The sequence below is a fragment of the Actinoplanes auranticolor genome, assembly GCF_018332655.1.
Taxonomy (GTDB): Bacteria; Actinomycetota; Actinomycetes; order Mycobacteriales; family Micromonosporaceae; genus Actinoplanes; species Actinoplanes auranticolor.
Window position 1 is genome coordinate 1 of record NZ_BOQL01000041.1, and the last position, 57,671, is coordinate 57,671.

Annotated in this window: 45 protein-coding genes and 1 pseudogene (1 of these 46 running past the window's edge); 26 read left to right on the forward strand and 20 right to left on the reverse strand. The window is 71.7% G+C overall.

The features are described from left to right. Positions 1-710 (reverse strand): annotated as a pseudogene (locus Aau02nite_RS24900) (hypothetical protein); the annotation flags it as partial. Between the two features lie 14 nt (positions 711-724). Then, positions 725-2,086, reverse strand: a complete 1,362-nt coding sequence (locus Aau02nite_RS24905; protein WP_212990985.1) for an FG-GAP repeat domain-containing protein — start codon at positions 2,084-2,086, stop codon at positions 725-727. Between the two features lie 377 nt (positions 2,087-2,463). Here Aau02nite_RS24905 and Aau02nite_RS24910 point away from each other — a divergent pair, with 377 nt between their 5' ends. From Aau02nite_RS24910 to Aau02nite_RS24920, 3 genes are all read left to right on the forward strand, one after another. Continuing rightward, positions 2,464-5,592: an AfsR/SARP family transcriptional regulator gene (locus Aau02nite_RS24910; protein WP_212990986.1), complete on the forward strand. Its 3,129-nt coding sequence runs from the start codon at positions 2,464-2,466 to the stop codon at positions 5,590-5,592. Positions 5,593-5,692: 100 nt separating this feature from the next. Then, entirely contained in the window at positions 5,693-6,271 is a 579-nt protein-coding gene (locus Aau02nite_RS24915) for a hypothetical protein (protein WP_212990987.1), read from the forward strand. Positions 6,272-6,274: 3 nt separating this feature from the next. Next, positions 6,275-6,718, forward strand: coding sequence for a hypothetical protein (locus Aau02nite_RS24920; RefSeq protein ID WP_212990988.1), 444 nt, complete (start codon positions 6,275-6,277; stop codon positions 6,716-6,718). Positions 6,719-6,773: 55 nt separating this feature from the next. On the opposite strand, the gene Aau02nite_RS24925 is transcribed toward Aau02nite_RS24920, so the two are convergent. Next, the gene (locus tag Aau02nite_RS24925; RefSeq protein WP_212990989.1) at positions 6,774-7,253 is read right to left on the reverse strand and encodes a TspO/MBR family protein; all 480 of its coding nucleotides are present in this window, start codon (positions 7,251-7,253) and stop codon (positions 6,774-6,776) included. A 153-nt stretch (positions 7,254-7,406) separates the two neighbouring features. Further along, positions 7,407-7,592, reverse strand: a complete 186-nt coding sequence (locus Aau02nite_RS46695; RefSeq protein WP_246595425.1) for a hypothetical protein — start codon at positions 7,590-7,592, stop codon at positions 7,407-7,409. A 15-nt stretch (positions 7,593-7,607) separates the two neighbouring features. Between Aau02nite_RS46695 and Aau02nite_RS24930 the strand changes: the two genes are divergently transcribed. Continuing rightward, positions 7,608-9,167: a CocE/NonD family hydrolase gene (locus Aau02nite_RS24930; RefSeq protein WP_281421025.1), complete on the forward strand. Its 1,560-nt coding sequence runs from the start codon at positions 7,608-7,610 to the stop codon at positions 9,165-9,167. 91 nt (positions 9,168-9,258) lie between these two features. Beyond that, complete coding sequence (locus tag Aau02nite_RS24935; RefSeq protein WP_212990991.1) at positions 9,259-9,405, forward strand: hypothetical protein; 147 nt, start codon at positions 9,259-9,261, stop codon at positions 9,403-9,405. Here Aau02nite_RS24935 and Aau02nite_RS24940 read toward each other — a convergent pair. After that, positions 9,395-11,095, reverse strand: a complete 1,701-nt coding sequence (locus Aau02nite_RS24940) for a glycoside hydrolase family 13 protein (RefSeq protein WP_212990992.1) — start codon at positions 11,093-11,095, stop codon at positions 9,395-9,397. The two genes, Aau02nite_RS24935 and Aau02nite_RS24940, sit on opposite strands and share 11 nt — an antisense overlap. A 61-nt stretch (positions 11,096-11,156) precedes the next feature. On the opposite strand from Aau02nite_RS24940, the gene Aau02nite_RS24945 reads away from it, so the two are divergent. The 4 genes from Aau02nite_RS24945 to Aau02nite_RS24960 all read left to right on the forward strand — a co-directional run bounded on the left by Aau02nite_RS24945 (position 11,157) and on the right by Aau02nite_RS24960 (position 16,035). Continuing rightward, positions 11,157-12,158, forward strand: coding sequence for a glycosyltransferase family 4 protein (locus Aau02nite_RS24945; protein WP_212990993.1), 1,002 nt, complete (start codon positions 11,157-11,159; stop codon positions 12,156-12,158). Between the two features lie 147 nt (positions 12,159-12,305). Beyond that, entirely contained in the window at positions 12,306-13,457 is a 1,152-nt protein-coding gene (locus tag Aau02nite_RS24950; RefSeq protein ID WP_212990994.1) for a glycosyltransferase, read from the forward strand. Next, positions 13,454-14,536, forward strand: coding sequence for a glycosyltransferase (locus Aau02nite_RS24955; protein ID WP_212990995.1), 1,083 nt, complete (start codon positions 13,454-13,456; stop codon positions 14,534-14,536). Before Aau02nite_RS24950 ends, Aau02nite_RS24955 begins: the two co-directional genes overlap by 4 nt. An 8-nt stretch (positions 14,537-14,544) precedes the next feature. Continuing rightward, on the forward strand, positions 14,545-16,035 hold the full coding sequence (locus Aau02nite_RS24960; protein WP_246595419.1) for a glycoside hydrolase family 130 protein: 1,491 nt from the start codon (positions 14,545-14,547) through the stop codon (positions 16,033-16,035). Here Aau02nite_RS24960 and Aau02nite_RS24965 read toward each other — a convergent pair. Both Aau02nite_RS24965 and Aau02nite_RS24970 read right to left on the reverse strand, forming a co-directional pair. Beyond that, a complete protein-coding gene (locus tag Aau02nite_RS24965) occupies positions 16,032-16,706 on the reverse strand; it encodes a response regulator transcription factor (protein ID WP_281421024.1) in 675 nt (224 codons plus the stop codon). The two genes, Aau02nite_RS24960 and Aau02nite_RS24965, sit on opposite strands and share 4 nt — an antisense overlap. Beyond that, positions 16,703-17,803 (reverse strand): sensor histidine kinase, encoded by a 1,101-nt coding sequence (locus tag Aau02nite_RS24970; protein WP_212990997.1) that lies wholly within the window; start codon positions 17,801-17,803, stop codon positions 16,703-16,705. The genes Aau02nite_RS24965 and Aau02nite_RS24970 overlap by 4 nt, the downstream gene beginning before the upstream one ends. A 131-nt stretch (positions 17,804-17,934) precedes the next feature. Here Aau02nite_RS24970 and Aau02nite_RS24975 point away from each other — a divergent pair, with 131 nt between their 5' ends. Further along, a complete protein-coding gene (locus Aau02nite_RS24975; protein WP_212990998.1) occupies positions 17,935-18,606 on the forward strand; it encodes a YqeB family protein in 672 nt (223 codons plus the stop codon). Here the strand turns inward: Aau02nite_RS24975 and Aau02nite_RS24980 are convergent. Next, complete coding sequence (locus Aau02nite_RS24980) at positions 18,603-19,424, reverse strand: methyltransferase domain-containing protein (RefSeq protein WP_212990999.1); 822 nt, start codon at positions 19,422-19,424, stop codon at positions 18,603-18,605. The genes Aau02nite_RS24975 and Aau02nite_RS24980 overlap by 4 nt on opposite strands. Before the next feature lie 100 nt (positions 19,425-19,524). On the opposite strand from Aau02nite_RS24980, the gene Aau02nite_RS24985 reads away from it, so the two are divergent. Next, positions 19,525-20,970, forward strand: coding sequence for a GGDEF domain-containing protein (locus Aau02nite_RS24985; RefSeq protein WP_212991000.1), 1,446 nt, complete (start codon positions 19,525-19,527; stop codon positions 20,968-20,970). 59 nt (positions 20,971-21,029) lie between these two features. Further along, on the forward strand, positions 21,030-22,049 hold the full coding sequence (locus Aau02nite_RS24990; protein WP_212991001.1) for a Gfo/Idh/MocA family protein: 1,020 nt from the start codon (positions 21,030-21,032) through the stop codon (positions 22,047-22,049). Here Aau02nite_RS24990 and Aau02nite_RS24995 read toward each other — a convergent pair. From Aau02nite_RS24995 to Aau02nite_RS25015, 5 genes are read right to left on the reverse strand one after another with little or no spacing between them, the layout of a single operon-like run. Then, the gene (locus Aau02nite_RS24995; RefSeq protein WP_246595420.1) at positions 22,046-23,110 is read right to left on the reverse strand and encodes an amidohydrolase family protein; all 1,065 of its coding nucleotides are present in this window, start codon (positions 23,108-23,110) and stop codon (positions 22,046-22,048) included. The genes Aau02nite_RS24990 and Aau02nite_RS24995 overlap by 4 nt on opposite strands. Beyond that, entirely contained in the window at positions 23,107-24,336 is a 1,230-nt protein-coding gene (gene kynU, locus Aau02nite_RS25000; RefSeq protein WP_212991002.1) for a kynureninase, read from the reverse strand. Before kynU ends, Aau02nite_RS24995 begins: the two co-directional genes overlap by 4 nt. Continuing rightward, positions 24,333-25,190, reverse strand: coding sequence for a tryptophan 2,3-dioxygenase (gene kynA, locus Aau02nite_RS25005; RefSeq protein WP_212991003.1), 858 nt, complete (start codon positions 25,188-25,190; stop codon positions 24,333-24,335). Before kynA ends, kynU begins: the two co-directional genes overlap by 4 nt. Before the next feature lie 45 nt (positions 25,191-25,235). Next, complete coding sequence (locus Aau02nite_RS25010) at positions 25,236-25,682, reverse strand: YchJ family protein (RefSeq protein WP_212991004.1); 447 nt, start codon at positions 25,680-25,682, stop codon at positions 25,236-25,238. Positions 25,683-25,685: 3 nt separating this feature from the next. After that, positions 25,686-26,060, reverse strand: a complete 375-nt coding sequence (locus Aau02nite_RS25015; protein WP_212991005.1) for a MerR family transcriptional regulator — start codon at positions 26,058-26,060, stop codon at positions 25,686-25,688. A 52-nt stretch (positions 26,061-26,112) separates the two neighbouring features. On the opposite strand from Aau02nite_RS25015, the gene Aau02nite_RS25020 reads away from it, so the two are divergent. After that, entirely contained in the window at positions 26,113-27,045 is a 933-nt protein-coding gene (locus Aau02nite_RS25020) for an aldo/keto reductase (RefSeq protein ID WP_212991006.1), read from the forward strand. A gap of 3 nt (positions 27,046-27,048) precedes the next feature. On the opposite strand, the gene Aau02nite_RS47465 is transcribed toward Aau02nite_RS25020, so the two are convergent. Both Aau02nite_RS47465 and Aau02nite_RS25030 read right to left on the reverse strand, forming a co-directional pair. Then, positions 27,049-27,525: a methyl-accepting chemotaxis protein gene (locus Aau02nite_RS47465; protein WP_212991007.1), complete on the reverse strand. Its 477-nt coding sequence runs from the start codon at positions 27,523-27,525 to the stop codon at positions 27,049-27,051. Positions 27,526-27,692: 167 nt separating this feature from the next. After that, on the reverse strand, positions 27,693-29,060 hold the full coding sequence (locus Aau02nite_RS25030; protein WP_212991008.1) for a HEAT repeat domain-containing protein: 1,368 nt from the start codon (positions 29,058-29,060) through the stop codon (positions 27,693-27,695). 176 nt (positions 29,061-29,236) lie between these two features. On the opposite strand from Aau02nite_RS25030, the gene Aau02nite_RS25035 reads away from it, so the two are divergent. From Aau02nite_RS25035 to Aau02nite_RS25065, 7 genes are all read left to right on the forward strand, one after another. Beyond that, positions 29,237-30,250 (forward strand): LacI family DNA-binding transcriptional regulator, encoded by a 1,014-nt coding sequence (locus Aau02nite_RS25035; RefSeq protein ID WP_212991009.1) that lies wholly within the window; start codon positions 29,237-29,239, stop codon positions 30,248-30,250. A 207-nt stretch (positions 30,251-30,457) separates the two neighbouring features. After that, positions 30,458-31,819 (forward strand): ABC transporter substrate-binding protein, encoded by a 1,362-nt coding sequence (locus Aau02nite_RS25040; protein ID WP_212991010.1) that lies wholly within the window; start codon positions 30,458-30,460, stop codon positions 31,817-31,819. Between the two features lie 61 nt (positions 31,820-31,880). Continuing rightward, on the forward strand, positions 31,881-32,795 hold the full coding sequence (locus tag Aau02nite_RS25045) for a carbohydrate ABC transporter permease (protein ID WP_212991011.1): 915 nt from the start codon (positions 31,881-31,883) through the stop codon (positions 32,793-32,795). Between the two features lie 11 nt (positions 32,796-32,806). Continuing rightward, positions 32,807-33,775, forward strand: a complete 969-nt coding sequence (locus Aau02nite_RS25050; protein ID WP_212991012.1) for a carbohydrate ABC transporter permease — start codon at positions 32,807-32,809, stop codon at positions 33,773-33,775. 89 nt (positions 33,776-33,864) lie between these two features. Further along, entirely contained in the window at positions 33,865-35,475 is a 1,611-nt protein-coding gene (locus Aau02nite_RS25055; protein WP_212991013.1) for a glycoside hydrolase family 13 protein, read from the forward strand. A 39-nt stretch (positions 35,476-35,514) separates the two neighbouring features. Then, positions 35,515-37,785 (forward strand): discoidin domain-containing protein, encoded by a 2,271-nt coding sequence (locus Aau02nite_RS25060; protein ID WP_212991014.1) that lies wholly within the window; start codon positions 35,515-35,517, stop codon positions 37,783-37,785. A gap of 72 nt (positions 37,786-37,857) precedes the next feature. After that, a complete protein-coding gene (locus Aau02nite_RS25065; RefSeq protein ID WP_212991015.1) occupies positions 37,858-41,685 on the forward strand; it encodes a discoidin domain-containing protein in 3,828 nt (1,275 codons plus the stop codon). Positions 41,686-41,729: 44 nt separating this feature from the next. On the opposite strand, the gene Aau02nite_RS25070 is transcribed toward Aau02nite_RS25065, so the two are convergent. From Aau02nite_RS25070 to ppdK, 4 genes are all read right to left on the reverse strand, one after another. Next, positions 41,730-41,942 (reverse strand): hypothetical protein, encoded by a 213-nt coding sequence (locus Aau02nite_RS25070; protein ID WP_212991036.1) that lies wholly within the window; start codon positions 41,940-41,942, stop codon positions 41,730-41,732. 111 nt (positions 41,943-42,053) lie between these two features. Beyond that, the gene (locus tag Aau02nite_RS25075; protein ID WP_212991016.1) at positions 42,054-44,168 is read right to left on the reverse strand and encodes a bifunctional SulP family inorganic anion transporter/carbonic anhydrase; all 2,115 of its coding nucleotides are present in this window, start codon (positions 44,166-44,168) and stop codon (positions 42,054-42,056) included. 126 nt (positions 44,169-44,294) lie between these two features. After that, positions 44,295-44,987 carry an SDR family NAD(P)-dependent oxidoreductase gene (locus Aau02nite_RS25080; RefSeq protein WP_212991017.1) on the reverse strand — a complete coding sequence of 231 codons (693 nt, stop codon included), beginning with the start codon at positions 44,985-44,987 and terminating at the stop codon, positions 44,295-44,297. A 28-nt stretch (positions 44,988-45,015) separates the two neighbouring features. Beyond that, on the reverse strand, positions 45,016-47,703 hold the full coding sequence (gene ppdK / locus Aau02nite_RS25085) for a pyruvate, phosphate dikinase (RefSeq protein WP_212991037.1): 2,688 nt from the start codon (positions 47,701-47,703) through the stop codon (positions 45,016-45,018). 320 nt (positions 47,704-48,023) lie between these two features. Here ppdK and Aau02nite_RS25090 point away from each other — a divergent pair, with 320 nt between their 5' ends. From Aau02nite_RS25090 to Aau02nite_RS25115, 6 genes are all read left to right on the forward strand, one after another. Beyond that, the gene (locus Aau02nite_RS25090) at positions 48,024-50,618 is read left to right on the forward strand and encodes a carboxylate--amine ligase/circularly permuted type 2 ATP-grasp protein (protein ID WP_212991018.1); all 2,595 of its coding nucleotides are present in this window, start codon (positions 48,024-48,026) and stop codon (positions 50,616-50,618) included. Between the two features lie 108 nt (positions 50,619-50,726). Continuing rightward, positions 50,727-52,499, forward strand: coding sequence for an N-acetylglutaminylglutamine amidotransferase (locus Aau02nite_RS25095; protein ID WP_212991019.1), 1,773 nt, complete (start codon positions 50,727-50,729; stop codon positions 52,497-52,499). 19 nt (positions 52,500-52,518) lie between these two features. Further along, a complete protein-coding gene (locus Aau02nite_RS25100; RefSeq protein ID WP_212991020.1) occupies positions 52,519-54,300 on the forward strand; it encodes a S9 family peptidase in 1,782 nt (593 codons plus the stop codon). A gap of 123 nt (positions 54,301-54,423) precedes the next feature. Continuing rightward, on the forward strand, positions 54,424-55,749 hold the full coding sequence (locus Aau02nite_RS25105; protein WP_212991021.1) for an MFS transporter: 1,326 nt from the start codon (positions 54,424-54,426) through the stop codon (positions 55,747-55,749). A gap of 38 nt (positions 55,750-55,787) precedes the next feature. Further along, the gene (locus Aau02nite_RS25110; protein WP_212991022.1) at positions 55,788-56,537 is read left to right on the forward strand and encodes a hypothetical protein; all 750 of its coding nucleotides are present in this window, start codon (positions 55,788-55,790) and stop codon (positions 56,535-56,537) included. Positions 56,538-56,555: 18 nt separating this feature from the next. Beyond that, positions 56,556-57,062, forward strand: a complete 507-nt coding sequence (locus Aau02nite_RS25115; RefSeq protein WP_212991023.1) for a mycothiol transferase — start codon at positions 56,556-56,558, stop codon at positions 57,060-57,062. Between the two features lie 53 nt (positions 57,063-57,115). On the opposite strand, the gene Aau02nite_RS25120 is transcribed toward Aau02nite_RS25115, so the two are convergent. Continuing rightward, a protein-coding gene (locus Aau02nite_RS25120; protein ID WP_212991024.1) for an MXAN_6230/SCO0854 family RING domain-containing protein crosses the window boundary here: on the reverse strand, positions 57,116-57,671 show its 3' end. It continues 2,645 nt past the right edge of the window; only the last 556 of its 3,201 coding nucleotides appear in the window; its start codon lies off the right edge, out of view — the gene reads right to left on this strand; it ends in the stop codon at positions 57,116-57,118.

Genomic DNA, 57,671 nt, shown 5'->3' on the forward strand with positions numbered 1-57,671 from the left:
CCCTGACCGATCTGCACCGGGCTGCCCCAGCGGACGGTCAGGTCACTGTTGATGCCGTTGTTGTAACGCGCACGCAGCACCCCGCTGTCCTTATGGATCACTTCCGCGTGCCGGTCGCCGGACAGTGAATCGCCGCGGGGCCGCCACAGTGCCGCGGCGATGCGCGCGCCGTCGGCCGCTTCCGGCTGGTACCGGGCCGGGTAGGCGGACACCTGCACGCGCTGACAGACGTCGCCGACGACCGCGTTCTGCCAGCTGCCGTTGGGGTACAGCGACAGCATCTTGTCGAGGAACGCGTTGGTCGCCCAGGTCGGATTCAGCCGCTGGGCCCGGCTGCCCCAGGAGGCCCGCTGCTGGAACAGGCCGAGGCTGTCGTGGTCGTACTCGTGCGAGATGTTCTCGATGGTCGATTCGGGGATCGTCGTGGTGACCGCGATGGTGGCGGCGTGCGCGGGCAGGTTGCGGGCCCGTACGGCGTCGACGATCATGCGGGCGCAGGAGATCTTGTATCCCGTCAGCTTGTTGCGGAGCTGGCCGGTGAGCTGCGGGTTGAGTTGCCGGGCCAGATCGTTGTCGCGGCCGGTGACGCCGGCCGGGTCACACGCCACGGTGACCCAGGCCTGGGCCGGTGCCGAGGTGACGGCGACGACGCCGGCGGAGACGAGCAGTGTCGTGGTCAGCACGAGCAGACGTCGGGTGAAGGCTCTCATGGCAGGCTCCCGGCTCAGGCGACGTAGACAGCGGTGTCGGCCATGTTCCAGCCGGAGCCCACGACCGTCGGGTTGCTCCACGTCACCTTCAGGTCCGACGTGATGCCGTTGTTGTACCGGGCGACCAGCTCGCCGCCCTGCTTGGTGATGCGATCGGCCCGGCCGTCACCGTTGAGGTCACCGAAGTAGACGGCGGTGTCCGCCACGGTCAGGCCCGATTCGACCTCGACGGGGTCGCCCCAGCGGACGGTCATGTCGCCGTTGATGCCGTTGTTGTAGTAGACGAGGAGCTTCCCGTCGTCCTTGCGGATCGCCTCGGCGTAGCCGTCGCCCGAGATGTCGGCGAACTGGACGGCGTTGTCGGACCCGGTCCAGCCGGCACCGATGCGCACCGGGTCGCCCCAGATCACCGCGCCGGTGCCGTGTACGCCGTGGTTGTAGTAGGCGAAGAGGGCGCCGGTGGTGTCCTTGCGGATGACCTCGGCGTAGCCGTCACCCGAGATGTCGGCGAAGTACACCGCGTCGTCGGCCATCGTCCAGCCGGCGCCGATCGGCTTCGGCCCGTTCCAGCGGACGCCCAGGGAGCTGGTGACGCCGTGGTTGTAGTAGGCCTGCAGCGCCCCGGCCGTGTCCTTGCGGATGACGTCGGTCTGGCCGTTGCCGTCCAGGTCGGCGAAGTAGACGCTGTTGTCGGACCCGGTCCAGCCGTTGCCGACCTTGGTCGCGGCGCCCCAGTTGACCGCGCCGGCCCCGTTGACACCGTTGTTGTAGTACGCGAACAGGTCACCGGCGGCGTCCTTGCGGATCAGTTCCGCATGGCCGTCGGCCGACAGCGAATCGCGATTGGCGGAGACCAGGCCGGTACGCCGGATCGGCGTGTACGACATCAGGTCGTCCTCGTCGTTGAAGCCCAGCTTTCCGACGTTGTTGGGTCCCCACGGATTCTGGACCGTCTCGCCGTCCTTGTTGAACGAGTACACGTACGCACCCTCGCGGTGATTGCCGGAGTTCTTCCAGTGGGAGAACAACTCCATGTGCCCGCTGCGCACGATCGCATCGCCCGGAGCCAGTTGATCCCGGCTGGCGAGCCTGGTCCAGTACGGCGAGGAACCCTGGAAGTCGCCGGTGACGTAGCTCTGGCCGAGGTGCCAGGCCATCGACACCAGGCCCGAGCAGTCACGCCGGTACGTCTTGTCACCCTCGGGGTCCTGGAACCAGCCGTTCTGGGTGTAGGTGGGCCCGGCGTCCACCCAGAACTGGGCCCGGGCGAGCACCTCGGACCGGCCGATGGGTCCATTGGTGACGGACGCGTGCGCGGCCTCGGGGGCCGCGACGACGGCTGAGCCCGCGCCGAGACCGATGCCGGCTGCGGCCATGGCGAGCACGCTCGTACCGGTGGCGGCAAGCCGGCGGACGCGGGTAGGGAGAGGGGAACTGGGCGGGGAACTGGGCGATGGGCGAACGGGCATGGCTGTATCCCTGCTTTCGATCGATCGCTGTCGAATGTGGAAGCGAATTGACACCGGTCGCTACTGGCGACGGTGCGGAGGCGCGCTTAAGGTGGCCTGAGGCAGCAAGCAACCGGGTGAGGAGCCAGTCGGCGGCCTCACTCACATACGGGGTGTGCAGTGCTCGTCTCTTCGGTCGTCTCCTTTCCCGGCTTCCGGCCGGACGTCTCGGCTGGCAGGACCATCGCGCAACGGGCGGGAACGAACCTTGACCGATCCTTGACCGCCCCTGATCCCGCGCCGGCATGATCGAGTTCCGGCTGCTGGGCGAGGTCCAGATGTGGGTGTCCGGCCACCCGGTCGCGCTGGGCCCGCTCAAGCAGCGGACCGTCCTGGCCGCGCTGCTGGTCGACGCGGGCAGTGCGGTGCCGACGGACACCCTGATCGACCGGGTGTGGGACGAGGCCCCGCCGGCGGAGGCCCGCAACGTCCTGTACACGTACATGGCGCGGCTGCGCCGGATCCTGCTCACCGCGTCCGCCGACGCGCCGTCGTTGCAGCGCAAGCCCGGCGGATACCTGTTCGACGTCGACCCCGAGCTGATCGACCTGCACCTGCTGCGCCGCCTCGCCGCGCAGGCCCGGGAGCGCCCGGAAGGCGATCCGGACCGGCTGACGATGCTGCGGCGCGCCGTCGATCTGTGGCGCGGTGAGCCCCTGGCCGGGCTGAGCGGCGAGTGGGTGGCCCGGCTCCGGGAGGGGACCCGCCAGCAGATCCACGGTCTGCTGAGCGACTGGGCCGACGCGGAGATCGGTGCGGGCCGGTATGCCACGGTGGTCGACCGGTTGTCACCCGCCGTCGACAACCATCCGCTGGCCGAACCGCTCATCCTGCACCTGATGCGGGCGCTGCATCTCGACGGCCGCCGGACCTCAGCTCTCGAGCGGTACAGCCGGACCCGTCGGCATCTGGCCGACGAGCTGGGCATCGACCCCTCGGCGGAGCTCCAGGACCTGCACCAGCGGATCCTGCGCGGCACACCGTCCGAGGCCGTGCCCACGGCGCCGGCACCGGCCGAGCCCGCCGCCGACCTCCCGTCCGACGGCACGACCACCGCCTCCGACGGGGGTGTCCCCGGCCGCCAGCTCCCGGTCGGACTCGACGACTTCACCGGCTGCGAGCCGGAGATCGCGCAGGTGCTCACCACCCTGGGCAACCCGCCGGGCGAGGACAACCGCCCGGTGGTCGTGGTCAGCGGCCCCGGCGGCATCGGCAAGACGTCCTTCACCGTGCACCTGGCCAACCTGCTGCGTCCGGCCTATCCGGACGGTCAGATCCTGGTCGGTTCCGAGGGACGCGAGGGCCAGACCGGTGAGCTGGTCGACCGGGTCCTGCGCGCCCTCGGCGTACAGGACACGCACCGCCTCGGCACGATCGAGGACAAGGTCGCCCGGTACCGCGCGACCATCCGGAACCGCCGCCTGCTGATCGTCATCGACAACGCGGCCGGGGCCGGGGAGATCCGGCCGCTGGTTCCCGGCGTGCCCGGCACGGCCCTCATCGTGTCCAGCCGGGCCCGGCTCACCACCATCCCCCGGGCCGAACACGTGGAACTACGGCTGTTCTCCCGCGACGAGTCGCTGGCCCTGCTGCGCCGCATCATCGGCCCGGACCGGGTCGCCCGGGAGCCGGAGGCGGCCGCCGCCCTAACCGCGATCTGCGCCGGCCTGCCGCTGGCCCTGCGGATCGTGGCGGCGCGGCTGGCCGCCCGTGCGCACTGGCGGATCACCCGCCTGCTCGACCGCATGCGCGACGAGCGGCGCCGGCTCGACGAGATGGCGGTCGACGGCCTGGCCGTGCGGATCAGCGTCGGGGTCAGCTACGAGGGCCTGCCGCCGGCCGCCCGGCAGGCGTTCCGGCTGCTCGGTTTCCTCGGCTGCGCCACGTTCGCGGAGTGGATGGCCGCGGCTCTGTTCGGCGCCTCGGTCGACGATGCCGGGGATCTGCTGGAGCAGTTGTTCGACGCCCGGCTCGTGGAGATCGACGACAGCACGGCCGACGGGGTCGTGCGCTACCGGATGCACGAGCTGGTGCGGTTGTACGCCCGCGAACGCGCCCTCGAGGAGGACGACGAAGCCGGGCTCACCGCGGCTGTGCGCCGGACGGTCGCCGCCGCGACCGAGATCGTCGACCGGCTGGGCGAGTCGCTGCCGTACGCGGTCGCCCGGTCCTACCAGGGCATCGGTCCGGCCACCGGCGTGCACCCGACGGTCCTGGAGACGGACTGCAGCGGTCCGGACTGGCTGGCCACCGAGGCCGACGCTCTCGTGGCCACGGTGGAACGGGCCGCCGGGACGGGCCTGGTCGAGGAGGCGTGCGTACTCGCCGACGGCCTGGTCTACGCCTCGTTCGCGCTGCACAACGACTTCAGCCGGTGGAACCGCGCGCACGCCGCCGCGCACGCCGCCGCGCGGGCGAGCGGCAACCGCGTCGCGGAAGCGGTGATGGCCTGCGGGGTCGGTCTGCTGAGGTACAAGGAGGACCGGTTCAGCGAGGCCGAGCACCACTTCACCGCGGCCATCGAGCTCTTCGGCGACGTCGGTCACGAGCACGGCCGGGCCGCTGCGGTCAGCGGCCTGGGCACCGTGCTGCGGGAGGTGGGCCGGCATCAGGAGGCGGTGCCGATGCTCGAACGGGCCCTGCCGGTCCTGGAACGGGTCGGTGACCGTGACGGCGCGGCCCATGCCTCCTACGGTCTCGGGCACGCCCATCGCGAGCTCGGCAACGACGACCAGGCGATGAGCTATCTGGAACGGGCGAGGAACCTGTACCGCTCGGCCGGGCACTGGCGCGGCGAGGCGATCGCCGTCCGCGGCATCGGGCTGGTCCACCGGGCCCGCGGTGACCTCGACGCCGCCGAGGCGTGGTTCGTCCAGGCCCACGACATGGTGCTGCGCCGGGGCGACCGGCTCCTGGCCTGTTACACGACGCAGAGCCTGGCCAAGCTGTGGATCCGCCAAGGCCGGCCCGAGCAGGCCGCCGAGCCGCTGGCCCGCAGCCTGCAGCTCTGCGTCGACGCGCAGGACCGCTTCGGGGCGGCGCTGCTGCGGCGCACCCTGGGCGAGATGCACCTGGCCGCGGGCCGGCCGGCCGACGCGCTGCGGGACCTCGATCTGGCCTACGCGGTGTGGAGCGAGCTCGGGCATGAACTCGGCCGCGCCCGTACCCTGCGCGACATCGGGGCGGCGCACGTCCTGCGCGGAGACTGCGGGTCGGCCCACCATGCCTGGCAGTCGGCGTACACCACCTTCAGCCGGCTCGGTCTGCGCGAGGCCGGCGAGTTGAACTGGTGGATCCGCAGGTGGGGGTGCTACTGCGACCACGTCTGGCTGAGCGGGGACAGCGCCGGCCGCACCCTCCACTCCCGTCCCTGACGGGCCTGCAAGAAAGATTTCAGGTTCCTGTAGGGGCCGCTTCGTAGCGTGACCGCGCGCCGCACGTCGTGCGGCGTGGCGCACCCGAACGGAGACCTCGATGAGACTTGCGAAGCTGCCCCTGGTCACGACGACGCTCTGCCTCACCGCCGCCGTGGCTGCTTGTTCGAGCAACGCCGCCGCACGGGGCAGCGCCCCGGCGCCGGCGTCCACCACTCCGGCGTCCACCGCTCCGGTGCCCGCAGCGCCGGTGCCCGCAGCGACGGTGTCGCCGGCTTCAGCCCCGGCGACGTCGGCAGCGGCGGAGCGCGTGAAGACAGCCCCGGTGCAGAAAGCACCGGTGAAGAAAGCCGCGACCGGTGCCCGCCCGCTCGATCCGGGGCCCCCGCCCACCGATCCGGCGTGCGCGCCGGCGGCCATCCTGCCGACGGCCGAGCGGCTGGTGGACGACCCGGCCGCCGGTCTGAAGGTGCAGGCCGTGCAGGTCGCGGTCTGCCGCAACGGGTACGCCCGGGTGTTCACCGTCCCGGCCCGTACGCCCCAGCGGTTCGAGGGTGACCAGCTCTTCCTCCGCCTGGTGGACGGCGCCTGGACGCTGGTGGGCCGGGGCGCGAGCATCGACTGCGGCGACGCGGGCCTGCAAGCGGCCATCGCCCGGGCCTGCGCGGCGTTGGGCTGAGCCATGAGAAAACGTGCATCCGCCGCGGTGACGGCACTGGCCGGTACGGCCCTCGTGGCCACGTCCACGCCCGCGCAGGCCGCTTCGTCGGCGCCCATGGTGAGCATCCTGCAGACGACGCCGAACGCCCGGTGCGTCACCGGCCCGGCCCGGCCCACCTTCAGCGGCAACCGGATCACGTTGCACGCCACGGTGGCCGACCGCGACGGCGGTCCCCTGGCCGCGACGATCGAGTGGCGCACCCTGCTGGGTGACCGGCCGATCATCACCTACGACTGGGCCGGCCTCGACTCGCCGACCACGGTGACCATCACGGTCTATCCGCAGTACCTGCCGTGGGGCGCCGTCTACCGGTGGCGGGCCCTGGTCAGTGACGGGGAGCAGAGCGAGGTCGGCCCGTGGTGCGAGGTGAACATGCCGGACGCCGGGCCGCCGATCGGCACCTGATCCGGCTCCTCAGCCGGTTCTCAGGGGCAGGCCGCGAGCATGTCTTTCCGTGGGGTCAGTTGGCCGACCAGATGGCGGCGTTCAGGGCGGTCGCGAAGGTGACCCAGGCCCAGTACGGCACCAGCAGCCAGGCCGCGGTCCGCGAGACCGGCCGGATCAGGAAGATCGTCGCGCCGATCAGCAGCCACATGGCCACGATGTCGATCAGCGCCAGGCCGTACCGGCCGAAGCCGAAGAAGATCGGTGTCCACAGTGCGTTGAGCACGAGCTGCCCGGCGTAGACGGTGAGGGCGCGGTTCCAGCCCGTGCGGCGCCAGACCAGCCAGCCGGCGACGGCGATCATCGCGTACAGGATCGTCCACACCGGGCCGAACAGCCAGGACGGCGGCGCCCACGACGGCTGCTCGAGGTTCTGGTACTCGGCTGCCGTGCCGGCGACACCGAGGCCACCGATCAGGGCGGCGGCCGTCACCGCGGCGGCGAACGGGAGCAGACCCCACCAGGAGGGCCGATGCACAGCGGGTGCAGTCGTCATCACTGGGTGATACCCACGGCAAGGAGCCGGCTAACCGCTGAGCAGGCCCTTGATCATGCGCTGGGCGATCGCGTCGAAGCTCGGCTGGGTGGCGGGCGCGTTCTCGGCCAGCACCCGGGCCGGCTCCGGATACGCGCCGGTCGCCACCGCCGCCTACAGCTGCTCGACGTGCGCCGCGATCCGCTCCGGGTCGGTGATGCCGGCTTGGGCCTGGGCCAGTTCGTGGCTCACGTAGCTGGCGGCGAAGCCGGTCAGCAGCGCGAGGATCTCCATCCTGGTGCCGCCGGGCAGCCCGGTCGGAGCCAGGGCGGCCAGGGCGCGTTCCAGGTAACCGAGCATGTTGGGGCCGGTGAGCTGCCGGTTGGGCAGAGCGGTGGGCTCACCGACGAGGAGTGCCCGGTCCTGCTGATCCGCAGCGCCTACGGCCGCGGCTTCCCGTGGAACTCGCTGTTCGGCGCCTCCTTCGCCGCCCAGGGCTACCGCGTGATCCTGCAGAGCACCCGGGGCACCGGCGGCGACTTCCACCTCTGGCGCCACGAGGCCGCCGACGGCCAGGCCACGGTCGACTGGCTGCGCAAGCAGGAGTGGTTCCCGGGCGCCTTCGCCACGATCGGGCCCAGCCAGTTCAGCTATGCGCAGTGGTCCCTCGGCCTGGACCCACCACCCGAGTGGCGCGCGGCCGTGATGCAGGTCGCCGTGCACGACTTCTACGACGGCATGTACCCGGACCAGCACTGCGCGTTCAACCTGGAGCTGGCCCTGATCGCCGGCGTGACGTTCTTCCATCAAGGGGCGGGCACGGGCCGATACCTCCGTGCCCTGCTGCGGCTGGTGCGGCATCTGAAGCATGCCGTGCGAGGGGTACCACTCCTCGACTCCTACCGCCGGGCACTCGGGGGTCGGCGGCAGGAGTTCGAGGAGTGGATCACCCACCCGTACCAGGATGATCTGTTCTGGGCCGGCGCCGACGCCGGGCCGGCGGCGGACCGGATGACGGTGCCGGTGAGCCTGGTCTCCGGCCGGCACGACCTGGCCCTGGACCAGACGCTGCGGCAGTACGCCCGGCTGCGCCGGGCCGGCCAGGAGCCGACCCTCATGATCGGCCCCTGGACCCACACCTCGCTGTTCGAGCAGGGCCGGTCCGAGGTCTTCGCGGACGCCCTGGAACACCTGCGGGTGCACCTGCGCGGCGAGGGCGAGCGCGGGACCCGGATCCGGGTGCACGTCAACGACGCGTGGCGCGAGCTGAACGCCTGGCCACCGCCGAGCACCCCGATCCGCTACCACCTGCGGCCGGACGGCGAGCTGGGCGAGCTGGGCGAGCCCGGTGACGGCAGCACCAGCCTCGGCTACGACCCGGCCGACCCGACACCGGCGTTCGCCGGCCGGCTGCAGTCCCGCACGGCGGGGGCCCGCGACAACAAGACCCTGGAGGCGCGGGCCGACGTCCGGACCTTCACCACCGCGCCGCTGACCACGGCCCGGGAGATCATCGGTACGCCCACCGCGGAGCTGTACGCGAGCGGCAGCACCGGCCACTTCGACCTGTTCGTACGCCTCTGCGACGTGCACCCCGACGGCCGCCCGGTGAACGTGTGCGACGGCTTCACCCGGCTGACCCCGGACCACGTGGACGCCGACCGGGTGACCGTGCCGATGGGCGCGGCCGGGCACCGCTTCGAGCCCGGTCACCGGATCCGCCTGCAGGTCAGCGGGGGCGCGCATCCCCGCTTCACCCGCAACTACGGCACCGGCGAGCCACTGGCCACGGCGACCGAGCTGGTCGCCACCCGCACGACCGTCCACCACGACCCGGACCACCCTCCCGCTGCACGAGGCGGTACTTGGCGCCACCGTGCCGGCCCGCCGCTGGGCCCTGCGCAGGCCGAGGTGCGGCAGGCCAGCACGGCCTGACCAGTACAACGGGATGGTCACGGTTGTTTAGCTCGACTCGACCGGGGGGTACATGCCGCGCCGCATCCCCCACACGAATTGAGGAACACCAATGAGCATCCAGGCTCTCTTCTACCTCATCGCCGTCATCCTGCTCGTGCTCGCGGCGCTGCCGATCGGCACCCGGGGCATCTCGCTGGCCCTGCTCGGCGCCGCCTTCGCGCTGCTGGCCTTCTCCTGGGACACCATCACCGGCTGATCCGGCGATAGATGACGGCCTGCCACGGTTGCAGGACCAGATCCTCGGGCGCCGCGGCGTTGGTGAGCAGCAGTTCGGCTGCCTGCCACGCCGCGGCGTCGTCGATCTCGGCCCGGACGCTCTCACCCGTGAAGTTGCCGATGACCAGCAGGCTCGTGTCGCCGTGGGTACGGGTGAAGGCGTACAGCCGCTCGTCGTGCGGCAGCAGCATCGTGAAGTCGCCGTAGACGACCGCCGGTTCCTCGTGCCGCAGCGCGATCAGCTTGCGGTAGAAGTGGTAGACCGAGTCCGGGTCCTCGACCGCGGCCTCGGCGTTCACCTGGGTGTGGTTCGGGTTGACGGCGAGCCAGGGCGTGCCGGTCGTGAAGCCGGCGTACGGCGAGGCGTCCCACTGCATCGGGGTGCGCGCGTTGTCCCGGCCGCGGGCCCGCAGCACCTTCAGCACGTCCTCCGGGGAGCGGCCCTCCTGGTCGACGGCCTGCACGTACTGGCCCAGCGCCTCGATGTCGCGGAAGTCGGCGATGGTGGCGAACGGCGCGTTCGTCATCCCCAGTTCCTCGCCCTGGTAGACGTACGGCGTCCCGCGATGCAGGTGCAGCACCGCGCCGAGCATCTGTGCCGACCGCACCCGGTACTGCGGTGAGTCGTCACCGAAGCGGGAGACCACCCGCGGCTGGTCGTGGTTGTTCCAGTAGAGACTGTTCCACCCGTTCTCGGCCAGCCCGGCCTGCCACCGCCCCAGGATCGCCTTCAGGTCGGTGAGCCGCAGCGGGTACAGCAGCCAGGGGTCCTCGCCCCGGTCGACCCAGACGTGGTCGAACTGGAAGACCATGTCGACCTCGCCCCGGGCCGGGTCGGTGAACAGCTTGGCCTCGTCGATCGTCACGCCCGGCATCTCGCCCACGGTCAGCAGCTCCTGCGAACGGCCGGCGAAGACCCGCTCGTGCATCTCGTGCAGGAACTCGTGGATCCGCGGGCCGTTCATGTAGGACGCCGAGCCGTCCCCGTACGCGATCCCGGGCCGCACCGGGCCGTCGGGCAGCGTGGTGTCCTTGGAGATGTAGTTGATGACGTCCATCCGGAAGCCGTCCACGCCGCGGTCCAGCCACCAGTTCATCATCGCGTAGACCGCCTCGCGGACCTCCGGGTTCTCCCAGTTGAGGTCGGGCTGTTTGCGGCTGAACAGGTGCAGGTAGTACTCGCCGGTCACCGGGTCGTACTCCCAGGCCGGCCCGCCGAACGCCGCACCCCAGTTGGTGGGCTCGGCGCCGGGCGCCCCCGGCTCCATGCCCTCGCGGGCGGGCCGCCACCAGTACCAGTCGCGCTTCGGGTTGTCCTTGGACGAGCGGCTCTCGGCGAACCACGGGTGCTCGTCCGAGCTGTGGTTCACCACCAGGTCCATGATCAGCTTCATGCCCCGGGCGTGCACCCCGGCCAGCAGCTCGTCGAAGCCGGCCAGGTCGCCGAAAACCGGGTCGATGTCCTGGTAGTCGCTGATGTCGTAGCCGTTGTCGTCCTGCGGCGACGGATAGACCGGGGACAGCCAGATCACATCCACGCCCAGCCCGGCGAGGTGGTCCAGGTGCGCGAGGATCCCGCGCAGGTCGCCCATGCCGTCCCCGTCGGCGTCGGCGAAGCTGCGCGGATAGATCTGGTAAACGACGGCGCGGTGCCACCAGGGGTTCTGCATAGTCACTCCTTAACACGGGAACCTCCCGCGAAACATCGGTTCCGCTCCCATACTGGGGCCCATGAGAGTGGCACTGCTCGGACCGGTCGCCTGGCGCACCCCGCCGGTTCACTACGGACCCTGGGAGTTGATCACCAGTCTGCTCGCCGAGGGACTGACCGCGCGCGGGATCGAGGTGACGCTGTTCGCGACGCTCGACTCGGTCACCAAGGCCACTCTCGACGGCGTCTGCCCGAGCGGCTACGAGGACACCCCGGAGATCGACGGCCGGGTCTGGGAGGCTCTGCACGTCGCGTACGCGCTGGAGCGCTCCGGCGACTTCGACCTGGTCCACAACCATCTCGACTGGCTGCCGCTGGCGTTCTCCGCGCACTGCAAGGCGCCGATGCTGACCACGGTGCACGGCTTCTCGGGGCCGAACATCCTGCCGGCGTACCGCCGGGGCCGGTCGCACTACGTCTCCATCTCGGACGCCGACCGCTCCCCCGACCTGGACTACCTGGCCACCGTCTACCACGGCGTCGACCTGGAGGGGCTGCCGTTCGATCCGGTGGGCGGGGACGGCCTGGTGGCGTTCGGGCGCATCCACCCGGACAAGGGCACGCATACCGCCATCGAGATCGCCCGCCGGGCCGGCCGCCGGCTGACGCTCTGCGGCATCGTGCAGGACCAGCGCTACTTCGCCGAGCAGGTGGAACCGCACATCGACGGCGACCGGGTGGTCTACCTGGGCTCGGTGGGGCCGACGCAACGGGCCGCGATCCTCGGTGGCAGCGCCGCCCTGCTGCACCCGATCCTGTTCGCCGAGCCGTTCGGGCTCTCCGTGGTGGAGTCGATGATCTGCGGGACGCCCGTGGTGGCGTACCGCAAGGGGTCGATGCCCGAGGTGGTGGACGAGGGTCTCACCGGCCGGCTGGCCGACGACGTCGACCAGGCCGTGGCCGCGGTGGCGGACGTCGTGCGCCTGGACCGCTCGGCCTGCCGGGCGCGGGCCCGCTCCCGCTTCGGCGCGGACCGCATGGTCGAGGACTACCTGGCGATTTATCGAGAATTGGTCGACTGATCAACCGTTCTTGTTAATGTCATATTACGAAATTGCGGCATTTCACAGTCAGTCGCCGCCGAAAGCTGAAGCGTGCGCTCACGCTCCACGCCCGCGCGCGCCGGTTTGTGCTGCGGGGAGGCAGCCTCTGATCAGAAAGGCCCGTCAATGCCCGCCACCTACGGTTTCCTGAGCACCTATCCCCCCACCCAATGCGGTCTGGCGACGTTCAATGCGGCGCTCGCCAGTCACCTGACGGGCGGCACGCCCGCCAACGGTGTGGTCCGGCTGCTCTCCGCCGACGCCGTCGGGGGCGGACTGGCGGTCGACCGTACGGCGCCGCGGGTCGCGCACACCTGGCACACCGACACCCCGGGCGGCTGGACCGCCGCGGCGAACGTCCTCAACCGCTTCGACGTCGCGATCGTCCAGCACGAGTACGGCATCTACCCCGGCGTCGACGGCGATGAGGTGCTGCCCCTGCTGCGCGCCGTCAAGGTGCCGACGATCGTCGTGCTGCACACCGTGCTCAGCACACCTTCGATTCACCAGCGCCTGGTGCTGGAACGCATCGTGGCCGCCGCCGACGCGGTGGTCACCATGACGGACACCGCCCGGCAGCGCCTCAGCACCGGCTACCGGATCGACGCCCGCAAGGTCACGGTCATCCCGCACGGCGCCGGCAGCCACTCCAGCGCCCCGCGCGAGGCCCACGACGTCCCGCACCTGCTCACCTGGGGGCTGCTCGGGCCCGGCAAGGGCATCGAGTGGGCCCTGCGCTCGCTGGCCCTGCTGCGCGACCTCACCCCGATGCCCGCCTACACGGTCGCCGGGCGGACCCACCCCAAGGTGCTCGAACACCACGGCGACGTCTACCGGGAGTCGCTCAAGGCACTGGCCGCCGAGCTGGGCGTCGCCGGCGCCGTCCGGTGGGACGACGTCTACCACGACCAGGCGACGCTGAGCCGGCTGATCCGCTCGGCCGACGTGGTGGTGCTGCCGTACGACTCCACCGAACAGGTCACCTCCGGCGTGCTCATCGAGGCCGTCGGTGCGGGCGTACCCGTGGTGGCCACCGAGTTCCCGCACGCCGTGGAGCTGCTGGCCGACGGGCCCGGCCTGCTCGTACCGCACCAGGACCCACCGGCCATGGCCGCCGCGATCCGGCACCTGCTGTCCACCCCGGACGAGGCGCCGCACCTCAACGGACTCGGGGGCGCCCCGACCCTGCGCTGGCCCGCCGTCGCCGCCCGCTACCAGGCCCTGGCCACGCGACTGGTGCAGGACCGCGCGACCACCACCGCCCCCGTACCCGCGTGAGCGTCTCCCTGCGGCTCGTGCCGCCGCCGATCCGGCTCGTCGACGCACCAGAACCCAACTGGTCCCAGATCGCCCGGCTCTCCGACGACACCGGGCTGCTGGAACACGCCCGGCACGCGACCCCGCGGCGCGAGCACGGCTACTGCGTCGACGACGTGGCCCGCGGGCTGCTCGTCGCCAGCCGCGAGCCGCAGCCCACCGCCCTGGTGACCGGGCTGGCGGAGCGCTACCTGACCTTCCTCACCCACGCCCTGACCCCGGACGGCCGGTGCCGCAACCGGCTCAGCTACGACCGGCGCTGGCTGGACGAGCCCGACCTGGGCGACTGGTGGGGCCGGGCGGTGTGGGCCCTCGGCACGGCCGCCGGTCGCTGCCCGGTGCCCTGGATCCGGACCGAGGCCCGCACGGCGTTCACCATCGCGGCGCGCAACCGTTCGCCCTGGCCGCGGGCGATGGCCTTCGCCGGCCTGGGCGCGGCCGAGGTGCTGCGGGCCGACCCGCGCACGGGCACGGCGGCCGAGCTGCTCGGCGACGCCGCCACGGTGGTGGGGCTGCCCGACTCCGACCCCGAATGGGTGTGGCCGGAACGCGAGCTGACCTACGCCAACCCGGCCCTGGCCGAGGTCCTCATCGCCGCCGGCGACCTGCTGGGCGACGAGCCGCTGCTGACCGACGGGCTGCGGATGCTGAGCTGGCTGTGCCGCACGCAGGAGCACCAGGGCCACCTGTCCACAGTGCCGGTCGGCGGCTGGCGGCCGGACGTGCCCCGGCACCGCTTCGACCAGCAGCCCATCGAGGCCGCCGCGACGGCCGACGCCTGTGCCACCGCCGGCGCGGTGACCGGGGACGACCGCTGGGACGCGCCGCTGTTCCAGGCCATCGCGTGGTTCCTGGGCGACAACGACTCCGGCACCGTCATGTACGACCCCCTCACGGGTGGCGGATATGACGGATTGACCCCGGACGGGCCTAACCTGAACCAAGGCGCCGAATCCACCCTCGCCCTCGTCTCCACCCTCCAGCACGCACGCGCGCTGGCGGCGCGGAGCACGACCAGACCCTCAGGCGGATTGGCATGACCGTAACCATGGACCCCCGTGATGTCCGGACCACCTCGCTCGCCCAGCGGCACGCGCTCACCATGCAGCCCGACGGCCGGCGGGTCGTCATCAAGCTCTTCGTGCCCGGTGAGGACGCCCAGCTCGGGCAGAACCGGGCCTCGCTGATCATCGAGCGCATCCTGCAGCTCGACGACGACGAGATCACCCGGCTGCTCGACGACGTGCTGGCCCGCTTCTCCGGTCGCCACCACGACATCTGCGCCACCTTCCAGCACCACTACGACCTGGTGCACCACCGGGTGCCGCCGGACATCGACCTGTCCCCGAGCGCCCGGGCACTGATCGGCGCCTACTTCAGCCACGAGTTCGCCGTCGAGGCGGCGGCGTTGTGCAACCCGTCGATGGTGCCGCACCCGGACCAGAGCGATCTGGCCCCGGGCGAGCTGCGGGCGGCGATCAGCCTGCGGCAGATCGGCGAGGGGCACATCTCCTCGGTCGGCTTCTGCTCGGCCGTGCTCGGCCCGGACGACAAGATCCGGCTCGAGGACCGCGACGGGCCGCTGATGATCGGTCAGCGGGTCGGCGCCAAGCACCAGCGCGACCTGCTCGCCGCCGGCCTGGCCGAGGAGGACCTGGACAACGAGATCACCGCCACGGTGCTGTCCTCGCTGCCCGAGCGCTACGACGACGACGAGTTCGAGGACGTCCTGGGTCATCTGCCCGGCGAGCTGCTGGCCCGGCCCACGGCCAACGAGACGCTGGAGGCCATCCGGCGCATCGTGGCCAGCGACTACGCGGTGATGTTCCCGGTCGCCGTGCCGCTGCACCAGCGGGTGCTCTGGCCGGCCACCCCGGCCGAGAGCAACGGCATGGAGGACGCGCGTTTCGTGCAGGTCGCGGAGGCGGACGGGCGGACGGCGTACCACGCGACCTACACCGCGTACGACGGCCGGCACATCGGCGGGCGGATGATGCACACCCGCGACCTGCGGCACTTCGAGGTCACCGCGCTGCGGGGCCCGGCGGCCCGCAACAAGGGCATGGCGTTGTTCCCGCGGACGGTGAACGGCCGGCACCTGGCGCTGTGCCGCTCGGACGGCGAGACCCTCGGGCTCAGCACCCGCGACGAGCAGAACCGCTGGCAGGACGCGGTGCCGCTGCTGATGCCGCACCGCGGCTGGGACCTGATCCAGGTCGGCAACTGCGGGTCACCGGTGGAGACCGAGGCCGGCTGGCTGGTGCTGACCCACGGCGTGGGCCCGATGCGGCGGTACGCGATCGGCGCGATGCTGCTCGACCTCGACCATCCGGAGCGGGTCATCGCCGACCTGCCGCACGGGCTGCTGGAGCCCGACGAGACCGAGCGTGAGGGGTACGTGCCCAACGTCGTCTACTCCTGCGGCGGGCTGGTGCACGCGGGGCGGTTCTGGCTGCCGTACGGGGCCAGCGACGTCCGGGTGGGCTTCGCCAGCATCCCGCTCGACGCCCTGCTCGCCGCGATGGTGCCGGTCGTCTAGGACTGGCCCTGACGGGCGTCGTGCACCAGCAGGGCCACCTGGACGCGGTTGGTCAGGTCCAGTTTGGTGAGGATGCGCGAGACGTACGCCTTGACCGTGGCCGTGCTCATCCGCAGGGCCGTACCGATCTCCTGGTTGGTGCGGCCCTGGGCGACGAGCAGCGCGACGTCGCGTTCCCCCGGGCTGAGCCGCTGCAGCGCCGCGCGGGCCCGGTCCCGTCCCGGATCCGGCGCCGCGGCCGCGACGTGGTTCATCATCCGGCGCAGCACCTCGGGTGAGAGCATCGGCTCACCCGCCGCCACCCGGCGCACCGCCCGCGCGATCTCCTCCGGCGGGGTGTGCTTGAGCAGGAAGCCGCTGGCTCCGGCGCGCATCGCCCGCAGCACGTGCGCGTCGGTGTCGAAGGTGGTCAGCACGATCACCTCGGGTGGTTCGCGGCGGGTGCGCAGCGACTCGGTGGCGGTGAGGCCGTCCATGCCGGGCATCCGGATGTCCATCAGCACCACGTCCGGGCGGTGGGTGCCGACCGCGGCGGCGACCTCGGTGCCGTCCGCGACCGCCCCGGCCACCTCGATGCCGTCGAACGCGGCCAGCATCATCGTCAGCCCGGCCCGGACCAGCGCGTCGTCGTCCACGAGCAGCACCCGCACCGGCTGCGGTGCCGTGGTCACGGGGTCCACGGCAACCAGGCCCGCAGCTGGAACTCGCCGGTCGCGGTGGGGCCGTGGTCCAGGCGCCCGCCGGCGAGCTGCACCCGTTCGCGCAGCCCGACCAGTCCGGTGCCCGAGCCCGGCAGCCCGGAGCCCCCGGCCCGCAACGGGTTGCCGACCTCCACCACCAGCCCCTGCTCGGCGTGGCCGGTGACCGCGACCCGGACGTGGGCGCCGGGCGCGTGCTTGCGGGCGTTGGTCAGCGCCTCCTGCACGACGCGGTAGGCGTGCCGCCCGACCCCGGCCGGCACCCCGTCGGCGGCCAGTCGCAGCTCCACCCGTTCCCCGGCCTCCCGGGACTGCGCGATCAACGCGGGCACGTCGTCGAGGGTCGGCTGCGGGCGGTCCTCGGCCGGCTCGCGCAGCATGCCGATCACCTGGCGCAGCTCCTCCAGCGCCTCGTACGCGCTCTGCCGGATCACCCCGGCCGCCTCCCGCTCGCTGCGCGGGGCGTCGCGGCGCACCTCCAGCGCGCCGGCGTGCACCGCGAGCAGGGAGATCCGGTGGGCCAGCACGTCGTGCATCTCCCGGGCGATCCGTTCCCGCTCGGCCAGCCGGGCCTGCTCGACCCGCAGTTCGTCACCCTGCTCGGCCTCGCGGGCCCGCTCGGCCCAGGACCGGACCAGCCGGCGCTGGGAGCGGACCAGCATCCCGATCCCGACGAGGATGACGTGCAGCAGCACCAGGAACGTCGTCGCCTCCCAGTAGATGCGGGTGGGGCCGAGCGCGATCAGATAGACGGTGGCCAGCGAGACCGCGTGCACCGCGGTGACGGCGACGGCCACCGCGGCGGTGCGGTACAGCGCAACGCCGAACAGGGCGATCGGGGTGGCACCCATGGGCAGCCCGAAGAGCAGGCCCAGCACGACGAGGACGAGGGCGAGCGCGACCGGGCGGCTGCGGCGGTACCGGATCAGGGCGGTGATCGCGACCGTACCGGCGACCAGCTCGACCCCGATCGGCCAGCCGTCGCCCTCGTTCAGGGTGGTGGCCAGGAAGAAGCTGCCCAGGGCCAGGGCGGTGCCGGCCAGGGCCGCTTCGACGAGCCAGCGCCTCATGACTGGACCGTACTGTGCCGGGGACAGCCCGCGCAGTGGCCGGTCGGCGACCGCCACGTCGACTTTGGTCGACGTGGGTGCGACCACCGCCGGTAGCGGCACCCCGCGAGCACGCCGGAGACTCGGCAGCCGTGGACAACGAGACGATCGTGGCGACCCCGGTGTGGGTCCGTGCGGCGGTGTGGACCGCGCTGCCGGCGGCCGGGGCCGGGCTGGGCTGGGTGGTACGCGAGCTGCCGGGATGGATCCTGCGGATCCCGTTCGTGCCGATGCGGGGGCCGCTGCGCCTGGTGGACCGGTGGGGCGAGCCCGAGGCGACGATCGGCGCGGTGCTGCTCGGCGCGATCGCCGGACTCGTGCTGGCCGGACTCGTCGACCGGGAGTCGCTGACCGTGCGCCTCTCCGGAACCGAGGTGACGCTGACCCGCCCGGGCACCACCCGGACAGTGCCGCGCGGTGCCGTCGCGGTGGCGTACCGGGAGGGTGACCAGCTCGTGCTGCTCGGGCCGACCGGGCGGGAGGTGGCCCGGGAGCCGTCGCACCTGCCGGTCGCCCGGCTCGCCGCGGCCTTCGGCACCGTCTGGGCGGCGCAGGACCCGTACGAGGGCTCCTATCGGCGCTGGGTGCCGGACCTGCCGGATGTCCCGGCGGAGGCGGCGGCGCTCTTCGCCGCCCGGCAGCAGGCCCTGGACAAGGGCGACAGCGACGACGCCCGGGACCTGCGCGAGGAGCTGGCCCGGCTCGGCTTCGTGGTGCGCGACCGCAGGAAGCGTCAGCACTTCCGCCGGGCGGAAGGGATCTAGACCGTCGCGGCGACCACCCAGATGGTCAGGACCGCGAGGAACTCGCCGTCCGCGCCGGCCTGCTCCACCTGGTCGAACCAGCGCTCGCGCAGCCCGGTCGGGGTCATCCAGGACTCCTGGGGCACCTGGGGGTTGACCATCGGCAGCACCACCGCGGCCGAGTCCGGATCGGGGAAGTAGCACGTCACCGGGGTGGCACTGATGTCGCGCAGGCCGTAGCCGACCAGCCGGCGCCGCAGGGTGCGGCCCATGTCGAGCCGGCGCGGGGTGAGCCGGCCGTGCATGTGCGCGACGATCGTCTCGGCCAGCGCGGCGTCCACGCCGTCGAAGGCCAGCGAGTCCCAGTCCGTGTCGAGCAGGCAGAGCCGGCCACCCGGGCGGATCACCCGGATCAGCTCGCCGATCGCCACGTCCGCGTCGTCCACGTGCTGCAGCACCCGCTCGCACCAGACGCCGTCGAAGCTGTCGTCGGGCAGGTCGAGCTCGGAGACGTCGCCGGTCACGTACCGGATGTCGCCGCCGTCGTGGCGCTCGCGGGCGGCGCCCAGCGTCGCCGCGGAATGGTCCAGGGCGACCACCTGACCCCCCGGCGCCACCGCCGTGGCCAGTGCCCGGGCGACGTCGCCGGCACCGCAGCCGGCGTCCAGCAGGCGCTGCCCGGGGGCCGGGCGCAGCGCCTGCCACGCGGTGTGCCGGACCCGGCGGATCTCGGGATGACGGGACATGCCCTCGAGGGCCGCCACCAGCATGGCGAACATGTCCGGCGGGATGGCATCGAGGTCCGCGAAGGGGGTGCGGTCCAGCTGTGCGGGCTCCATGGCTCCGATCGTCGCGCGGCGCGGCCCGGGCGGTGAGCGCCGGTCAATCTTCCGACACGGGAAGCCTCGGATTCCGGAAGTTTTCACCGATCGGGTGACTGTGACCCGCATTCGGCAGCTGCTGCCCGCCGGCAACCTGGACCGCACCCGGCTGGCCGCGACGGCCCTCGGCTGCCTGGGGCTGGCCGCCGCCCTGGCCCAGGTCGGCAACGAGTACCGGTCGCCGGGCTGGCACCGGGCGTCGTTCCTGGCCATCGTGCTGGTGATGGCCGCGGTCGTGCTGACCCATCTGCGCGGCCGGGCTCCGTGGTGGGACGCGGTCACGCTGCCGGTGCTGATCACCGTCGGCGGCGCCGGCCTGCGGGACCCGCTCGCGACGATCGGGCTGTCCTTCGCGGTCGCCCTGGGCCTGTCCCTGTACGGGCCGACGGGCCTGTGGGTCCTGCGGACAGTCGGCACTTTCGCGGCTATACCGGTAGCAGTGGCCATTTCGCCGATCTCGCTCGGCCGGGTCATTTCCTGGCACTCCCCCACCGTGCTCGGCATGCTGCCGATGCTGGCGCTGATGAGCGCGATGATGCGCGGCATCTACCTGGCTCTGCGGCACCAGGAACGGGTCAGCGCGCGCGACGCCGTGCTGGCGCAGACCGGCAGCCGCATGATCAGCCTCACCGAGGTGACCGCCGTCCGCCGGCTGGGCGTCGAGGCGGCGAACGCCATCGTCGCCCTGACTCCCGGGGTCGCCATGGTGATCCTGCGCCGGGACGAGCGGGGCCTGTTCGTCAAGGCCGTGGCCGGTCTGCCGGAATCGTTGCTGGACCGGACCGTGCCCGAGTCGGTGGTGACCGGTCCGGCCGGGCTCGAAGAGCTGGCGCCCGGGTTCCGGCACTGGCGGGTCGAGACGTTCTCCGCGGACCTGCACCTGCTGGTCGGCGGACGTAACCCGGTGGCCGAGGACGTGGTGGCGGCGTTCCGTACGGTGTCGAACCAGGTGGTGCTCGGGGAGGCGGCCTGCGTCTCGCACGCCGAACTCGACCACCGGGCGCACCACGACCACCTCACCGGGCTGCCCACCCGCGACAAGTTCTTCCGCGAGCTCGACGCGGCGACGGCCGCGGGGACGCCGGGCAGCGTCGCGCTGCTGCTCATCGACCTGGACGACTTCAAGGCGGTCAACGACACGTACGGGCACGCGGCCGGCGACGAGCTGCTGGTGGAGCTGGCCGGCCGGATCGTCCGCGCGGGCGGGCCCGGCAGCGTGGCCGCCCGGCTGGGTGGTGACGAGTTCGCGCTGCTGCTGACCGGACTCGGCGGGCCGGGCGACGCCGACGCGACGGCCCGGACGGTGAGTGCCGCCATCGTCGCGCCGGCGCGGCTCACCGACGCCACGGTGACGGTCGGCGCGTCCATCGGCATCGCCGCGGCCACGGCGGGCTGCACGGCCGGCGAGCTGACCCGGCACGCCGACGTGGCCATGTACGCGGCCAAGGCGCACGGCAAGAACCGCGTCGAGCGCTACGACCCGGAGCGCCTGCAGCCCGCCTGAGCGGCCCGGACGCCCGGTGCCCGGCGGCGGTGAAGATCGCGGGACGTAGGATCCGGTCCATGACGGCTACACGGATCGGACTGGTGGGGTACGGCTCGGGCGGGCGGATCTTCCACGCTCCCCTGCTCGCGGCGGCGGACGGTGTCGAGTTCGCGGGTGTGGTGACGCGTTCCGCCGAGCGGCGCGCCGAGCTGGCCAAGGGTCACCGGGACGTGCCCGCCTTCGACTCGCTGGCCGATCTCGCCGCGGCGGGCGCCCAGGCCGTCACCATCTCGACCCCGGCCGCCACGCACGCGGCCCTGGCCCGGGAGGCGATCGCCCTCGGGCTGGCCGTGGTGGTGGACAAGCCGTTCGCGCTGGACGCGGAGGCCGCCCGCGAGGTCACCACCCTGGCCGCCGACGCGGGGGTGCTGCTCAGCGTCTATCAGAACCGCCGCTGGGACTCCGACCTGCTGACCCTGCGGCGCCTGATCGGCGAGGGCGCGCTCGGCGAGGTCCGCCGGTTCGAGTCCCGCTTCGAGCGCTGGGCACCGGACCGGGAGCCGCCCGCGGCGGGCGGTGGCACGCTGCTCGACTTCGGCGCGCACCTGGTGGACCAGGCGCACCTGCTCTTCGGCCCGGCCACCCGGGTGTACGCGGAACTGCGCGGCGACGGCGACCTGGACGACGACGTGTTCGTGGCCCTGCACCACGCGAGCGGCGTCGAGTCGCACCTGTGGGGCAGCTGGCGGCAGGCGGCGCCGGGCCCGCGCCTGCGGGTCAGCGGCACGACGGGCGCCTACATCGTCGACGGCATCGACGGCCAGGAAGCGGCGCTCAAGGCCGGCCGCTCCCCCGCCGACCTGGGCGACCGGTGGGGGGCCGAGCCGGAGCACGTGTGGGGACGGCTCTACCGCGGTGCCACGGGCGCGCCGGTCCGCAGTGAGCGCGGCCGGTGGGACACGTACTACCCGGCGTTCGCGGCGGCCGTCCGGGGCGAGGCGCCGGTCCCGGTCGACCCGTGGGACTCCGTCCGCAACATGGACGTGCTGGACGCCGCCCGGATCAGCGCGACCACCGGCGAGACGGTCGGTCTCTAGCGCGGCCGTACGTGCGGGCCCAGGACGCGGGCGGTGGCGAGCGATTCGGCGAAGGTGGCCGGTTCCAGGTCCAGGCCGGCCGGCAGCCAGGCCGGTTCGCCCTGATCGGGATCGGTCGTGGCGGCCAGGATGTCGGCCGGGCTCAGGCCCGCCTGCGCCAGCGCGCGCAGCTCGCGCGGGTTGATCCCCGGCGGTAGCGGGCCGTTGCCCAGGTCGGTGCCGTAGCGGACTTTTCCGCCGTGGCCGAGGAATCGCCGCAGGTTGCCCAGGGCCACGTCCCGCTCGGGCGTCGCGGTGCCCCAGCCGTGGATGTCCAGCGTGCTGATCCAGGTCGTCCGGGCCGCGCTGTCCCGGATCAGGCCGTCGTCGAGGGCCTCGGTCCACGGGGTGTGCGCGAGCACGTCGGCCCCGGCGGCCAGGGCGGCGGCGACCGTGCCCGGTCCCTCCGCGTGCACGACCACCGGCAGCGCGGCCGCGTGGGCCGCCTCGACCACCGCGGCCAGCGTCGCGTCGCTGAGCATCGGGCCACCGGCGTGCGCGGTCACCTTGATCAGCGTCGCGCCGCCGGCCCGCGCCTCGGCGACCGCCTCGGCCGCCTCCGCCGCCGACCGGACCTCACGGCAGCTGCCGGCAGGCGCCCACGACCGGTCACTGGGATAGCCGCCGGGGGCGATCAAAAACGGACCGGCGAAGCGTACGGCGGGGGCACCGCGCGCCGCCTCGGCCGCGACCTTCGCCGGTACGCCGCCCAGGTCCCAGACCGACGAGATCCCGCCGGCCTGCACCGTCGGCAGATCCACCAGCGCGGAGTGCACGTGCGCGTCACACAGCCCCGGCAGCACCGTCCCGGGCAACCGCCGCCGCACCGCCCCGGCCGGCACCTCGGCCACCGGCACGATCTCCCGGCCACCGGACGCCTCGGCGCGGGCGACTGCCCCGGCCTCAGCGACCGCTCCGGCCGCCGTGACCGGCCGGGCCGGGCCCAGCGCCACCCCGGTGCGCAGCCGGCCGTCCCACCACAGCGAGTCCGGGAGCAGCCAGTCCGGGCCCGCCGGACTCACGACTGTTTCTCGAGCAGGGTGCGCAGCACGGCCAGACCCCGGTGCACCTCGGTGAAGCTGGTGCTCAGCGGGGCCGGGCCGATCCGGATGCCGTCCGGGCGCCGGTAGTCCGGGATGACGCCGTTGTCCCAGAGGCTCTCCAGCAACTGCTCGAAGCCGGGACGGCGCAGCGTGACGTGGCCGCCGCGCTGCTCCGGCTCGCGCGGGCTGACCACCTCGACGCCCAGCGGCGCCAGCCATTGGTCGGCCACCTCCAGCACATAGCCGGTGAGCAGCACGGACTTGGCCCGCACGGCCTCGATGCCGGCCTCGGCCAGCATGTCGAGGTTGGCGTGCAGCGGGACCATGGCCAGGATCGGCGGCGTGCCGCTGAGCAGCGCCCGCGCCCCCTCGGCGGGCTCGTGGCCGGGGCCCATCTCGAACGCCGCCCGGTGGCCCATCCAGCCCTGGATCGGCTGCCGCAGCTCACCCTGCAGCCCGCGGCGCAGATAGCCGAAGGCCGGCGCGCCCGGGCCGCCGTTGAGGTACTTGTACGTGCAGCCCACGGCCAGGTCCGCACCCCAGTCGTCGAGGCGCACCGGCACCGAACCGACCGAGTGGCTCAGATCCCACAGCGTCAGCGCGCCCGCGGCGTGCGCGATCCGGTTGATCTCCGCCGCGTCGGCGAGCCAGCCCGACCGGTACGCGACGTGGCTGAACAGCACCAGCGCGGTGTCCCCGTCGACCACCTCGGCGACCTGGGCCGGAGTGATGCCGGTGGCCGGGTCCGTCTCGATCCACACCAGGCTCAGGCCACGCTCGGCGGCGATGCCCTCCAGCACGTACCGGTCGGTGGGGAAGTTGTCGGTGTCCAGCACGACCTTGCGCCGGCCGGGGCGGGCATCGACCGCCGCCCGGGACAGCTTGTAGAGCAGCACCGTCGTGGAGTCGGCCACCACGACCTGGCCGGCGGCGGCACCGAGCGCGACCGCGCCGAGCCGGTCGCCGAGCTGCAGCGGCCACTCCAGCCAGCCGTCAGTCCAGCCGCGGATGAGCCGGCCGGCCCACTGCTCGCGGACGAACTCGTCGAGCAGCTGGGCGGTGGCCCGCAGCGGCCGGCCCAGCGAGTTGCCGTCCAGGTACGAGACGACGTCGAAGCCGTCCGGGGTCAGAAAACGCTCGCGCAGGTGGGCCAGCGGGTCGGCGGCGTCGAGGGCCTCGGCCCGGGCCAGCAGGTCGTCACTCACGCGCCCGCCACGCCGATCTCGGTCCGGACCGCGTACAGCTCCGGGAAGAAGGTCAGATCGAGGGCCTTGCGCAGGAAGTTCACGCCGCTGGAGCCGCCGGTGCCGGCCTTGAAGCCGATCGTGCGTTCCACGGTCTTGAGGTGCCGGAAGCGCCAGAGCTGGAAGTTCTCCTCCAGGTCGACGAACTCCTCGCAGGCCTCGTACGCCTCCCAGTTGGCGTCGGCGTTCTCGTAGATCTTGGTGAACACCGGGACCAGCTCCTCGTGGTACCGGTAGCCCTGCGTCACGTCCCGCTCCAGCAGCGCGACCGGCACGTCGTGACCGTGCCGGGCCAGGTAGCGCAGGAACTCGTCGTAGACGGTCGGCGCCTCGAGCGCGCCCAGCAGCAGCTCCTGCGCCGCCGGATCGTCGTCGAAGATCGCGAGCATCCGGCGGTCCTTGTTGCCGAGCAGGAACTCGACCGCGCGGTACTGGTAGGACTGGAAGCCCGACGAGGTGCCGAGGAAGCTGCGGAACTCGGCGTACTCCGACGGGGTGAGGGTGGCCAGCACCGACCACTGCTCGGTGAGGCAGCGCTGGATGTGCTTGACCCGGGCCAGGCCCTTCAGCGCCGGCCGCAGGTCGTCGGCGGCGAGCTTGCGCTGCACGGCGCGCAGCTCGTGCAGGATCAGCTTCAGCCACAGCTCCGAGGTCTGGTGCTGCAGGATGAACAGCAGCTCGTCGTGGTGCTCCGGGACGCTGACCGGGTGCTGCGCCGAGAGGACCTGGTCGAGCCGCAGATACCGCCCGTACGACATGTTGACCTTGAAGTCGCGGACGATGCCGGCCTCCAGGGGCCGTTGATTCGACGACACGTGCCTGCCCTCCTCAGATGGTTCATCTGAAGGAGATCACACCCGTCAGATGTTGGCGAGGGGACCGTCGGTAAGGATCGGACCCCAGTACACCCACTGACCGTCGTGACGTACGAAGCGGCTGCGCTCGTGCATCTCGCCGGGGCGGCCGGCGTCGCGGTAGTGGGCCCGGAACTCCACCATGCCCTCGGCGTCGAAGAGCCCGCCGCGGCTGGTACCCAGCACCTGCAGCCCGGTCCAGCGCAGGTTCGCATCCGGCTCGACGCCGGCCGGCCGGGTGTCCGGGTGCCAGGACCGCAGCACGTACGCCGCGTCGTCCAGCACGAAGGCGGCGTAGCGCGAGCGCATCAGCCCCTCGGCGGTGGCGCTGGCATGACCGCGGTGCGCCGGGCCGCAGCACTCCCCGTACGGCTGACCGAGCCCACAGGGGCAGGGCAACGCGTCGTCGAAGCCGGTCAGCGTCGTGGTGCGGCGGGATGCGCGTCGGCCCATGCCCTATTCTTGCTCACCCGCGGTGTCGAGCGACCGGTAGTAGCGGATCTTCCCGCGGATGTGCTCCCGCTGCTCGGCCAGCTCGGCCAGGCGCCGCCCGATCTCCCGGTCGTGCTCCTCGAGCAGCTCCACCCGCTCCCGCATGGTCCGCTCGTCGCGGGTCAGGTCGGCGTAGCGGCGCATCTGCGCGATCGGCATGCCGGTGTTGCGCAGGCAGCGCAGGATGCCCAGCCAGGCGATGTCGTCGTCGTCGAAGACCCGCTGCCCGCCTGGGGTACGGGCGATGTCGTCCAGCAGCCCGATCCGTTCGTAGTAGCGCAGCGTGTCGAGGCTGAAGCCGGTCTTGTCGGCGATCTCGCCCGGCGAATAGGTCGGCATAACTTGATTCTGCCCTTGATCTGGAGCGCGCTCCAGGTGGCACCGTGCCGCCATGAGCGAAATCGTCTTGGGGGCCATGCTGTTCGGCACGCGGATCGGCGAGCGTGAGTCGTTCGCCCTGCTGGACCACTTCATCGAGCGCGGTGGCCGGTGGATCGACACCGCGAACAACTACTCCTTCTGGTTGCACGAGAGCGGCCTCGGCGGGCAGAGCGAACAGGTCGTCGGCCGCTGGCTGGCCGCGCGGCCCGGTGTGCGCGACCGGGTACGGATCAGCACCAAGCTCGGCGCGCAGCCCACCGACCCCGTCGTCGGCTTCCCGTCGGCCGAGGGACTGTCCGCGCCGGTGATCCGCCAGGCCACCGAGCAGAGTCTGGCCCGGCTGGGCATCGAGCACCTCGATCTGCTCTGGGCCCACATCGAGGACCGGTCCGTGCCGCTGGACGAGACCGTGGCGGCGTTCGGCGAGCTGGTGACCCGGGGCGTGGTGGGGCGGCTGGGCGCGTCCAACCACCCGGCGTGGCGGGTCGAGCGGGGCCGGCAGCTGGCCGCCGCGCAGGGTGTCGCGGGCTGGACCGCCCTGCAGTTGCGGCACTCGTACCTGCGGCCGCGGCCGGGGGCGGCGTTGCCGGCGTCGGCGCACCGGGTGGTCACCGACGAGGTGCTGGACTTCGTGCGCGGCAACGAGGATGTGGTGCTGTGGGCGTACACGGCGTTGCTGAACGGGGGTTACGTGCTGCCGGAGCGGCTCGACGAGGCGTACGAGCACCGCGGCACCACCCGGCGCCTGGCCGAGCTGGACGCCGTCGCCGCCGAGCTCGGTGCCGGCCGCCACCAGATCGTGCTGTCCTGGCTGCTGGGCGGCAGCCCCGGCGTGTGGCCGATCGTGGGGGCGACCACCGTGGAGCGGCTGGACGAGGCGCTGGACGCGTACGAGATCAAGCTCGACGCCGCCCAGCGCGACCGGCTGGATCGCGCCGCCTGAGGCTCAGCGGCCCTGCCGGTCCAGCACGATCCCGCTGATCACCTGCTGGCACCGGTCGAGTTCCTCGATCAGGCCGCGCATCTCCTCGATCGCCGAGACGGCGTTGCGGGTGTCGCTGCGGATGCCGCCGACCTGCCCGCCGATCTCGCTGGTGGCCACCGCGGTCTCGTTGGCCAGGTCTTTGACCTCGCTGGCGACCACGGCGAAGCCACGGCCGGCCTCGCCCGCCCGGGCCGCCTCGATGGTGGCGTTCAGGGCGAGCAGGTTGGTCTGCTTGGCGATGGTGGCGATGAGCTCGACGACCTTGCCGATCTCGGTGCTGCTGGCCTCCAGCCGCTGGATCACCTCGACGGCGGTCTGCGCCGCGCGGACCGCCGACCGGGTCGCCGTCGCCATGTCGCTGCTGACGTCGGCGAGCCGGTGCGCGGAGCCGGTCGCGGCGCTGTCCGGGTACTGCTCGCCGCTCTGCCAGTCGGTCATCGCGTTCCACCCCTCGCCGGCCCGACCCCCAACATCGCACCCCGTGGTTGCCGTTCGCGGCGAATTCCCGCTATCGGGCCACGGTGGCCGGGCCGCAGCCGGGCATCTCGTAGTCCGCCCGCCACCCGGTGGGCCGCGGTGGCTGATCGCGTCCTTCCCGGCCGGGCTCAGCTCCGCGTCGGCCGGGCGGGCAGGGCGAGGGCGTCGGCCCGGCCACGCGCCGCGAGCCGGGGGTCGGGGTCGCCGGCGAGCCGCAGCGCTGCCCGCCGGCGCGTCACCGGGTCCCGGCCGTTCAGCAGCCGGTAGCCGGCCCGGCGCACCTCGGACCGGCTGTCACCGAGCAACTCCCAGCCCAGGCCGGGAGGCAGCCGCCGGTCGAACGGGCGCAGCGCCAGGGCCGCCTCCCGCACCACAGCCGGGGCCGGGTCACGCACCAACGGCACCACCAGCTCCACCGGTACGGCGCCGAGGTGGCCGAGCGCCCGTACCGCCGCGGCCCGGATCGGCCCCGACGGGTGGCTCAGCAGCGCGACGAGCACCGGGGCGTCGCGGTCGGAGCCGGCCTCGGCCAGCCCGGCCACCGAGCCCGGCGACGGCTCGGTGGTGCGGTAGTACGCGACGACGTCCGTACCGGCGCGGCGGGCGGCGTCCCGGGCGATGGCGCGGATCAGCGGCGCCGGGTCGTCCAGGGCCGCCGCCGCCTCGGCCGCCGGGCCGAGCCGGAGCAGCCCGGTGAGGCCGAGGGCCCGCACCCCGGCCGGCCGCGCGCCGAAGAGCCGTTCCAGCGTGGGCCGGTGCTGCCGCACGACCGCCTGTTCGTAGGCCAGCTGCGCGGCGCGGTTGCGGATCTGCGCGTCGCTCTCCCGCACCGCGAGGTCCGCCAGGGCGGCCAGACCGAGGCGGCCCTGGTGCAGGTCGGCGTCGAAGGCCAGCCGCCGCTGGTCGCGATCGGGGGAAGTGGCCAGCTGCCGCCGCACATCGTCCGGCGCGGCGAGCACGGCGGCGGCGACGAGCACCTGCGCGAAGCGCCCGCGGTAGCGGTCGGTGAGCTTGACCGCCATGGGTACGGCACCCGCCAGATACCGCCCGGGTTGATCGGACAGCAGCCGGGTCAGCGCCGCGCGGGCCGGGTTGCGGACCTGCGGGGCCCAGTCGTCGGCGCGCAGCACGAGCAGAGAAACTAGTTCCGGCAGCGGGCGCGCGGCGATGGCCGCGACGGCACGTTCCCGGACCCTCCCGTCGCGATGCAGCGCGGCGAAGGCGAGCGCGATCGGCGTCCGGCGGCCCTTGGCGAACCGCTCCAGCAGCATCTCGAACGCCGGTGCCGGGCGGTCCGCGTACCGCGAGGTGATCCGGCGGATGCTTTCGTCGAGACGCAGCAGCAGCCGCGGCCGGCCGCCCAGCCGGGCGAGAGCCGTCCGGGCCGCGAACTCATCGTCACGCGAGTCCGCCTGCGCGAGCAGGTCGACCAGGCGCAGCAGCGCCTCGTCGTCGTAGGCGGGCGTCTCGAGCGCGGCGGTCAGGGCATCGGTCACCGGGCCATGGTGTCAATCGCGGCGCTGATCAGCGCGGCAATATCAGCGGCAGCCGGGCCCCGGGGATGCGCGTGTTGCAACGGTGAACTGACAGGATCCGCAAGACCGGTCAGCGGTTCGTCCAGCCCTGCAAGGTCCAGTACAGGTTTTGCAAAGCGCTGACGTAGGATTCCGGAGTGACCAAACGTCTCGCCGAAGTGGCGAAGAAGGCCGGCGTCAGTGAGGCGACCGTCAGCCGGGTGCTCAACGGCCGCAGCGGCGTGTCCGAGGCGACCCGCGCATCCGTGCTGACGGCCCTCGATGTGCTGGGCTACGAGCGGCCCACCAAGCTGCGCGGTGAGCGCGGCCGGCTGGTCGGCCTGGTGCTGCCCGAGCTGCAGAATCCGATCTTCCCGGCGCTGGCCGAGGTGGTGACCGCGTCGCTGGCCCAGCGCGGTTTCACCCCGGCCCTGTGCGCCCGCACCATCGGCGGTGTGCCCGAGCGCGACTACATCGAGATGCTGCTGGACCACCAGGTGTCCGGTGTGGTCTTCGCCGGCGGCTCGTACGCGCTGGCCAACGCCGAGCACGGGCACTACCGCCAGCTGCTGGACCGGCGGATGCCGGTCGTGATGGTCAACGGCGGCGTGGACGATCTCGGCTTCCCGCACATCTCCACCGACGACGCCGTGGCGGTGGAGCAGGCCTTCGGGCATCTGCGCTCGCTCGGGCACGAGCGGATCGGCATGGTGATGGGCCCGGAGGACCACGTGCCGTCGCGCCGCAAGCTGGCCGCGGTCAAGGAGGTCGCCCAGTGGACCGGCCCTGCGGCGCAGTGGCCGGTCGAGCGGACCAACTTCTCGATGGAGAGTGCCCGGCTGGCCGCGACCCGGCTGATCCAGCGCGGCGTCACCGCGCTGATCTGCGCCAGCGACGTGCTGGCCCTGGGTTCGATCCGGGCGGCCCGCCGGCTCGGCCTGGACGTGCCGCGCGACGTGTCGGTGGTGGGCTTCGACGACAGCGTGCTGATGACCTGCACCGACCCGCCGCTGACCACGGTGCGGCAGCCGATCGAGCTGATGGGCCAGGCCGCCGTGGACGTCCTGGTGAACCAGATCGAGGGCGCCGCGGCCACCGCGGATGAGCTGCTCTTCGAGCCGGAGCTCGTGGTGCGTGGGTCGACCGGTCCGGTGCCGGTGCGGACCGGCTGACCAGCACATTCATCGACATCATCAGGGCGGGCCCGGCGGGCCCGCCCTTCTTTGTGCCCTGGCCCACATCCGTCGAGTTTTTTCTGTTGTTGGTTCACTTCTTGCGGGACACCGTTGGACTTTGTATCGTCACCTCCACGAAACAACGCACCGATGAGTGAACCCCCTTAGGCGCGCACCCCACCCCCAGGAAGGGGTCTATTTCCCATGTTCAGAACCAGGCTGCGCAGTGCCCTCGGGCTGCTGCTCGTCGCCGGGGTCGCGATGTCCGCCGCCGCGTGCGGCGACAGTGACGACACCTCCGCGGCGACCAAGGACGGCAAGGTCACGCTGGTGGTCAACGGCCTTCCGCCGGCCACCGAGAAGGCCACCCACGAGCGGTTCCTCGCCAACGTGGCCGAGTTCGAGAAGGCCAACCCGAACATCAAGATCGACGCCCGCGAGGGCAAGATGGACCCGCAGACGTTCCCGGCCAAGCTCGCCGGCGGCCAGCTCGAGGACGTCTTCTACGTCTACTTCACCGACCCGGCCAGCCTGATCGCCAAGCGCCAGGTGTCGGACATCAGCAAGTACCTCAAGGACTTCCCGGTCACCTCGCAGATCAAGCCCGAGGTGCTGCGGGTCTTCCAGGACGAGGGCGGCAAGACGTACGGGCTGCCGTACAAGAACTACTCGATGGGCCTGCTCTACAACCGGGACCTGTTCACCAAAGCCGGCCTGGACCCGAACAGCCCGCCGAAGACCTGGGCCGACGTGCGCACCGCGGCCAAGAAGATCGCCGGTCTGGGCAACGGCACGGTCGGCTACGGCGACTACAGCAAGAACAACACCGGCGGCTGGCACTTCACCACCGAGCTGTATTCGCTCGGCGGCGAGATGGCGGTCAACAACGGTGGCACCTGGAAGGCCGCGTTCAACAGCCCCCAGGGCAAGCAGGTCCTGCAGCAGCTCAAGGACATGCGCTGGACCGACAACTCGATGGGCCAGAAGCAGTTGCTGGAGTGGGCCGACCTGCTGCAGCAGATGGGCTCGGGCAAGCTCGGCATGTACCTGGCGACCGCCGACAACATCCCGACCATCGTCAACCAGTACAAGGGTAAGTACGCGACCTACGGCCTGGGCCCGATCCCGGACGGCAAGGGCACGCTGGGCGGTGGCGAGGGCTACATGTTCAAGGCCGGGCTGAGCCCAGAGAAGATCAACGCCGGCCTCAAGTGGCTGACCTTCTGGTTCACCTCGGCCGAGCGCTTCGAGGCCGAGAACAAGTGGTCGAGCGAGACCGACCAGCCGGTCGGCCTGCCCGAGCCGGCGATCTTCACCGGCGCGGCGGCGCAGACCCAGGCCGCGGCCGACAAGAAGTACGCCAACGTCCCGCAGGAGAACTACGCCGCGTTCGTGGCCGCCATGCCGACCATCCCGGTGAAGCTCGAGCCGCCGAACGCCCAGCAGATCTACGCGGCGCTGGACGTGGCCATGCAGAAGGTCCTCACCGACAGGAACGCCGACGTCAACAAGCTGCTCACCGACGCGGAGACCCAGGCCAACTCCATCCTGGCCGGCGTCAAGTAACCCGAACGGGCCGCCGGTGGGGCATCCGCCGGCGGCCCGGTAAAGCGGACAAGGAGAGAAGATGGCGGTTCTGACGGCGGCCGAGGTGCGGGAATCCCGCACGGCCCGCCTGCGCCGGAAGATCCAGGACAACCTGCTGGCGTACGCCTTCATGGCGGCGGGGCTGCTGTGCTTCGCCTTCTTCTCCTGGTACCCGCTGGTGCGGGGCGTGATCCTCAGTTTCCAGCAGAACAACTTCGTCGTCCCGCCGTACTGGGTGGGCCTGGAGAACTACCGGGCGCTCTTCGACGACCCGCTGTTCTACACGGCCTGGAAGAACACCCTGCTGTTCACCGGGCTGGCGCTGGTCTTCGGTTTCGTCCTGCCGTTCTTCATCGCGGTGCTGCTCAACGAGTTCCGCCACTTCAGCGGCTTCTTCCGGATCCTGGTCTACCTGCCCGTGATGCTGCCGCCGATCGTGGCGGTGCTGCTCTGGCGCTACTTCTACGACCCCGGCAACGGCTTGTTCAACTCGCTGCTGCGCAGTGTGGGTCTGCCGGAGTCACAGTGGACGCAGTCGTCCAGCACCGCGATGATCTCGCTGGTCCTGGTGTCGACGTGGGCCAACCTCGGTGGCGCGACGCTGATGTATCTGGCCGCGTTGCAGGGCATCCAGGGCGAGCTCTACGAGGCGGCCGAGCTCGACGGCGCGAGCGTCTGGCAGCGGTTGCGGCACGTCACGCTCCCGCAGATGCGCTTCATCATGCTGGTCCTGCTGCTGCTGCAGATCATCGCGACGATGCAGGTCTTCATCGAACCGTTCGCGCTGACCGGCACCTCCAATCCCGACACCATCACCGTGCTCGTGCTCGTCTACCGCTACGCCTTCACGGTCAACCAGGACTTCGGCCTCGCGGCCGCGATGAGCATGCTGCTCTTCGTGGTGCTGGGCGCCTTCTCGGCGCTCTACCTGCGGCTGACCCGGACTGCGGACTGAGGGGAACCCCGATGACACTGACCGCTCCGCCGCAGACCCCGATCGGCGGCGTCACCCCGGCGCCGGCCCCGCCGCGCCGCAAGCGCAGGCTGGCCGGCACCAACCCGGCCACCCGCACGCTGATCTCCAGCGTCGACCTGCAACGCCACCGCGGCCTCTACTTCACCGTGCTGGGCCTGACGATCACCGTGTTCGTCCTGGTCTTCCTGGTCCCGCTGTACTGGATGTTCGCCAGTGCGGTGAAGTCGCCGGCCGAGTACGCCCTGAGCACCCCCACCTTCATCCCGAACTCCTGGCACCCGGAGAACTACGCGACCGCGTGGGACAACATGCGCATCGCCAAGTACTTCACCAACACGGTGCTGTACGCCGCCGGCGGCTGGCTCATCGCGCTGATCTTCGACGTCGGGGTCGCGTACGCCCTCAGCAAGCTCAAGCCGATCTTCGGCAAGATCCTGCTCGGCGCGGTCCTGGCCAGTCTGATGCTGCCGGCCTCGGCCCTGCTGGTCCCGGCCTACCTCACGGTCGTCGACGTGCCGCTGGTGCACGTCAACCTGCTCAACACACCCTGGGCCCTGTGGTTGCCGGCCGCCGCCAACGCGTTCAACGTCTACGTGCTCAAGCGGTTCTTCGACCAGATCCCCGACGACCTGCTCGACGCGGCGTCGATCGACGGCGCGGGCAAGCTGCGCCAGCTCTGGTCCATCATGCTGCCGCTGTCACGGCCGGTGCTCGGCGTGGTCTCGATCTTCATCATCATCGCGCTCTGGAAGGACTTCCTCTGGCCGCTGCTGGTGCTGCCCGAGCCGGACGCGCAGACGCTGAGCGTGGCGCTGAGCCGGCTGGCCAACACCAGCCAGGTGCCGCCGACCGAGTTCATGGCCGGGCTGGCCATCGCGAGCGTACCCATGATCGTCGTTTTCCTGATCTTCCAGCGCAGCATCATCGGCGGACTCTCCGCGGGCTCGATGAAGGGCTGATCCCCACCCGGTCCCCCAGGCGGTCAGCGCCGACTGCCGGGACCCGTGCGCCCTCTTCATCTCCCTACACACCCAGAAAGCAGGTCATCGTGGCTAACCCCGAGAAGGATCCCTGGTGGCGGGACGCCGTCATCTACCAGGTGTACCCGCGCAGTTTCGCCGACAGCGACGGCGACGGCATCGGGGACATCGACGGGATCCGCGCTCGCCTGGGCCACCTGTCGGACCTCGGCGTGGACGCGATCTGGATGAGCCCGTGGTACCCGTCCCCGATGGCCGACGCCGGTTACGACGTGGCCGACTTCCGCGACATCGACCCGGTCTTCGGCACGCTGGCCGGCGCCGAGGCGCTGATCACCGAGGCGCACGCCGCCGGCATCCGGATGATCGTCGACATCGTGCCCAACCACATCTCCAGCGAGCACGTGTGGTTCAGAAAGGCGCTGGCCGATCCGGCCGCTCCCGAGCGGGAGCTGTTCTGGTTCCGTCCCGGGCGCGGGCCGGCCGGCGACGAGATGCCCACCGACTGGGTCGGTGAGTTCGGCGGCAGCACCTGGACCCGGACCACGAACCCGGACGGCACCCCCGGCGACTGGTACCTGCACCTGTTCACCCCCGAGCAGCCCGACCTCAACTGGGAGCACCCCACGGTGCGCGCCGAGTTCGAGGACATCCTGCGGTTCTGGTTCGACCGGGGCGTGGACGGCATCCGGATCGACTCGGCCGCCCTGCTCATCAAGGACCGGGACCTGCCGGCCGTGGTCGAGGACCGGCCGCACCCCTTCCACGACCTCGACGAGGTGCACGACGTCTACCGGGCCTGGCGCCGGATCTCGGACAGCTACCCGGACCGGGCGCTGATCGGCGAGGTGTGGATGCCCGAGGTCGAGCGGTTCGCCAACTACCTGCGGCCGGACGAGCTGCACGCGGCGTTCAACTTCGACTTCCTCGGCTGCGCCTGGGAGCCCGTCCTGATGCGCGAGTGCATCGACCGGACTCTCGACGCGCACCGGGCGATCGGTGCCCCGGCGACCTGGGTGCTGTCCAACCACGACGTCACCCGGCACGTCACCCGCTACGGCCGGCAGATGACCACCTTCAGCTTCGAGAACAACCTCGACGGCAGCCCGGTCGACCTGGAGCTCGGCACCCGGCGGGCCCGCGCCGCCGCGCTGCTGTCGCTGTCGCTGCCCGGCGCCACCTACGTCTACCAGGGCGAGGAGCTGGGCCTGTGGGAGAACGAGAACATCCCGGTGGAACAGCTGCAGGACCCGATGTGGGCCCGCCGCGGCCACAGCCGGGACGGCTGCCGGGTGCCGTTGCCGTGGAGCGGTGACGAGCCGCCGTTCGGCTTCTCCACCGCGACGCCGTGGCTACCGCAGCCGCCGGAGTGGAAGGACCGCACGGTCCAGGCCCAGACCGGCGATCCCCGCTCGATGCTGGAGCTCTACCGCGGTGCGATCAAGCTGCGCCGGGCCGAGCCCGGGCTGCACACGGCCGACATGGCCTGGCTGGACGTCGCCCCCGGCGTGCTGGCCTACACCCGGGGACCCGGGTTCGCCTGTGTCCTGAACATGTCCGACGTCGCTGTGGCGCTGCCGGACCACGACCGCTGCCTGCTCACGAGCGGCCCGCTCGACGGTGACCTCCTCCCCCGGGACACCGCCGTCTGGCTGCACCTGCGTACCGGAAGGAAGTAGCACCCCCGGGGGCTTGGCCACCTGATGAAAGGGATCCCCATGGCCAACCGCACCGTCTCCCTGTCCCTCGCGATACTCACCGTCGCCGCTGCCGCCGCGGTGGTGACCTGGTCGGCTTCCCCGGCCACGGCGGCCGGGCTCTCCCCCTTCGGCATCCCCGGCCGCGGCGCCACCGTGCCGTTCACCGAGATCGAGGCGGAGAACGCCACCACCAACGGCACGAGGACCGGCACCAGCCGCTTCTACGGTCAGCTGTCGTCCGAGGCGTCCGGCCGCGAGGCCGTCACCCTGGACGCCGCCGGCGAGTACGTCGAGTTCACCCTGACCAGGCCGGCCAACGCGGTGACGTTCCGCTACAGCATCCCGGACGGCAACAACGGCGCCGGCCGGGACGCGACCATCGACGTCCGGGTCGACAACGCGGTCGTCCGGACCGTGCCGGTGACCTCGAAGTACGGCTGGTTCTACGGCGGTTACCCGTTCAACAACAACCCAGGTGACAGCAACCCGCACCACTTCTACGACGAGGCCCGGACCATGTTCGGGACCACGTACGCGGCCGGCACCAAGGTACGGCTGCAGGTCAGCTCCACCGCCCAGTCGCCCAGCTTCACCATCGACCTGGCCGACTTCGAGAACGTGCCGGACCCGATCGGCAAACCGGCCGGCGCGGTCGACGCCGTGGCGCAGTACGGCGCGGACCCGACCGGTGCCACCGACTCCACCGCGAAGATCCAGGCTGCGGTCAACGCCGGCGGCACCGTCTACCTCCCGCCGGGCAACTACACGCTGCACAGCCACGTCATCGTCGACCGGGTCAGCCTGGTCGGCGCCGGCCCCTGGTACACGGTGCTCGGCGGGCGGCACCCGACCCGGCGCAACCTGGCCGCCGGCATCTACGGCAAGTACAACGGCCAGGGCGGACCCAGCCAGAACGTCACCGTCCGGGACCTGGCGATCATCGGCGACATCCGCGAGCGGGTCGACGACGATCAGGTCAACGCGTTCGGCGGGGCCATGTCGAACTCGACCATCGACAACGTCTGGATGCAGCACACCAAGGTCGGCGCCTGGATGGACGGGCCGATGGACCGGTTCACCATCAAGAACAGCCGGATCCTGGACCAGACCGCCGACGGCGTGAACTTCCACATCGGCGTCACCAACTCCACGGTGACCAACACCTTCGTCCGCAACACCGGCGACGACGGGCTGGCCATGTGGGCCGAGCGGATCCCGAACGTGGGCAACTCCTTCACCCGCAACACCGTGGTCGCCCCGATCCTGGCCAACAACCTGGTCAGCTACGGCGGCCGGGACATCGTGATGACCGACAACGTCGTCTCGGACACGGTGACCAACGGTGGCGGCATCCACGTCGCCAACCGCTACCCCGGCGTCAACGGCGCGACCGGCGTGCAGGGCACCTGGACGCTCGCCCGCAACACCCTGATCCGGGCCGGCAACTCCGACTACAACTGGAACTTCGGGGTCGGGGCGATCTGGTTCTCCGCGCTCAACGAGGCGTTCCAGAACCCGACGATCACCATCACCGACACCGACATCCTGGACAGCTCGTACGCGGCGCTGATGTGGATCGAGGGCCAGACCACCGGCATCCGGCTGAGCAACGTCAACATCCAGGGCGCCGGCACGTACGCCCTGCAGGTGCAGGCGCCCAGCCAGGTGAGCTTCGACAACGTCCGGGCCGGCGGCATCGCCCAGCCCAGTCCGATACACAACTGCGTCGGCTCCGGCTTCCAGATCACCCGTACCGGTACCAACACCGGCTGGTTCACCGACACTCCGGACTGCGGCCCGTGGCCCGCCCCGCAGTGGGGCAACACGACGACGCCCCCGCCGACCATCCCGCCCACCACACCCCCGGCCGCGGGGAACCTCGCGGCGGGCCGGCCGGTCACGGCGACCAGCCAGGCGGACGTCTACGGACCGGCCAACGCGGTCGACGGCAACGCCGGCACCTACTGGGAGAGCCGCAACAACGCCTTCCCGCAGTCGCTGACGGTGGACCTGGGCCAGGCCCGGCCGGTCTCCCGGGTGGTGCTCAAGCTGCCGCCCGCGGCCGCCTGGGCCACCCGGACCCAGACCCTGTCCGTGCTGGGCTCGGCCGACGGCTCGTCCTACAGCACCGTCAAGGCATCCGCCGGCTACCCGTTCAACCCGTCCTCCGGTAACACCGCGACCGTCGCGTTCCCCGCGACCTCGCAGCGCTACCTGCGGCTGACGTTCACCGGCAACACCGGCTGGCCCGCGGGCCAGATCTCCGAGTTCGAGGTCTACACCTCGTAGCGAGCCGGGGAGGGCGGGACCCACCGAGCCCGCCCTCCCCGATCCCCCACCCAAGAAGGGCGCGCTCCCACCATGTCCAGAGTCAGAAAGCTGCTCGCCGCCGCCATAGCCACCACACTGATCCAGCTCGTCCTCCCCGCTTCACCCGCCGCCGCGGCCGGCCCGAACCTGGCCGCCGGCAAGACGTTCACCGCCAGCAGCGTCGCCGACGTATACGGCGCCGGCAACGCGGGCGACGGCAACGCGAACACGTACTGGGAGAGTCAGAACAACGCTTTCCCGCAGTGGCTGCAGGTGGACCTGGGCGCGTCCGTCAGCGTCAACCAGGCCGTCCTCAAGCTGCCGCCGGCCGCCGCCTGGCAGACCCGCACGCAGACCCTCACTGTGCAGGGCAGCACCACCGGCTCGAGCTTCGCCGATCTCAAGGCCGGCGCCGGCTACACGTTCAACCCGGCCTCGGGCAACGCCGTGACCATCGACTTCGGCGCGACCACCGCCCGCTACCTGCGGCTGAGCATCACCGGCAACTCCGGCTGGCCGGCCGGTCAGATCGCCGAGCTCGAGGTGTACGGCCCCACCGCCGGTGACACCCAGGCGCCCTCCGCACCCGGTGGCCTGGCTCTCAGCCAGCCGGCGAGCGGACAGATCCGGCTCACCTGGAACGCGTCGACCGACAACGTGGGCGTGACCGGCTACGAGGTCTACGCCAACGGCACTCTGCGCACCACCGTGGCCGGCAACGTGCTGACCTATCTGGACAGTCAGCCGGACAGCGCCACGGTCGCGTACCACGTGCGGGCCCGCGACGCCGCCGGCAACGCGTCCGGTAACAGCAAGACGGTCACCCGTACCGGGCAGGGCGGGGACAACACCGCGCCGACCACGCCGGGCACGCTGTCGTACACCCAGCCGGCCGCCGGGCAGATCCGGCTCGCCTGGGGCGCCTCCAGCGACAACGTCGGCGTGACCGGCTACAACGTCTACGCCAACGGCACGCTGAAGACGACCGTCACCGGGCTCACCTACACCGACGGTCAGCCCGCCACCGCGACGGTGTCGTACCACGTCAAGGCGCGCGACGCCGCCGGCAACGAGTCGGCGGCGAGCAACACGGTGACGCGTACCGGCACGGTGACCGACGGGACCAACCTGGCGCTGGGCAAGCCGATCGAGGCGTCCTCGTCGATCTTCACCTTCGTGGCCGCCAACGCCAACGACAACGACACCGCCACCTACTGGGAGGGCAGCGCGTACCCGGCGAACCTGACCGTCAAGCTGGGCGCCAACGCCACCACCCGGTCCGTGGTGGTCAAGCTCAACCCCGATTCCGCGTGGGGCGCCCGGCAGCAGACGTTCTCGGTCCAGGGACGCGAGCAGAGTGCCACCGGCTTCACCACACTCGCCGGCTCAGCGACGTACACCTTCAGCCCGGCCACCGGCAACACGGTGACCGTGCCGGTGAGCGCGACCGCCGCGGACATCCGGCTCAGCTTCTCCGCCAACACCGGCGCGCCGAGCGGCCAGGTCGCGGAGTTCCAGGTGATCGGCAACCCGGCACCGAACCCGGACCTCACGGTGACGGGCCTGTCGTCCGCGCCGGCGTCGCCGGTCGAGACCGACACGGTGACGCTGTCGGCCACCGTGCGCAACGCGGGCACCGCGGCCAGCCCGGCCAGCAACGTCAACTTCTACCTGGGTACGGCCAGAGCCGGCACCGCGAACGTGGGCGCCCTCGCGGCCGGAGCCTCCGCCACGGTCACGGCGGCCATCGGCGCGCGCAACGCCGGCACCTACGTGGTCAGCGCCAAGGTCGACGAGGCCAACACGGTCGTCGAGCAGAACGACGCCAACAACTCCTACACCAGCCCCGCCAACCTGGTGGTGGCACCGGTCAGCAGCTCGGACCTGGTCGCCTCCGTGGTGAGCTGGTCGCCGGGCAACCCGTTCGCCGGCCAGGCGGTCACCTTCTCCGTGACCATCAGGAACGAGGGCACCCAGGCCTCGGCGGCCGGCGCGCACGGGGTCACCGTCACCGTGCTGTCCGACTCGGGCGCCACGATCAGGACGCTGACCGGCTCGTACTCGGGCACCCTGGCGGCCGGCGCGTCCTCACCGGCGATCAACCTGGGCACCTGGACCGCCGTCAACGGCAAGTACACCGTGCGGACCGTGCTCGCCGACGACGGCAACGAACTGCCGGTCAAGCGGGCCAACAACACCAGCGAGAAGCCGTTCTTCGTCGGTCGCGGCGCGAACATGCCGTACGACATGTACGAGGCCGAGGACGGCCAGACCGGTGGCGGGGCCACCGTGGTCGGCCCGAACCGTACCGTCGGTGACCTGGCCGGTGAGGCGTCCGGCCGCCGGGCCGTCACGCTGAACTCGACCGGCAGCTACGTGCAGTGGACCACCCGGGCCAGCACCAACACCCTGGTGGCCCGCTTCTCCATCCCGGACAACACCACCAGCTCGATCAACGTCTACGTCAACGGCACCCTCAACAAGAGTCTGCCGCTCACCTCGAAGTACGCGTGGCTCTACGGCAACGAGACGGCGCCGCAGAACTCCGGCACGGGCCCGCGCCACATCTACGACGAGGCGAACATCATGCTGGCCGGCACGGTCGCCGCCGGCAGCGTCATCAAGCTGCAGAAGGACTCCGGCAACGGCGGGAACATCGCCGTCGACTTCATCAACACCGAGCAGGTCGCGCCGGTCGCCAACCCGAACCCGGCGACGTACGTGGTGCCGGCCGGCTTCGACCAGCAGTCGGTGCAGGCGGCGTTCGACGCGGCCCGGATGGACAGCGGCAAGGTCGGCGTCTACCTGCCCGCCGGTGACTACCAGACCTCGAACAAGTTCCAGGTGTACGGCAAGGCGATCCAGGTCGTCGGGGCCGGCCCCTGGTACACGAGGTTCCGCACGCCGGAGAACCAGACGGAGACCGACGCCGGGTTCCGCGCCGAGGCCTCGGCCAACGGCTCCACGTTCTCCAACTTCGCGTTCTTCGGCAACTACACGATCCGCCAGGACGGGCCGGGCAAGGTCTTCGACCTGTCCAACGTCTCGAACATCACGATCGACAACATCTGGGCCGAGCACACGGTCTGCCTCTACTGGGGCGCCAACACCGATCGCATGACGATCAAGAACTCCCGGATCCGCAACCTGTTCGCCGACGGGGTCAACATGACCAACGGCAGCACCGACAACCTGGTCGACAACAACGACGCGCGGGCCACCGGCGACGACAGCTTCGCGCTGTTCTCAGCGATCGACGCCGGCGGCTCCGACGAGATCAACAACGTCTACTCCAACCTTTCCAGCACGCTGACCTGGCGGGCCGCGGGCATCGCGGTCTACGGCGGATACGCCAACACGTTCAAGAACATCTACATCGCCGACACCCTGGTCTACTCGGGCATCACGATCAGCTCGCTGGACTTCGGCTACCCGATGAACGGCTTCGGCGCCAGCCCGCCGACCGTGTTCGACAACATCTCGATCGTCCGGGCCGGCGGCCACTTCTGGGGTTCCCAGGTGTTCCCGGCGATCTGGGTCTTCTCCGCGTCGAAGGTCTTCCAGGGCATCCGGGTGAGCAACGTCGACATCGTCGACCCGACCTACTCGGGCATCATGTTCCAGACCAACTACACGTGCCCGACCTGCCCGCAGAACCCGATCAAGGACACTGTCTTCACCAACGTCTCGATCACCGGGGCGCGGAAGAGCGGTGATGCGTACGACGCCAAGTCGGGCTACGGCATCTGGGCCAACCCGATGCCGGAGGCGGGCCAGGGCCCGGCGGTCGGCTCGGTCACCTTCACCAACCTGCGGCTGAGCAACAATTTCAAGGACATCGAGAACCCGACCAGCACCTTCACCATCATCCGCAACTAGCCACCGCGTGGCCGGGGGCCCGCACCGAAAGCCGGTGCGGGCCCTCACCCGCGTCCGAGACCCGCGAGGCGGACGAAGATCCGGCGCCGGGCCACCGCGCGGCCACGGTTGTCCAGCTGGTAACCGTCCAGCCAGACCCAGCCCGCGTACGTCGGCCGGGCGTCCACCCCCACCACCCGGAACGTGAAGCCGAGCCGCCCGGCGAACTGCACGCTCGCCGCCCGGCCGACGACCACCACGTCGCCGGCACTGACCATCCGCTCGAGAGCCGCCACGTTGTCACCTCCGGTGGGTGACGCCCGGATCAACTCTCTTCCGCCCCGGCCCGCAGCTCAATGGCCTGGACAGATGTGGCACAAAGTTGTCACTCAAAGTGCAGAAACCGGGCTCCGGACGCCGTCGGCCACGTTGTACATCCGGGCCTCGGCCAGGTCGAAGTAGAGCCCGGTGAGCTCCAGCCGGCCCTCGGCGACCGCCCGGCGGACGCTCGGGTACGTCCGCAGGTTCGCCAGTTGCTGCTCCACGTTGGCGGCGATGCACTCGTCCTCGTGGCCGCGGCCGGTGAGATTGATCCCGGCGGACTCCAGCCAGGAGCCCAGCGCCGTGGCCGAGCCCGCCGCGCCTTCCATCATCGCCCGCACCGCGCCGCAGCCCGAGTGCCCGCAGACGGTGATCGCCGCGACGCCGAGCACGTCGACCGCGTACTCGATGCCGGCGCCGACCGAGGAGTCGCCGGTGCCGTACGCCGGCACGATGTTGCCGACGTTGCGCAGGCAGAACAGGTCGCCCGGGCCGCTGGTGGTGATCATGTTGGGCACCACCCGGGAGTCGGCGCAGGTGATGAACAGCTGTTCCGGCCGCTGACCCTCGCGGGCCAGCCCGGCCAGATGCGGGCGGACCAGCGGGGCGACGCTGCGCTCGAACTCGTCGATGCCCGTGGCCATCGCGTCGCGGCGCTGCTCGTTCAGCGAGATCCACTGGGACCACGAGCCGAGGAAGCGGGGCAGCCGGCCGGGCTGGGAGCGGTTCACCCCGAGCCGGCCGGAGGTGGCCCGGTGGAACCAGCTGTCGCGGACCTCCTCGATGTGCACCCGGCCACCGCCGCGCTCGTAGGCGTCCCGCCAGTCCGCGATCGTCTCGAACGCGCCGTGGTCCAGGTAGTCCAGGTGCAGTTCCAGCTCGACGGACTCGCCGGCCGGCACCGCGGCGAGCTCACGCGCCACCCGGCCGGAACCGATGAAGGCCAGGGTGCCGGTGATGACCACGAGCCACCGGCCCGGTGCCGGCGACGAGCGGTGGATCTCGCAGCGGGCCAGCCGGGCCAGCATGAGCAGCACCGCGGTGGCCATGCCCAGGGCCACTCCGGTCAGCAGGTCGGCGAAGACCACCCCGAACGCCGTGACCAGGTACGTCGGCAGCTCCCGGTGCCGCACGTAGGCCTTGATCTGGGCCAGGCTGACCAGCCGGAGGCCGACCACCACAAGCACCCCGGCCAGCGCCGAGAGCGGGATCTGTTCCAGCAGCCCGGCGAAGAGCAGCACGCAGACGGCGATCCAGCAGCCGTGCAACACGGCCGACGCCCGCGTACGGGCGCCGGCGGCGACATTGGTGGAGCTGCGCACGATGACGCCGGTGACGGGCAGCCCGCCCAGCGCACCTGACACGGTGTTGGCGGCGCCCTGGGCCAGCAGCTCGCGGTTGAGGTCGGCCCGCTTGCCGTTGTGCAGCTTGTCCACGGCCACGGCGGACAGCAGCGACTCGACGCTGGCGACCAGGGCGATGGTCAGCACGATGCCGGCGACCTGCAGCGGCGGCGCGTCCGGCCAGCGGGGGAAGGTCAGCTCGGCGAGCGGCTGGTCCGGCAGGTCCACCCGGGCGATGTCCAGACCGGCCAGCGACGCGGTGGCGGTGGCCACGGCGACCGCGATCAGGGCGCCGGGCAACAGCGAGATCTTCACGAAGCGGGGCCAGATCAGCAGGATCGCGATGGTCAGCACGCCGATGCCGATCGAGACGCCGTGGTTGCCGGCGATCTGGGCCGGCAGGTCCCGCAGGTTCTGCCAGGCCGAGCTCTGCGGGTCACCGCCGAGCACCACGTGCACCTGGCTGAGCGCGATGACGACGCCGATCCCGGCGAGCATGCCGTGCACCACGGCGGGCGACAGCGCGAGGGCGGCCCGGCCCAGCCGGGACACACCGAGCCCGATCTGGACCAGGCCGGCCAGGGCCACCACCGCTGTCGTGCCGGCCCAGCCCAGTTCGGCCACGGCCCCCGCGACGATCACGGTCAGTCCGGCGGCCGGCCCACTGACCTGCAACGGAGAGCCGCTGAGGGCGCCCGCGACGATGCCGCCGACCACGGCGGCGACCAGGCCGGCGAGCAACGGGGCCCCGGAGGCGGCGGCGATCCCGAGCGACAGCGGGATGGCGATGAGGAAAACGACGATGGAGGCGGGTACGTCGTGTCGCAGCAACGTGCGCATCGGCGGAATGACCCTTCCCAGATCTCAGCGAATAAGCTCGCAATTGGGGTATTTCGGGCCACCCTAGCGACGGTGCATGAACACGCCGTTACAGATCCGCATGCTGGACATACTCTCAGTCACTTCTCAGCGAGATCGCCGGGCGCGGACGCGGACGATCGGCGCCGCCGCCCGCACGAGCAGGGCCATCCGCCGGGGATACGAGACGACCGCCGGCCGGGTCCGCACGCAGCGCATGAGCACCTCGACCGCGCGGTCGACCGTGATCATCATCGGCTTCACCGGGCCCAGGGCCATCTTGGTGTCGACGTAGCCGAACCGCACCGTGCTCACCGCCACCCCGCGGGGCCGCAGGGTCGCCCCCAGCGCGATCAGGTACGACGACATGCCGGCTTTCGAGGCCGCGTAGCCCGGGGCCTGCGGCGTGATGAGCGCGTCGGCCAGGCTCGACAGGCCGACCAGGTGCCCGCCACCGGCAGTCAGCATGTGCGGCACCACCACCTCGGCCGTGCGCGCCAGGCCGAGCAGGTTGACCTCGATGGCCCGGGTCTGGGCCGCGAGATCGGCCAGGTCGAGCAGGTCACCGACGCCGGCGGCGTAGACGCACAGGTCGACGCGGCCGGCGGCGGCGAGCGCCCGGGACAGCGCCTGCGGGTAGGCCGGGTCGGTGACGTCGGCCGCCACGTGCACGTACCGCTCGTGTTCGACCGTGGCTGGCCGCCGGGACAGCCCGGTGACCGCCCAGCCCTCGCTGAGCAGCCGCCGGGTCAGCGCCAGCCCGATGCCGTCCGTGTTGCCGATGATGGTCGCGTGTCGCACGGCCCGGGAGCCTACGCGCCGGCGGCGGTCAGCGGCTGTCCGAGTCCCCCGCCGTGATCGCCGCGCGGCCCGCTTCCAGCCGGGCGACCGGCACCCGGAACGGCGAACAGGAGACGTAGTCCAGGCCCACCTCGTGGAAGAAGTGCACCGACTCCGGGTCACCGCCGTGCTCGCCGCAGACGCCCAGCTTGAGATCGGGGCGCACCGCCCGGCCCTCCTCGGCCGCGATCCGGATCAGCCGGCCGACGCCGTCGCGGTCGATCGACTCGAACGGTGAGATGCCGAAGATGCCCAGCTCCAGGTAGCGCCAGAAGAACGCGCCCTCGACGTCGTCGCGGGAGAATCCCCAGCCCATCTGGGTGAGGTCGTTGGTGCCGAAGGAGAAGAAGTCGGCGGCCTCGGCGATCTGGCCGGCCGTCAGCGCGGCCCGCGGCACCTCGATCATCGTGCCGATCAGCACCTGCACGCCACTGTCGGCGACCACCTCGGCGACGATCTGCTCGCACTCCCGGCGGACCGTCTCCAGCTCCTGCACCGCGCCGACCAGCGGCACCATGATCTCCGGGTGCGGGTCCAGGCCCTCGCCGGCCAGCTGCACCGCGGCCTCGGTGATCGCCCGGACCTGCATCGCGAACAACCCGGGGATGACCAGACCCAGACGTACGCCGCGCAGGCCGAGCATCGGGTTCTGCTCGTGCATACGGCGGACGGCATCGAGCAGCTCGGCGTCCTCGGCGTGGTCCTCGCCGCGTTCCCGGGCCACCGCCACGTTGACCGCGAGCTCCTCCAGCGAGGGCAGGAACTCGTGCAGCGGTGGGTCGATCAGCCGTACGGTCACCGGCAGACCGTCCATGGCCCGGAACAGGTCCACGAAGTCCGCCCGCTGCAACGGCAGCAACGCGGCCAGCGCGTCCGCCCGTTCGCTCGGCGTGGCCGCCAGGATGAGGCGTTCGACCAGCTCGCGGCGGTCGCCGAGGAACATGTGCTCGGTCCGGCACAGGCCGATGCCCTCGGCGCCGAAGCGCCGGGCCCGGGCCGCGTCGTCGGCGGTGTCGGCGTTGGTGCGCACGACCAGCTGCCGCGTGGCGTCGGCGTGCGACACGATCTGGTGTACGGCCTCGACCAGCGGATCCTCGGTTTCCTGCGGGGTCAGCGTGCCCTCGAAGTACTGCACGACCTCGGACGGGCGCACCGGCACCGAGCCGAGGTAGACGGAGCCCGTGGTGCCGTCCACCGAGATCACGTCCCCCTCGGCGACCGTCCGGCCGGCCACCGTGAAGCGGTCGGCCGCGATCTCCAGCGAGTCGGCGCCGCAGACGCAGGTGCGGCCCATGCCGCGGGCCACCACCGCCGCGTGGCTGGTCTTGCCGCCGCGGGCGGTGAGGATGCCCTGGGCGGCGATCATGCCGGACAGATCCTCCGGGTTCGTCTCCCGGCGTACCAGGATGACCTGCTCGCCGGCCGCGGCCAGCTCGACGGCCCGTGCCGCGCTGAAGACGGCCTTACCGACCGCCGCGCCCGGCGACGCGCCGATGCCCTTGGTCAGCGCGACCGGCCCGGACTCCAGGTCGAAGCGTGGGAACATCAGCTGGGCCAGCTGCGCTCCGGAGACCCGGCGCAGCGCCTCGTCCCGGTCGATCATGCCCTCGTTGACCAGCTGGGCGGCGATCCGGAAGGCGGCGCCGGCGGTGCGCTTGCCGACCCGGGTCTGCAGCATCCACAGCTTGCCGCGCTCGATGGTGAACTCGATGTCGCACAGGTCCCGGTAGTGGCCCTCCAGCTTGGCCATGATCCCCAACAGCTCCTCGTACGAGTGCGGGTCGAGGGTGGCCAGCTCCTGCAGCGGCACGGTGTTGCGGATGCCGGCCACGACGTCCTCACCCTGGGCGTTCGCCAGGTAGTCGCCGTAGATCCCCTGGGCGCCGCTGGCCGGGTCACGGGTGAACGCCACGCCGGTGCCGGAGTCGGCGCCGAGGTTGCCGAAGACCATCGCGACCACGTTCACGGCCGTGCCCAGATCGGCCGGAATGCGTTCCTGGCGGCGGTAGAGAACGGCCCGCTCGGCATTCCAGGAACGGAAGACGGCGGCCATCGCCAATTCCATCTGCTCGCGCGGATCCTGCGGGAAGTCGTAGCCGGTGTGCTTGGCGAAAATGTATTTGTAACGGTCCACCAGGGCCCGCAGATCAGCGGCGTCCAGATGCAGGTCATCGGTCGCGCCGCGGTTGTTCTTGGCTTCGTCCAGGGCGGCGGAGAATTCCTCGCCGGGTACCTCGCAGACGGTTTTGCCGAACATCTGGATGAGCCGGCGGTACGAATCCCAGGCGAACCGGTCGTTGCCGCCGGACTGCGCCGCGAGCCCCACCACGCTGGCGTCGTTGAGCCCGACGTTGAGCACCGTCTCCATCATGCCGGGCATCGAGAAGGCCGCCCCGGAACGCACCGAGACCAGCAACGGATCGGCCGGGTCGCCGAGCCGCCGGCCCATCGTGGACTCCAGCGCGGCGAGATGGGTATCGATCTCTTCGGCCAGCCCGGCGGGGTTGCTGCCGGTCGCCAGGTAGGCCTGGCAGGCCCGGGTGGTGATCGTGAATCCGGCCGGCACCGGCAGGCCCAGGCGGGTCATCTCGGCCAGGTTGGCGCCCTTGCCACCGAGCAGCTCCTTGAGCCCCCGATGACCTTCCGAAAAATCGTAGACGTACTTCTCGCCGGCCATTGTCACGACTGCCTCCCCTGAGGTGATGCGTCATCGCACGCCTGCGCTCGAACGTTCGTTAATGGTGTCCGGAGAGTAGGGGGCGCGCCACCGGCCGCCAAAGCACCGGTGAGTAATTGCACAAGCGCAAGCGCGGTCGGGCTCAATGAACCGGTTTTTCACGCAGCCGCGCGCACGTTCGCGCACGCCCGCCGGGCGCCCGTGCACCGGGGTGTCAGGATCGTCATGCTTGGTTCGCGGCGGAAATGGGCACGTCACAGGTTCGGTACATGAGCTGGCAAGGCTCCGGGCAACGGACGAGGGCATAGGCGGTCTCAGGCATGACGGAGTCACTCAGGGTCTCGGAGGACGACGGCGCGAAGGAGGCGGACAGCAGCATCGGCACCGAGCTCACCCTCGGCGTCGAAGAGGAGTTGCACGTCGTCGATCTCAGGACCAGGGAGCTCGTGCCCCGCGCACCGGAGGTGCTCGACCAGCTCGACGAGGCGCACTTCTCGGCGGAGCTGCACCGCTCGGTGGTGGAGACGAACACCCCGGTGGCGGCCACGCTGGACGACCTGCGTACGGGCATCGTGTCGCTGCGCCGCCGGGCCATCGGCGTCGCCGAGTCGCTCGGGCTCGGGCTGGTCGCCGCGGGCACGGTCCCGCTGGTCGACCTCGACTCCCTGCCGGTCACCCCGACCTCGCGGTACCGCCGGATGCTCGACGAGTACCAGATGCTGGCCCGCGAGCAGCTCATCTGCGGCGCCCAGGTGCACGTCGGCATCCCCGACCGCGACGAGGCCGTGTCGATCGCCCAGCGGGTCGCCCCGGCGCTGCCCGTGCTGCTCGGACTCTCCGCCAGCTCCCCGTACTGGATGGGCGAGGACAGCGGCTACGCCAGCGTCCGCTCGCTGGTCTGGCTGCGCTGGCCGACCGCCGGCGACAGCGGCGAGGTGACCTCGGCCGCCGACCACGACGCGCTGGTCGCCGACCTGATCGCCTCGGGCACGATCACCGACCCGAAGATGGTCTACTTCGACGTCCGGCCCTCGGCCCACCTGCCCACCGTGGAGCTGCGGGTCACCGACTCCAGCCCCGACGCGGACACGGTGGTGCTGCTGGCCGGCCTGTTCCGGGGGCTCGTGCTGCGGGCCCGGCAGGACTACCGCGCGGGCCAGCCCCTCGTGGCGATCCGCCCGCCGCTGCACCGCGCCGCCATGTGGCGCGCCGCCCGCTCGGGCCTGGAGGGCGACCTGCTCGACCTGCCGCGCTCGCCCGTGCCGGTGCCCGCCGCGGTCGCCGTCGAGCGGCTCATCGCGGAACTGCGGCCGCAGCTGGAGGAGCTCGGCGACTGGGAGCAGGTCTTCGACCTGTCCGTGCAGGCGCTCAGCCGGGGCAGCTCGGCGGCCCGCCAGCGCCGCGCGATGACCCGCCGCGGTCGCATCTCCGACGTGGTCGACCTGGTCATCGCCGACACCCGGGGCGGCGCGACCGGCATCGGCCCGGGCGGCCAGACCGTCCCGGCCGGGCTCACCCCGTACGCGGCGGCCGGGGACGAGGCGTTCCCAGATGGCGACGTCATGCCGGACTACCAGGGGATCGTCAACGTGCTCAGCGCGCTCGGCCCCGCCGGGCTGCGCCGCCGCGAGGACGTCAGGGACGACGAGCAGCGGGCCCGGGGGATCACCTTCAGCGTGGCGGGCGAGGCCGCGACCCGGCTCTTCCCGTTCGACCTCGTGCCCCGCCTGGTGCCCGCGGCCGACTGGCGGGAGCTGCGGACGGGCCTGGTCCAGCGGGTCCGCGCGCTGGACGCCTTCGTCAACGACGTCTACACCGACCGGGTCGTGGTCAAGGACGGCGTGGTGCCGGAGTGGGTCATCGACGGCTCCCCGGAGCTGCGCCCCAGCGGCGCCCTGGTCAGCCGGCCGGGCGTCCGGGCCCAGGTGGCCGGCGTGGACCTGGTCCGCGACGGCGCGGGCAACTGGTGCGTGCTGGAGGACAACCTGCGGGTGCCCTCCGGCATCGGGTACGCGATGCAGAACCGCCGGCTCACCGAGAGTGTGCTGCCGGAGCTGCCCCGCCCCGACGACCTGCTCGGCATCGAGGAGACCCCGCGGTTGCTGCTGCGGGCGCTGCTCGACGCGGCCGGCCCGGCGGCGGGCGACGACCCGGCGGTGGTGGTGCTCAGCCAGGGCCCCGACGACTCGGCCTGGTTCGAGCACCGGATGCTCGCCGAGGAGATGGGCGTCCCGCTGGTCCGCAGCACCGAGCTGCTGGTCGACGAGGGCCGGGTGCACCGGGTCCGCAACGGCCGCAAGTATCCGGTCGACGTGATCTACCTACGGATGGGCGAGGACAGCCTGGTGCACTCGCCGGGCGCGGACGGCATGCCGCTGGGACCGAGCCTGGTCACCGCCCTGCACGCGGACACCGTCGTGCTGGCCAACGCGCTGGGCAACGGCATCGGCGACGACAAGGCCGTGTACGCGTACGTGCCCAGGCTGATCGAGTACTACCTGGGCGAGAAGCCGCTGCTGGCGGACGTGCCGACGTACCTGTGCGGCATCCCGGAGCAGCGTGAGCAGGTGCTCGGCCGGCTGGAGGAGCTGGTCTGCAAGCCGGTCGACGGCTACGGCGGCGACCGGATCGTGATCGGCCCGCACGCCTCCCCCAGCGACATCGCCGCGGTCCGCCGGCAGATCCGCACCGCGCCGCACCGCTGGGTGGCCCAGGAGGTCGTCGACCTGTCCACCCACCCGGTCTTCGACGGCCACCAGCTCGCCCCGCGCCACGTCGACCTGCGGGCCTTCGTCTTCACCGGCAGCGAGTCGGTGGTCGCGCCGACCGCGCTGACCCGGGTCGCACCGGCCGGCAGCATGATCGTCAATTCCTCGCGCGGCGGCGGCTCCAAGGACACCTGGCTGTTCGGGTGAACCGGCTCGGGTAAAGAGCGTTACGGCTGCGATACACAACCGAAACGGGAGCAGCACACCCTGGTGAATCTTGGGTGCGCCTCCTACTGCCCCAAGGAGGTTCAGGCCATGTGTGGAATCGGCGGCGAACTGCGGTACGACGCCCAGGCAGCGGACGGCGACGCCGTCCGGCGGATGATGCCGTGCCTGCAGTCCCGCGGGCCCGACGGCGAAGGTCTCTGGCAGCGCGGCCCGATCGCGTTCGGCCACCGCCGGCTCAAGATCATCGACCTCTCCGAGGCCGGCTCCCAGCCGATGACCGACTCCCAGCTCGGCCTGACCCTGGTCTTCAACGGCTGCATCTACAACTACCAGCAGCTGCGCGACGAGCTGCGCGGCTACGGCTACACCTTCACCTCCACCTCCGACACCGAGGTGATCATCAAGGCGTACCACCGCTGGGGCGCCGACTGCGTGCAGCACTTCCTCGGCATGTTCGCCTTCGCCATCGCCGAGCACGCCACCGGCCGGGTCATGCTGGCCCGGGACCGGCTCGGCATCAAGCCGATGTACCTGGCCGAGACCCCCGGCCGGCTGCGCTTCGCGTCCACCCTGCCGGCCCTGCTGGCCGCCGGCGACGTCGACACCTCGATCGACAAGGTGGCCCTGCAGCACTACATGACCTTCCACTCGGTCGTGCCGGCGCCGCGCACGATGGTCAGCGGCATCCGCAAGCTGCCCCCGGCCACGGTCCGGATCATCGAGGCGGACGGCACGTCGGTCGAGCGGGTCTACTGGGAGGCCGACCACACCCGCACCCTGATCAAGTCGCCGGCCGAGTGGGCCGAGGCGATCCACGAGTCGCTGCGCACCGCCGTCGAGCGCCGGATGGTCGCCGACGTGCCGGTCGGCGTGCTGCTCTCCGGCGGGCTCGACTCCAGCTACATCGTGGCGCTGCTGGCCGAGCAGGGCCAGCGCGGGCTGACCACCTTCAGCATCGGCTTCGAGTCGGCGGCCGGCGAGAGCGGCGACGAGTTCGCGTACTCCGACATCATCGCCAAGCAGTTCGACACCACCCACCACCAGATCCGGATCGGCAAGGACCGGTTCCTGCCCGCGGTGGCGCGCACGGTCGCGGCGATGAGCGAGCCCATGGTCAGCCACGACTGCATCGCCTTCAACCTGCTCAGCGAGGACGTCTCGCAGCACGTCAAGGTCGTGCAGTCGGGGCAGGGCGCGGACGAGATCCTGGCCGGCTACAGCTGGTACCCGCCGCTGGCGGACGTGCCGCGCGGGCAGGCCGTGGACGCGTACGCCCGGGAGTTCTTCGACCGGCCGTACGCCGAGCTGGCCCGCCAGCTCTCCCCGGAGTGGCTGCTGGACACCGACGTCAGCCGCGAGTTCGTCGCGGCGAGCTTCGCCCGGCCCGGCGCCACCGAGAGTGTGGACGCCGCGTTGCGGCTGGACTCCCAGGTCATGCTGGTCGACGATCCGGTCAAGCGGGTCGACAACATGACCATGGCGTGGGGGCTGGAGGCGCGCGTGCCGTTCCTCGACCACGAGCTGGTCGAGCTGGCCGCCGCCTGCCCGCCGGAGCTCAAGCTGGCGCAGGGCGGCAAGGGCGTGCTCAAGGACGCGGCCCGCGGCGTGGTGCCGGACGAGGTGATCGACCGCACCAAGGGCTACTTCCCGGTTCCCGGGATCCGGCACCTGGAAGGGCCGATGCTGGAGCTGGTCCGCGACGCGCTGCACGCACCGGCGGCCCGGGCGCGCGGGCTGTTCCGGCAGGAGTACGTTGACGCGCTACTGGCCGACCCGAACACTGCTCGTACGACGCTCGGGGCGAACCAGTTGTGGCAGCTGGCGCTGCTCGAGATGTGGTTGCAGGACAAGGGGATCTAGCAAACGAGGGAGGACCCGTATGACCGGTCAGCTGAACCGCGTCGACGTCACCGTGCTGCCCGTGGGGTGGCTGAATCGGCAGTCGGGAACCCTTCCTTCGGAAGTCTCCGGCAGCTGGTCGGGGGCGCTCTCGCCCGACGGCCGGCACGCGGCGTACGTCTCCGACCGCAGCGGTTCTCCCAAGGTGTGGGTGCAGCCCGTCGGCAGCGAGCTGACGTTCCTCGTGGACACCGGCGAGCACCCCGTCGTCTCGGTGCAGTGGTCGACCGGCGGCGGGTGGCTCGCCTGCCTGATCGCCCCCGGCGGCGCGCCGCGCACCGAGGTGTGGCTGGTCCGCCCGGACGGCTCGGCGCTGCACCAGGTGGCCGGCTTCGGTGCCGACAGCGCGGACAACGTGCGCTGGCTGCCGGGGCGCCCGCTGCTCGCCGTGACCGAGAACCTGGAGACCACCCTGCTGGTGGACGCCGAGCACGGCACCCGCGAGGTCATCACCACCGGCGAGCTGGTGTCGCTGTTCGACGTCTCCCCCGACCGCAGCCGGGCGCTGCTGCGCCACGGCCCGCGCAGCGGCCGCTACATCGTGGTGCGCGACCTGGCGACCGGTGTCGAGGAGTACGTGACCAGCGGCGAGCAGGCCTGCTTCGGCCCGGACGGCGCGGTGTACGCCCGCAGTGACGCCGGCGAGCTGCCGGTGCTGATCCGGGTCGCCGACGGCAAGGCCGAGATCCTCGCGTCCTCCGAGCACGACGAGGTCGAGTCGTTCGCGCTGACCGCGGACGGCCGGGCGGTCGCGGTGCTCTGGAACGTCCGCGGCGGCGAGTCCGAGCTGACCGTGCTGCGCGGCGGTGACACCACGAAGGTCGAGCTGCCCGGGACGGTGGCCTCCGGCGTGTCCTGGTGCTTCGACGGCAGCACCCTGGCGTTCACCGCCGAGGGGCCGGGGCAGCCGCACGGCGTGTGGACGTACGACGGCGACCTGCATCCGGTCTCGGTCGAGGAGCCGGCGCGGGACGCGGTCCGGCCGGTGCTGCACCGCTTCGCCTCGCACGACGGCCTGGAGATCAGCGGCTGGCTGTTCCGGCCGGCCGGGGCGGGCCCGCACCCGACGGTGCTGTGGCTGCACGGCGGTCCGGAGGCGCAGGAGCGGCCGGGTCACGGCCCGCTGTTCCAGTCGCTGGTGGACCGCGGCATCGCGGTCTTCGCGCCCAACGTGCGCGGCTCCTCGGGCTTCGGCCGCAGCTTCGTCAACGCGGACAACGGCGCCCTGCGCTACGCCGCGATCGGCGACGTGGCGGCCTGCGTGGGCTATCTGGTCGAGCAGGGCGTGGCGGACCCGGCGCGGGTCGGCTGCATGGGCCGCTCGTACGGCGGCTACCTGACGCTGGCCGCGCTGACGACGTACCCGTCGATGTTCGCCGTGGGCATCGACGTGTGCGGCATGTCGAACTTCGCGACGTTCTACGAGCACACCGAGCCGTGGATCGCCGCGGCCGCGGTGTCGAAGTACGGCGACCCGGTGGCCGACGCGGAACTGCTGCGCGACCTGTCGCCGATCACCCGCATCGACAAGTTGACGACGCCGCTGATGGTCGTGCACGGCGAGAACGACAGCAACGTCCCGGTGATCGAGGCGGAGCAGGTGGTGGCCGCCCTGGCCGCACGTGGAGTCCCGCACAAGTACCTGCTCTTCCCCGGCGAGGGTCACGAGCTGCAGCACCGGTCCTCCCGCGCGGAGTATCTGCGGGAGACGGTGGGCTGGCTCACCGCCCATCTCACGCCGGCCCCGGCGCTGTTCGGCTGAGGCCGCAGAACCACCCGGTCGAGTGGCGTGACGGGTCCCACGTCCCATTTGTGACCCGGATCGTTGTCGTGCCCCCGTCTCCGGAGAAAAGGTGGGGGCACGCGATCGGATGGAGTTGTTGTCATGCTGGGCGGTGCCCGGGCCTGGGCGGTGTGGGCCGTGGGGCTGTCGGCCTACGTGGTCGCGGTTCTGCACCGCACGTCCCTCGGCGTCGCCGGGCTCGACGCGCAGGTCCGTTTCGACATCGGCGCCGGCACCCTGGCCTCGTTCGCCGTCCTGCAGCTGCTGGTCTACGCCGGCCTCCAAGTGCCCGTGGGGGTGCTGCTCGACCGGTTGGGCTCGTTACGGCTGGTGGTCGGCGGTGCCGTCATCATGGCGGCCGGCCAGGCGCTGATGGCGTTCTCCGACGGGATCACCGGGGCCGTCATCGCCCGGGTGCTGGTCGGGGCGGGCGACGCGATGACCTTCATCAGCGTGCTGCGCCTGGTGCCCCAGTGGTTCCCCGGCCGGCGGGTGCCCGTGGTGACCCAGCTGACCGGGCTCGTCGGGCAGCTGGGGCAGGTGCTCAGCGCTGTACCGCTGGCCGCGCTGCTGGCCGGTCCGGGATGGACCACCGCGTTCATCTCGGCGGCCGCCGCCGGCATCTTCGTGGCGGTCGTCGCGCTGGTCGCGCTGCACGACTCCCCGCAGCGCCGGGTCAATTCGGGTGACGCGCTCACGTTGCGTCAGCTCGGCGACGACCTGGCGAGCGCCTGGCGGCATCCGGGCACCCGGCTCGGGTTGTGGACCCACTTCACCACCCAGTTCCCCGGCACGGTGTTCGCGCTGATCTGGGGCTATCCCTTCCTGGTGGCCGGGGAGGGGTTGTCGCGGGGCACGGCGAGCCTGCTGCTCACCCTGTTCGTGCTGACCGGCATGGCCGCCGGTCCGGTGGTCGGTGTGCTGGTGCAGCGGCATCCGCTGCGCCGCTCGTGGCTGGTGCTCGGGGTGATCGCGGTCAACGCGCTGGGCTGGGGACTGATCATCGCCTGGCCGGGCCGGGCGCCGCTGGCCGTGCTGGTGGTGCTGGTGCTCGCGCTCGGCCTGGGCGGGCCCGGCTCGATGATCGGGTTCGAGTTCGCCCGCACGTTCAACCCGCCGAACAGGCTCGGCACCGCCACCGGCATCGTCAACGTGGGCGGCTTCGTCGCCTCGCTGGTGTCGATCCTGCTCGTCGGCCTCATCCTGGACACGCGCACCGGCGGACAGGCCACGTACGACATCGTGGACTTCAAGGTCGCGATGTCGGTGCAGTACGCGATCGGCGCGATCGGCCTGATCGGTATCCTGCGCACCCGCAAGCTGGCCAGACGGCGCCTCTCCGAGGAGCAAGGGCTGATCATCCGGCCGCTGCGGGAAGTGCTCGCCGAGAAGGGGTGGTTTAGCGGCGAGCGCATCGGTAAACATTGACGTTTTGCCCGCTTCCAGCAGTTCGATGCGAGGAGGACATGAGCGAGCACGCACCGGACCGCCTCTGGTCCGGCATCGAGATCACCAAAGTCATCGCGGGCACACTCGCGGCAGTCACCGCGGCAGTCATCGGCTCCTTCCTGGGAGTCGCCGGCACCCTCGCCGGTGCCGCGGTCGCCAGTGTCGTCGGCTCGATCGGGACGGAGATCTACCAGAGGTCCTTGAACAGGGGCGCCAAGCGTCTCAGCACCATCGCGCCCACCTTCGTCAAGGCACCGGCCGCGGTGGGCACCCCGGAGGTCGCCGCGGCGACCGAGGAGGACCTGCCGTCGCACACGGTCCCGGAGCCGGCCCGCAAGCGGCAGGTCCGCTGGGGACGGGCGGCGATGCTCGCAAGCGCGGTGTTCGTGCTCGCCATGGGGGCGATCTGGATGTCCGAGAAGGCCTTCGGCGAACCTCTGTCCACCAAGGTCGGCGTCACCGACACCACCGGCACCACCCTGGGCAACACCGTCGGCAACAACTCGTCCACCGACCGGCCCGCGCCGGCCCCGCCGGTCGCGCCGAGCGAGCAGCCGTCGACGGACGCGACCGACGACCCGGATCCGACGGCGACGACGGAGCCGGCCACGAGCCCGACGGACACCACGACGGAGCCGACCACGGCCCCGACGACCGGGCCGGCGGACACCGCGACGGAGCCGGCCACCCCGGACGGCACCGGCGAACAGGACCAGCAGCAACAGCCGAACCAGGACGTCGCCCCGGACCAGGGCGCGACCGAGTAACAGTGCGGAGGGCGTCACGTGCACAGCAAGGATCTGCTCATCGAGGCCTTCGACCGGCTTCCCGAGCTCGTACGGTCGGCCGTCGACGGGCTGAGCCCCGAGCAGTTGCGGACGCCCCCGGCCGAGGGCGCCAACACGGTCGCCTGGCTGGTGTGGCACCTCACCCGGATCCAGGACGGCTACCTCGCCGAACTGACCGGACAGGACCAGGTGTACGTCACCGGTGACCGGGCCGAGCAGTTCGGCCTGAAGGCGGACCCGGACGACAACGGCTACGGCCACACGGCGGCGCAGGTGCAGGCCGTCCGTCCGGGCAGCGCCGGGGTCCTGGTCGACTACTACCAGGCGGTGCACGAGCGCACGCTGTCCTACCTCGCCGGTCTGACCGACGGGGACCTGGACCGGGTGGTGGACGAGTCCTGGGATCCGCCGGTCACGCTGGGCGTGCGCCTGGTGAGCATCCTGAACGACGACACCCAGCACGTGGGCCAGGCGGCGTACGTGCGGGGTCTGCTCGAGAGCTGACGAACGTCCGCCGTCGGCGCTCCCGCACTGCGCGGGGGCGCCGACGGCTTCGTCTATCCTCCGGCGAGCTGGCCCAGTGCTTCGGGGGCGGGCAGCTGCGTCCAGGGCTCGCCCGGGTGCCCGGTGACCGTGAGCGCCACCGAGCCGGCGGCGACCCCGGCCGGGACGAGCCGGTCCAGAGCCTCGCCGTCCGTGGTCGCGGCCAGCACGGTACGGCCCACGACACCGTCCACCGCCGCTATCACCCCGGTGCCCGCGGCGGCTGCGGCCCGGATCGCCGCCACGGTCGGTGCGGTCTCGGTGCAGGTCCCGTCCGCATGGGCGACGAGCACCCGGTCCGCGCGGCCGGCCGCCTGCCAGGCCATCAGATCGAGCAGGGAAGCCCGGTGGCCATCGGCGAAGTGCTCCCACTGATCCGACGCGGCCCGCGCCAGCTGTCCGCCGTGCCGGCCGACGCTGTGGCCGTAGCCGCGCCCCGGCAGGGTCAGGTCGGTCCAGAGCAGCCGCCGGTCGGTCAGGTCGAGCACCATCGGCATCAGCATCCGGGCGTCACCCCGCAGATCGAAACGCTGCTCGACCCGCGCGGCGTCGAACTGCGCGCCGCCGGCG

Coding starts and splice junctions, on each gene's coding strand:
- Aau02nite_RS24905 (WP_212990985.1), bottom strand. CDS start 2,086: ATGGCCGCAGCCGGCATCGGTCTCGGCGCGGGCTCAGCCGTCGTCGCG.
- Aau02nite_RS24910 (WP_212990986.1), top strand. CDS start 2,464: ATGATCGAGTTCCGGCTGCTGGGCGAGGTCCAGATGTGGGTGTCCGGC.
- Aau02nite_RS24915 (WP_212990987.1), top strand. CDS start 5,693: ATGAGACTTGCGAAGCTGCCCCTGGTCACGACGACGCTCTGCCTCACC.
- Aau02nite_RS24920 (WP_212990988.1), top strand. CDS start 6,275: ATGAGAAAACGTGCATCCGCCGCGGTGACGGCACTGGCCGGTACGGCC.
- Aau02nite_RS24925 (WP_212990989.1), bottom strand. CDS start 7,253: ATGACGACTGCACCCGCTGTGCATCGGCCCTCCTGGTGGGGTCTGCTC.
- Aau02nite_RS46695 (WP_246595425.1), bottom strand. CDS start 7,592: ATGCTCGGTTACCTGGAACGCGCCCTGGCCGCCCTGGCTCCGACCGGG.
- Aau02nite_RS24935 (WP_212990991.1), top strand. CDS start 9,259: ATGAGCATCCAGGCTCTCTTCTACCTCATCGCCGTCATCCTGCTCGTG.
- Aau02nite_RS24940 (WP_212990992.1), bottom strand. CDS start 11,095: ATGCAGAACCCCTGGTGGCACCGCGCCGTCGTTTACCAGATCTATCCG.
- Aau02nite_RS24945 (WP_212990993.1), top strand. CDS start 11,157: ATGAGAGTGGCACTGCTCGGACCGGTCGCCTGGCGCACCCCGCCGGTT.
- Aau02nite_RS24950 (WP_212990994.1), top strand. CDS start 12,306: ATGCCCGCCACCTACGGTTTCCTGAGCACCTATCCCCCCACCCAATGC.
- Aau02nite_RS24960 (WP_246595419.1), top strand. CDS start 14,545: ATGGACCCCCGTGATGTCCGGACCACCTCGCTCGCCCAGCGGCACGCG.
- Aau02nite_RS24970 (WP_212990997.1), bottom strand. CDS start 17,803: ATGAGGCGCTGGCTCGTCGAAGCGGCCCTGGCCGGCACCGCCCTGGCC.
- Aau02nite_RS24980 (WP_212990999.1), bottom strand. CDS start 19,424: ATGGAGCCCGCACAGCTGGACCGCACCCCCTTCGCGGACCTCGATGCC.
- Aau02nite_RS24990 (WP_212991001.1), top strand. CDS start 21,030: ATGACGGCTACACGGATCGGACTGGTGGGGTACGGCTCGGGCGGGCGG.
- Aau02nite_RS25010 (WP_212991004.1), bottom strand. CDS start 25,682: ATGGGCCGACGCGCATCCCGCCGCACCACGACGCTGACCGGCTTCGAC.
- Aau02nite_RS25015 (WP_212991005.1), bottom strand. CDS start 26,060: ATGCCGACCTATTCGCCGGGCGAGATCGCCGACAAGACCGGCTTCAGC.
- Aau02nite_RS25020 (WP_212991006.1), top strand. CDS start 26,113: ATGAGCGAAATCGTCTTGGGGGCCATGCTGTTCGGCACGCGGATCGGC.
- Aau02nite_RS47465 (WP_212991007.1), bottom strand. CDS start 27,525: ATGACCGACTGGCAGAGCGGCGAGCAGTACCCGGACAGCGCCGCGACC.
- Aau02nite_RS25040 (WP_212991010.1), top strand. CDS start 30,458: ATGTTCAGAACCAGGCTGCGCAGTGCCCTCGGGCTGCTGCTCGTCGCC.
- Aau02nite_RS25045 (WP_212991011.1), top strand. CDS start 31,881: ATGGCGGTTCTGACGGCGGCCGAGGTGCGGGAATCCCGCACGGCCCGC.
- Aau02nite_RS25050 (WP_212991012.1), top strand. CDS start 32,807: ATGACACTGACCGCTCCGCCGCAGACCCCGATCGGCGGCGTCACCCCG.
- Aau02nite_RS25060 (WP_212991014.1), top strand. CDS start 35,515: ATGGCCAACCGCACCGTCTCCCTGTCCCTCGCGATACTCACCGTCGCC.
- Aau02nite_RS25065 (WP_212991015.1), top strand. CDS start 37,858: ATGTCCAGAGTCAGAAAGCTGCTCGCCGCCGCCATAGCCACCACACTG.
- Aau02nite_RS25070 (WP_212991036.1), bottom strand. CDS start 41,942: ATGGTCAGTGCCGGCGACGTGGTGGTCGTCGGCCGGGCGGCGAGCGTG.
- Aau02nite_RS25075 (WP_212991016.1), bottom strand. CDS start 44,168: ATGCGCACGTTGCTGCGACACGACGTACCCGCCTCCATCGTCGTTTTC.
- ppdK (WP_212991037.1), bottom strand. CDS start 47,703: ATGGCCGGCGAGAAGTACGTCTACGATTTTTCGGAAGGTCATCGGGGG.
- Aau02nite_RS25090 (WP_212991018.1), top strand. CDS start 48,024: ATGACGGAGTCACTCAGGGTCTCGGAGGACGACGGCGCGAAGGAGGCG.
- Aau02nite_RS25095 (WP_212991019.1), top strand. CDS start 50,727: ATGTGTGGAATCGGCGGCGAACTGCGGTACGACGCCCAGGCAGCGGAC.
- Aau02nite_RS25100 (WP_212991020.1), top strand. CDS start 52,519: ATGACCGGTCAGCTGAACCGCGTCGACGTCACCGTGCTGCCCGTGGGG.
- Aau02nite_RS25105 (WP_212991021.1), top strand. CDS start 54,424: ATGCTGGGCGGTGCCCGGGCCTGGGCGGTGTGGGCCGTGGGGCTGTCG.
- Aau02nite_RS25110 (WP_212991022.1), top strand. CDS start 55,788: ATGAGCGAGCACGCACCGGACCGCCTCTGGTCCGGCATCGAGATCACC.